Origin of the sequence: Streptomyces nymphaeiformis (assembly GCF_014203895.1) — a bacterium.
GTDB classification, from domain to species: domain Bacteria; phylum Actinomycetota; class Actinomycetes; order Streptomycetales; family Streptomycetaceae; genus Streptomyces; species Streptomyces nymphaeiformis.
On the sequence record NZ_JACHJY010000013.1, the window covers coordinates 225,643 to 278,165 of the forward strand.

The following is a 52,523-nucleotide window of genomic DNA, read 5'->3' on the forward strand; positions in this document are numbered from 1 at the left end:
TGCTGATCCCGCTGTCGACCGGGCCCGCCACCGCCGTCGTCCTGGTCTTCCTCATGGCCCTGGCCGGGTTCACCGTCAACCCCGTCGTCACCGCACTCGCCGTCCGCTTCGCCGGCGACGCCCCCACCCTCACCTCGGCCCTGTCCACCTCCGCCTACAACACCGGCATCGCCGTCGGCTCCGCCCTCGCCGGCCGAGCCCTGAACACCTCCCTCGGCCTGACCGGACCGGCCCTGGTCGGCGCCGTCTCCGCCGCCCTCACCCTCCTGCCGCTCATCGCCCTCGCCCTCGGCGGCACCCGGCGGCAGGCCCGGATCGCGGCCCGGCACACAGCCCCGGCCCGCATGCGGGACCACGAGACAACATCTGTGTCATCCAGGCACTGACACACCTCCATCGTCGCCGACCGCACGATGGAGCCCTTCGCCTGCCTCGACACGGCCTACAACGAGGGCGACTCCGCACCGGGCTCGGGCGGGCGGAGCTACACGGGGCGCGGCTGCCGACGGCCTCCGAGCTCGTTCGGGCGCGCCTGCAGCCTCCCGTGGGGAGCCGGGAGGCGGGCGCGGCCCTGCCCTCACGGGCGCGGGAAGGCAGGGCCGACGGCGTAGCCCGCTTGGGGTGGGGCGGGGAGCCGCGTGCTCTTCACCCTGCCACCGGGCTACGGGGGTGCGCCAGAGGTGTGCACGAACCAGCCAACGGCATATGCAGGAGTTCAAGGGCACGCCACAAGCCGCTGGTCGGCGTACGAACCGCTGCCCGTGGAGACCGGGGCTGGGCAGGCCAGGGCGTGCACGACCGCGTCCATCCGGTCGGGCGAGTCCATCACCGGGATCCACGTAACAAGCGCCCCTCCAGCTCGACGTGCTCGTCCAGTGGGAGGGCTTGCCCTGCTTGCAGAGCTGCGCGATCGACTCCGCTGTCGCTCGCGATGGCCGTCACGTGCTGAGGGAGCCGCTCAGCAGCGGAAGTACCGGTCCCGCCGCCACCCCCAGGCCCACCGAGACTGCGGCGGCGGTGTAGGCGGCGACGCGGGCCGGGAGGTCGCCGTCGGTGAGAGCGTCGCCAGGGCGTCCTGATACGGCGGGCAGGATCAGGCGCAGGTAGTAGAACAGCGAGGCCACGGTGTTCACGGCGGCCAGGACGGCGAGCCAGGCGTAGCCGCCGTCGAACGCGGCGGTGAACGCCTCCAGCTTGCCGACGAAGACCGCCGTGGGCGGCGTGCCGACGAGGCCGAGCAGGCAGGTCACCAGGCTTGCGGCGAGCAGCGGGCGCCGACGGGCGAGGCCGCGGTAGTCGTCGATCCGGGTGGCGCGGGGGAGGGCGCAGACCACGGCGAAGGCTCCCAGGTTCGTGACGGCGTAGGCGGCCAGATAGTAGAGGAGGGCCGGCTGGGCCAGGTCGGATCGGCCGGCCACGGCGACGGGCAGGAGCAGGTAGCCGACCTGGCTGATGGTGGAGTACGCGAGGAGCCGCTTCACGTCCGTCTGGAAGAAGGCGGCGAGATTGCCCAGGGTCATGGAGGCGGCGGCGATGACGGAGACGAGCGCTGCCCACGGCATGCCGCTGTCGGAGAGGGCGGCCTCGCCGAGGCGCAGCAGAGCGGTGAGGGCGCCGATCTTCGGGACGGTGGTCAGGAAGGCGGCGACCGGCGCGGTGCTGCCCTGGATCGCGTCCGGCACCCAGAAGTGGGCGGGGACGGCGCCCGCCTTGAACAGCACGCCCGCGAGCAGGCCCACGGTCCCGGCGGCGACCAGTGACACGGGTGCCTGGGGCAGGGCGGGGCCGAGCAGCGGGTATCCCGTGGCTCGCCCGGCCGCGTACAGCACCGTGATGCCGGCCAGCATGACGACACCGAGCAGCGCGCCGATCACGTAGTACTTGAGGGCCGCCTCCGTGCCCGGACCGTCCTTGCGGAAGCCGGCGAGGGCGTACGCGGGGACGCTCGCGAGCAGGTAGCCGGCGGCGAGCAGCAGAAGGTCCTGGGCGCCGGCCATGACGAGGGCGCCGAGGGCGGAGAGTTGCAGCAGTACGTAGAGCTCGCTCTCGCGGGGGTGGGCGTGGAACGGGCGGGCGCACAGGGCGAGTACGAGCAGGACGGATCCGAGCACGACGACGCGGGTGGTGCTGGTGACCGGGTCGACGGTGAACCCCTCGCCGAACGCGGTGAGGTCCGGTCCCGCCGCGGCGACGGACGCCGCCACGATGCCCGCGAGCGCCGCACCGCAGGCGAGGATCCCCACGAGCCACTGCCAGCGCCTCGGCAACCAGGCCCCGAGCAGCAGTCCGAGGACGGCCGAGGCGGCGAGGAGCAGCTCGGGGAGGATGTCGAGCGGGTTCTCGTTCATGTCGGTCATCGGGCGAGGAGCTCCAGGACCGTGCGCGAGGCCGGCTCGATGACGTCGAGGAGGAAGCGCGGGGCGACGCCCAGGACGACGGCGAGCGCGAGGAGCGGGACGACGGCGGCGCTCTCGTGCGCCCGCAGGTCGGTGAACGCACGAGGGGTGCCGGGTGTGTCGGGGAGGCGCACAGGGCCCATGAGGAGTTGCCGCAGGGCGCGCAGGAACAGGCCGGCCGTGAGGAGGATGCCGAGCACGGACAGGGCGGTGGCCAGCGGTCTCGGCCCGAGAGCACCGGTGAAGATCTGGAACTCCGCGATGAACCCGGAGAAGCCGGGGAGCCCGAGGGAGGCGAAGGCGGCCACACCCGTCAGCGCCGCGAACACCGGCGCGGGCGCGGCCAGGCCGCCGTACGCGCCCATGTCGTAGCTCCGCGCGCGGTCGTGGAGAACGCCGGCGAGGAGGAACAGCGCGCCCGTGATGAGGCCGTGGCTGACCATCTGGGTGACCGAGCCGGTGACGGCGAGCGAGCGTGCCTGCGCCGAGGTGTCGGTGGTCGCGGCGGCGGCACCGACGGCCAGGACGATGTAGCCCATGTGGTTGACCGAGGTGTACGCGACCATGCGTTTGAAGTCCGTCTGGGCGAGCGCCACCAGGGCGCCGTACAGGACGGAGACGACACCGATCACGACGAGGACGAGGGCGTAGCGACGCCAGGCGTCCGGCAGCAGGGGCATGGCGATGCGCAGGAATCCGTACGTCCCCATCTTCAGGAGCACGCCGGCGAGGATGGCCGATCCGGCCGCCGGGGCCTCGGTGTGGGCCGGGGGCAGCCAGGTGTGGAACGGGACGGTGGGCGTCTTGACGGCGAGTCCGAGGCCGATCGCGAGCAGCACGAGACCGGCGTACGTGCCCCGGCCCGCCAGGGGGTTCTGCCGGGTCAGGTCCACGATGTCGAAGGTGTGCGGGGAGGCGGCGAGGTACAGGCCGATGAAGCCGAGCAGCAGCGCGAGCGAGCCGATGAAGGTGTAGAGGAAGAACTTCAGCGCGGCCCGCTTGGCGTCACCGTGTCCCCAGCCCGCGATGACGAAGTACATCGCCACGATCGACAGGTCGAAGAAGACGAAGAACAGGATCAGGTCGAGGGAGACGAACAGCCCCAGGCAGGTCGTCTGGAGGAAGAGGAAGAGCGCGGCGAACTCACGGAACCGGTGCCGGTCACGCAGCGCGTACACGGCGCAGGCCAGGAACAGGACGCAGGTGAGGGCGAGCAGCGGCAAGGACAGGCCGTCCACGCCGACGTGGTAGCCGACCCCCGCGTTGGGGATCCAACGGGCCCGCACCTCGTACTGGATGCCGCCGCCCGTCTCGTACCCGGCCCACACGGCGATGACGAGCCCGAGCTCGGCGGCCGCCGTGGCGACCCACAGCGCGCGCACGGCCTGGACCGGGGTACGGCCGGGCAGGGCCAGGAGCAGGACGGCGACCGCGGTCGGGGCGAAGACGAGGGCGGTGAGCAACGGTTACCTCACGAGGACGGGGTGGGGGAAGCGAGCGGAAGCCGCACGAGGGCACAGGAAGAGGGTGGTGATCGGCTACCTCACGAGGACGAGCACGACGGCGATGACGGAGAAGGCGGCTACGGCCTGGGCGAGGTACTGGTGCAGCTGCCCGGTCTGCGGTCGGCGGGCCCACCGGCCCAGGCGCCGCGTCGCCGTGGCGAGACCCTCGACCGCCCCGTCGACCGCCCCTTCGACGAACCGGTTCGTCCACCGGGCCAGCACCAGGGCGCCGACGCCCGAAGCGTTCACGGCGCGGTCCAGGACCCGGTCGTCGAACGCCGCGGCGGCGCGGGCCAGACCGAGGGCGGGGGAGACGATGAGGACGTGGGCGGCTCGTTCCAGCCGCAGCCACTCACGACACAGTCGCCGTGTCCAAGGCGGCACGAGAGTCCGGCCGCCCCAGGGCCAGGCCCAGGCCAGGGCGGCGGCGACGAGCGCGACCAGCCCCGAGACGGCGAACTCCCCTGCATGAGGTTCGGGTTCTGGGCCTTGGCCGAGGTAGTCGGTGAGCGTGTCCCGTACCGGCGGAAACGCCAGAGGCGTGAGCGCGGCGCAGGCGAGGGCGAGCAGCGCGAGCGGCGGAACGGCGCCGGCGGGGATCGGGCGCCGCTGCTCCACGGCCGACGTGGGCACCGGGTGCCGCTGGTGCACCGCCGACGCGGGGATCGGGTGCCGCTGTTCCACCCCGGACGCGGGCATGCGGCGCCGCCGTTCCACCGCCCCCGCGGGCATCGGACGCCACACGTACCAGAGGATCTTGACGCTGTAGACGGCCGACAGAACGGCCGCGCCGAGCCCCACCGCGTACAGCCCGCCACCGTCCTCCAACGCCCCGGCCAGAAGGACGTCCTTTGCCGCCCACAGGGAGAGCGGCGGAAGCCCGGCGAGCGACAGGGCACCCACCGTGCAGATCACGCCGACCGACCGCCGGAAGCGAGCCACCCCGCGCAGCTCGGTCAGCCGCTGTGTCCCCCAGGACGTCAGCCACGCGCCCGCGACCATGAACAGCAGGCTCTTCGCGGCCGCATGGGCCATCAGCTGCAGTGCCCCGCCGGTGCTCGCGCCCACGCCGGCGGCGAGCACCATGAAGCCGATCTGGGCGCAGGTCGACGCGGCGAGCAGCTGCTTGAGGTCGCTCTGCGCCACGGCGACGAGCCCGAGGGCCACCGCGGTCGCCGCTCCCACCCACGCGGCCGTGTCCGCGCCCCAGCCCGAGGCGTCGAGCAGTGCGCCGGTACGGAGCAGCAGGTAGGCGCCGGCGACGACCATGGTCGCCGAGTGCAGCAGCGCGGACACCGGGCTCGGACCCTGCATCGCCCGCGACAGCCAGAAGCTGAAGGGGAGTTGCGCGGACTTTCCGAACGCCGCCAGGAGGATCCCCGCCGTGACGAACGACAGCCACGGCTCGCCCGTGTCGTCGAGCGTGTCGAGGGACAGGGGGCCGGGTGCGGCGGCGAGAGCGGCGCCGGCGGCGAGGTAGAGGCCGAGGTCCGCGGTACGGGTGACGAGGAAGGCGGTCTGGGCCGCAGCCGTACGGACGGGCTCACGCCACCAGTAACCGATCAGGGCCCACGAGGTGGCGCCCATGACCTCCCAGCCCATGAGGAGGGTGGGCAGGGTCGTCGCGGTCACGGTGACGAGCATGCTGCCGGCGAACAGCAGCATCAGGCCGAAGAACCGGGCCCGCGCCTCGTCGGCGGCGAATTCCGCCGTGCTGAACAGCAGGACGGCGAGCGTGACGGCCGTGACGGTCACGACGAGCACCCCGGAGAGACCGTCCACGCCGAGCCGGACGGGAAGCCCGTCGAGGAGCGGCGCTTCGACGGCCGGGTGCCGCACGGCGGCCGTGACGGCGAGGCCGAGAGACGCGATCGCCACCGCCACGGCCGCCGCGGGCGCCCACCGGTCCAGCGTCCGCCCGCCCGCGAGCAGCAGCGCCCCGCATGTCACGGGCAGGGCGACCAGCGCCCACAGCACCGGGCTCATTCCCTCAGCTCCGCCGCCATGTCGGTCATGTCGACCTCGCGGGACCGGAACAGTGCGGTGACCACGGCGAATCCGATCGCCATCTCCACCGCCATGGCCGTGATGGCGACGACGACCAGGACCTGCCCGTCGGCCGTCGCCGGGGCGATGTAGTGCCAGGCCGCGCCGGCGGCGAGGATCACCCCGCCCAGCATCAGCTCCAGGCCCATCATCAGCATCACGATCGACTGCTGCGTCAGCGCGCCGAACAGGCCGACGCAGAACAGGGCGGCGGCGACGATCAGGAACACTTCCAGGTTCACCGGCCCACCCCGCCCCGCACCGGGTCGTCGGGCCGGGTGGCCCGGAGGTCGTCGCCGTAGCGCTCGTACCGGCCGCGGCGGGTCGCGAGGACGACGGTGGCGACGATCGTAGCGAACAGGGCCATGCCCAGCGTCATCATGGTCAGCATCTGAGGCCCCATCAGGGCCATCCCGAGGTCCGTGGTCGGATCTGCCGGAGCCCGGCCACGCCGTCGCGGCCACGGCGCCAGCAGAATGCCGGCGACGAGGAGGACGAACGCCGTGACGCAGAGGGCGGCGGCTCCTCGCTTGTTGTGCACCATCGTCATGGGCATCAATCCGGCCGGGTTCATCATGAACATGATCATGAAGACGGCCATGATGGCCATCTCGATCGTCATCATCAGGACCGTCACGATCCCCAGGTACTCCAGGCCCAGCACGATCAGCTCCCCGCCCACGCACAGCAGCGCGGTGAGCAGGGAGAACGTCGCACGCGCCATGGAGTCGAAGCGGAACACCATCACGCCGCCCGCCACCGCGAGCACGGCCAGGATCCAGAACGCCGCGGTCGTCATCGCCCGAGCACCACCACGGCCACCACCAGGGCCTGCGCCACCGCCAGCGGCGTCAGCACCACCCACGCCAGCTCCACGTAACGCTCCATCCGAACGGTCGGAACCCTCCGCCGGGCCCACATCAGCAGCCCCAGAACCGCAGCGGTCTTGAGCACGGTCCACGCCCAGGCCGGAAGGAAGGGCCCCTGCCCACCGCCGAGGAACAGGGGTACGGAGAAGGCCGCGGCCACCACGAACAGCAGCCATCGCCCGCCGAGGAACAGCAACCGGTCCACACCGGCCAGCTCGCTCGCCGCCCCGCCGGCCACATCGGTCCCGACGGGCTGGTCGAACGGCCCCCAGAACGCCATGGCCAGCGCGCTCAGGAGATAGACCCCGAAGGCGACCGGCATCCAGACCGCGAACCACAGCCCCGCCTGCGCGTCGACGAGCGCGCCCACGCGCAGCGACTCCGCACCGAGCGCCGCCGTGGTGATGGCCAGCATGTGCGGCAGCTCGTACGCGAGGCCCTGGGCGAGGAAGCGATAGCCGCCGATCAGCGACAGCGCGGAGTTCGGCCCCCAGCCCGTCAGCCACACCGCCGCCCAGGCCAGGGCCTCCATGGCGTTGAACCAGACGATCCCGTCGGGGAGATCGGACACGGAGCGGAAGCCGAGGGGGAGGACGACCGCGGCGAGTACGGCCGCGACCGGAAGGAGCGTCGTCCCCACCCGTACGAGCAGGACGTCGGCCGCCCGCGTCAACCGGCGCTGCTGCACCAGCAACCGCAGCACCGCGCGGCCCAGGCCGGCGGACCGGGCATCGACGCTCGCCGCCGCCCACGCCACGAGGACCAGGGCGACGGGCAGAACGACGGCCGCCCAGAGCGGCGCCGTTTCAGCCATGCGCGTGCCCGCCGCGCGCGTGCTGCGGTGCCAGCTCGTCGAGATCGGGATCCAAGCTCGCCACGACGAGCCGCGCGCACGCGAATTCGGTGCCTTCCAGGAGTACGGGCAGCACGTCGACGAGTGTCCGAGAGGCCGGAGCCTCCGGGGCGATGCGCCCTCGGGGGCCGTTCAGCGCGTGGGAGGCGAGGGGGGAGCGGTCGTCGCAGGCGTCGACGGCGCGGTCGATCTCCTCCAGCCAGACGAGCAGTCGGTCGTACGCGTCACCGTCGGCGAGCAGCGCGGGCCCGGTCACCCCGTACCGCTGCGCCTGCGTGGAGGACAGAACCCCTACTCCCGAGGTGAGCCAGCGCAGCGTCCACGACCTGCGCACCCGACGGGTCAACGTGCGCAGCCCGGACCGGAGATCGGCGACCGAGGCGCCGCCGAGCACCTGGTCACGTGCCCGGCGGGCCACGGCCGCCGGATCGCGCCAGCCCGCCACGGCGAGGAACCTGCCGACACTGTCCAGGTGCGCCGCGCACCGACGACGGGCGGCTTCGTCGACCGTCACCGGTGCGCCGGCCGCGGACCTGAGCCACGGCTCGCTCCAGAAGGCCGGCCGGGACGAGCGCGGAGGGACCAGCGCTTCGACCGAGGCGCGCTGCACGACATCCCCCTGGAGCTCGGTGCGCACGACGAGCCCGGCGGGCCAGTCCGGCAACGCCGGTCCCAGGGGCACGTGCAGCCGGTCGAGGCGCAACCCGTCCCGGTCGTCGGCCCGTTCGGCCATCGGAAGCCCGAGGATCGCGCCGCCCATGTGGTGGCCGTGGTGATCGTGATCCGTACCGGGGTGGGAGCCGCCGTGGCCGTGGTGACCCTGATCCGTACCGGCGTGGGAGCCCCCGTGGTCCTGGTGCGCGTCGTGACCGTGGCCGTCGTGCTCGCTGGGTCCGGAGGTGGTGTGACCGTCGTGTTCGCTGCGTCCGGAGGCGGTGTGACCGTCGTGCTGTGGAGGGTGCTCCCCGTCTGCATCGTGCCGCTCGTGCCCCGCGGGCTCGCGCTGCTCCTGGCGGCCCTGTGTGCCGGCCCCAACAAGGAGCGCCATGCGTCCGTGCTCCAGGGCATGTGCCGCGTGTTCGGGATCCCTCACACGCACACGCGCCTTCGGTGCCGGTACGCCGTTCCACAAGCGCTCCGCCCAGTCGTCGTCCCCGGCCGGTGCGGGGGCACCCGCGAAGGCCACCAGATCGGCCGCTGCCGGGCCGGATGCCCGCGGCCAGCGCCGGCGCGCGAGTTCGGCCTCGACGGCGAGGCGCTCGCGCGTCGCGCCGGCGGCGGTCACGAGCAGAACGGCGGGGCGATCCAGGGCCACCCTGCCGAGGCGGTTCCTCAGGTCCACCGGAACGCTCCCTCGCGCCAGGCGTAACCGACGCCGGCGAGCAGGATTCCGAGGAAGAGGAACATCTCGACGACGGCCGAGGTGCCGACCTCCGGGACGACCTTCGTCCACGGGTACATGAAGAGCATCTCCATGTCGAAGGCGAGGAAGACCATCGTCACGGGGTACCAGCGCACATGGAAGCGCGAGACCGGGTGCTCCCGGGGCTCGAACCCTCCGCTGAAGGGCCCCGTGGTCAGCGGCTCACGGACCGCGCGCACGGCGACGCCGACGCCATGGAGCAGGAGGACGCCGCCGACGACGACCGCGAGCAGTACGGCGACCGGCTCCCAGGCGGTGGATCGCACGTGGCCCCTTCCCGGCGCCCAGCCCGACGCAGGCCGCCCTCGGCAGGCAGCATGTCAGCGGAGAAGTCGGGACAAAAGGAGCAACGCGGGGAATGTCGCGTCGCGCCGTCCTCAGAGGCCGGGAGGGCAGGCCACCAGCAGGGGGAGAAGCGGGACGGCGAGAACCGCCGAGGCCACCGATCCCCGGAAGGCGGGGTGCGGAGTCCGGCGCGGGCCCAGGATGCGCTTCATGCGGAGCAGCGCCGTCGATCCGCCCGCTGCGAAGGCGCCCTTGGGCGCGCGACCGGCGGCCATCTCGTACATCGCGGTCGCGAGGACTTCGCGGTCGTGGCGTCGCAGTGCGCGGTCGTCCGCGATCATCTCCAGCAGGACGGCCATCTGCTCGCGGGCACGGCGCGCCAGCGGAAGCCAGGGGAAGACGGTGGCGAACCCGTGCGTGGCGGCCAGCAGGAGATGGTGGCGGCCGGCGACGTGCGCGCGCTCGTGCTCGAGGACGGCGCTCAGCTGCTCCTCCGTGAGCAGACGGACGGCGGCGTCGCTGACGACGATGCGGGAGCGGAAGCCCGGCAGGCAGTATGCCGCCGGTGTGGAGTGCGGGAGCACCGTGGCACGGAGGCGGTCGCAGCGGGCCCCCACCTTGTCCAGCCGGTCGCGATGACGTGCGCGGATGAGCCCCGTACGAGCGAGGTGGAAGAGAGACGCGGCGACGAAGGCGGTGACGACGGCGAGGGGCATGGTCAAGGCAAGCAGATCCACCGTGGTCGGGTCGGGCCGCGGCGCCGTCGTACCCAGTCCGCAGGCGTGGAGGAGGCCGAGGAGGCCGAGGTGCAGGTGCTCGGTCGGCGCTGCAAGCTGGGAGGCGGCGAGCGCGACCGCGATCGTGAACGACAGGGACAGGGCGAGCCACACGGCGGCGCCCAGCCCCGGCGCCCGGTGTGGCCAGACGCTGCGCGTCATCAAGCGGGGTACGGCCACGCCCACGAGGGCCGCGTATCCCAGCAGGGCCGGGGCGGCGTTCACTGCGCGGCCCGTCGTCCGACGTTGCGGAGGGCCTCGCGAAGGGCCGCGAGCTCGTCGTCGTCGAGGTTCTCCACGAACTGGGCCAGCGCCGCCGGACGGTCGGTGCTGGCTCCCAGACCGTCCTCCATCAGCGCCGCCGCGTACGCCTCTCGCGAGGCCGCGGCCTCGTAGTGCCAGACCCGCCCATGTCGGACGCGGGTGAGGTGGCCCTTCTGGAAGAGGATGCTGGTGACCGTGGTCACCGTGGTGTAGGCGAGGTCCCGGTGCTGATTGATGTCGTCGACGACCTCGCGGACGGTCGCCGGGCGGCCCCACGTCCAGAAGCGGTCCATGATCTCCGCCTCAAGCTCCCCCAGCCGCCGCATGGGCCGTGTCCTCTCCGCGCTGCTTCCGTATCCGGTTCATCCTAGACGCGCAGTTCACGGCGCTCTCCGAGGCCGCTCGGCACGCACGTCCCGGGACCCGGACCCGCCGCCTCACAGATGGCCGGCGCCTCGGCGATCCGACGTGGTCGGTGATGCGGTCCGCCGCCGACTTCGGGACCCCGAACAGCGGGGGTCGCTCGGCTCGGGCGCTCCCTTCGCTCGGCCTGCGCCATCGTCACCGCCCTGGACCCAGCCCGACCCTCAGCCTCCTTGTCCCCGGCGAGGGTTGTGGCCGTGTTCCCTGAGGCCGCTTGCCTTCGGCCGCGTGAGAGCGTGCTCGAACCGGGAACTCACTCCCGCTCCGGCGCCGACGTCAGCCGATGCGGACGCCCCACATGAAGGGCATGCCGCTGCGGGCGATGGACTCGTAGCGCACCTGCGCGCCGGGCTTGGGGGAGTGGAGGATCTGCCCGTTGCCGGCGTAGAAGCCGACATGGCTCAGGTCGGTGCGCATGATGATCAGGTCGCCGGGCCTGAGGTCGCCCAGGGAGTCGACGCGCGTGCCGATGCTCGCCTGCGCCTGCGACGTACGGGGAATCGTCATGCCGGCCTGGCGGAACGCCCACGACGTGAGCCCGGAACAGTCGAAGGACGTCGGCCCGCTCGCCCCCCAGACGTACGGCATGCCGACCCGGCTCTTGGCGGCGGCGAAGGCGGCGGCCGCACGTCCGGAGGCGCTCGCCTCGTTCCCCAGATCCACCCGCGCGCTCGCCCGGTCGGCCCGGTCCTCCTCCTCGGCGATCCGTGCCCGCTCTTTCGCCGTGAGGGTGTTGAGGAGCCTCTGGGCCTCCCGCAGCTTGCCCTGGATCTCGCCCTTCCGCCTGCCCAGCTCCTTCTGTACCCCATCGAGGTCGCGCAGCTTCTCCGAGGCTTCCCCGCGCTGCTGCTGGAGCCTGCGCTGCTCGGAGAGGAACTGCTGCAGGACGGCGGACTGCCGCTCGCCGGCCCGGTCGAGAGCGGACGCCCTCTCCAGGTACGTGTCGGGGTTCTCGGAGAGGAAGAGCTGGAGGGCGGGATCGAGGCCGCCCGAGCGGTACTGGCCGGTGGCCACCGTGCCGATCCGGTCGCGGAGTTCATTGAGCTCGCCCTGCTTGCGGGCGGCGGCGTCCTGGAGGGCTTCCACCTGCCGCGTGAGCGCGTCCGCCTTCTCCTTGGCGCCGTTGTACTTCTCGGTCGCCTGTGTCGCCTGCTCGTAGAGGCGATCGACCTGGGCCTTCACACCCTTCTTGTTCGGATCGGGAAGGGGGTCGGCGGAAGCCGTCTGGGTGGAGAGGGCGACAGCCGCCGCGGCAGTCGCCGTGAGGACCCCCGTATAGCGAGGACTGGTCTGCTTCGGGCGGCGGTGGGAAGCCACGGGGGAGCTCCTTCTTGCTCGACCGCCGAAAGGGCTGCGCGCAGCGGGCACGGCGGCGCCTCCGCCGCCGCCCCGGATGGGCGGTCGGCCGTGCGAAGGCTCCGCAAATACTAAGCTTCTTAGATGATTAGAATCAACGAGCGCCCTGTCCGCCTTCTCGGGCCTCGGGCAGGGAGGTTCAGAGCGGCAGAAGCTCGGGACGCTTCGGTTCCAGGACTTCGGGCGAGTTCTTGCCGAGCAGGTGGTGCCCGAGCCAGGGCAGGAAGTGCTCCTTGGCCCACCGCAGGTCCTGGAGACGCTCCGGCTGCTGTACGGGGAGCTGCCGGGCAGTCGGCGTGGCCGAGTCACGTACCGGAGCCAGACCGAGGACCTCGGCGGCCCGCCGCGCCACGTGTTGGTGACCCTCGGACGACAGGTGCAGTCGGTCCTCGCTCCAGGCGGAAGGATGCTGGAGGGGCTTCATCGACCACAGGTCGACGATCGGACATCCGTGCCGGTGGGCGATGGCGTGGACGTGCGCCGTGTAGGTGGCGATCTTTCCCCGTAACCGGCGCAGGACGGGAGTGTTCCGAGGGTCGAAGCCGGTGAAGACCAGCACCGTGTCCGCGTGGGCGCCGAGCTCGACGACGGCTTCCTCGAACCGTTCGGCGATGCGGTCCACGGAGCTCCCGAACCGCAGGATGTCGTTGCCGCCGGCGCAGAAGCTCACCAGGTCCGGCTTGAGGTCGGCCACCCGCGGCACCTGCTCCGTGGCGATCTCGTCGATGAGGCGGCCCCGGACGGCGAGATTGGCGTAGCGGAACGGTACGGGCGAGCGGCGGGCCATCAGGTCGGCCAGGCGATCGGCCCACCCTACGAGCGCGCCGTCCGGGGTCTCGTCGCCCAGGCCCTCGGTGAAGCTGTCCCCGAGAGCGACGAAGGAGCCGATCGCGGCTCGGTCGAGCTCGCTCTGACCTTCGACCACCATGCCCGCCTCCCGTTCCGCCGAGTGTCTCGAGGAGCCGATAGGACCGGGCAGGCGCTGTGGCACCGTCGGGGGGCCGGGGGATTACCCGCCCGTTCGTGCCTGCGTCAGGCCTGCCCGGTCCTAGCCGTTGGGGCTCGATCCCCGTGCCGCCGGATGCCGAGCCGAGAAGAATCCTGGCCCGGGCAAGGACGGCCGGCCAAGCGAATCGGGTTGCGTCTCCACGCTATGGCGTGATGACGCCACGCCCCCGAGTCCCGCGGAGGGCCGGGTCGCACGTCAGTGGTGGTCACCACTCACCACTCGCCACGCAGAGGCGCTCGGCGAAGCCCTTGCCGGCGCCGTGCGGTACGCGATGCTTCAAGCCGCCTTGGTCAGGGTGGAGCGGTCGGTGATGCCGGGTGCGTGCCGGGCGGGCGTCGCGAGTCCGGTCGTGGCACCTTGGCCCTCGTGACGCGGCCAGAGGAGGAGGGCGCCGATCGCTCCCGTCCCGGCGAGGGCCGTCAGGACGGACCAGGTGAGGGTGAAGCCGGCGTTCGTACCGAGCCACCCCGCCACCGGATAGGTGACCAGCCAGGCCAGGTGGGACAGGGAGAACTGGGCCGCGAACGCCTCGGGGATCTCGTTCCGCCCGACGGAGGCGCGGATGACCTTGCCGGTCGGCGTGATGACCAGCGCCATGCCGACGCCGATCACCGCCCAGACGATCGCCGTACCGGCCCACGTGATGAGGCCGGTCGCGAAGAGCGTCACCGCGGTGGCCGTGCCGCCGAGGAGGACGAGGGCACCCGTCACCATCACGGTGCGGGCGGCGATCCGGTCGAGGACGCGGGGGAGGACCAGCGCGGCCAGGAGGGTTCCGGTGCCGGAGGTGGCGAGCATCCAGGCGACGTCCGACTGCGAGCCGCCGAGCTCGTCACGGACGTGGTTGACGGTGTTGACGACGACGATCGACCCTGCCGACGCGACCACGAGGTTGAGCGCCATGATGCCGCGCAGCCGCGGTGTCCTGAGGAACGTCCTGATGCCGGCTGCCGCCTTGTCCCACGCCCTGGTGTGGCTGCTGGGGCGGGCGTCGGGGATGCGGGTCGACAGGACGAGCAGGGCGGAGACGAGGAATCCGGCGGAGGTGCCCAGGAACAGCCGGTCGAAGCTGAGGAACGTCAGGGCGACGGCTGCAAGGACGGGGCTGAGCAGGCTCTCCATGGCGGAGGCGACCTGCGAGGCGGACAGGGCGCGCGTGTAGGCGGCCTCGTCGGTGACGATGTCGGGGATGACGGCCTGGAACGTCGGGGTGAACGCGGCGGAGGCGGCCTGGAGCAGGCCGATCAGCACGTAGATGTGCCAGACCTCGGTGACCAGTGGCAGTGCCAGGACCACAGCGCCGCGGACCGCGTCGAGGAGGAACAGGAACGTTCTCCGGGGCAGGCGGTCGACGTAGGCGGCGGCCAGGGGCGCTATGACCACGTACATGACCATCTTGATGGTGAGGGCGGTGCTGAGCACCATGCCGGCGCGTGGACCGGCGAGGTCGTAGGCGAGGAGTCCGAGGGCCACTGTGGTCAGCCCGGTCCCGAACAGGGCGATGACCTGGGCGCCGAACAGATGGCGGTAGTCGCGGACGGCGAACAGACGCATGGCGGTTTCCTTCCGTATCCGGATCCATGCGGCGGGGCGCGGCCCCGGGGTGGGGGCCGCGCCCCGCGCGTACAGGCGGGTGTGTTCTCAGGCATGGGTGTCGCTCTCCGGGGTGTCGGGGCACGGCCCGCATCCCTGCGGGGTCCGGGCGGTGTGGGGGCCGTGCGAGGTGCCGACCGCCGTGCCGGGCGTGCTGCGGGTCAGGTGGGGCATGGCGCTCCTTCCGGGACGGTGGCTCTCGACGGGACGAGCGCCCCTCGGCCATGACGGGCGTTCGGTTCCGTCCAAGCGGTCATACGCGGTCAGTGGTGTGCGTGGTGCCCGTGGTGGTGGCCCCCGTGCTCGGGTGCGGCCGGGGACGCCGCGTGCGGGCGGGACGCGGCCGTGGTGGTCCGTACCGTGAACTCGGCCGTCCGGACGACGCCGTCGTGCTGGAAGTCCAGGTACAGGCGGTAGGTGCCGGCCGAAGGCGCGACCGCCATGAAGGCGATCTCGGGCCCGGGCGCGGTGACGCCGTCGCCGGGGTGGCCCTCCGGGTGGACGTGGAGGTAGCCCAGGTCGCCGACCCGCAGCGCCACGAGGTGTCCGTACGCGGCCAGGTAGGGCTCCAGGTCGGTGACGGGGTGGTCGCTCCGGCTGACGGTGAGGGTCAGTTCGCTCGCTTCGCCGGGCACGAGCTCGCCGTCGAGCGTGACGGCGTACTCGCCGACCCGTGCGACGTGGGTGGCCTCCGGGAGCGGACGCGGGTCGTACGGTCCGGCGACCGCGACGTCGATCCCCAGCGTCATGGTCCCGTCGTGGCCGGCCGGGTGGATGTCGGTGAAGAACCTCCAGTCCCCGGGCTCCAGGGTCAGTTCGGTGCTCCAGGTGCCCTTCTCGTCCCTCACCGGGTGCACGTGCTGGAACCCGGAGGTGTCCCGCCGGACGGCGATGAAGTGCAGTTCCTTCTCGTGCTCGGGGACGAACTCGGTCACCGCCTGGCCGTCGGGACCGGTCACCTTGAAACTGATCTGCCGCACGCCCGCGGTGAGGATCGTCGAGTCGAGTTCGAGGGTGTACCCGTTCTCCGATACCGCCAGCCCACCGGCCTGGGACGAGCCGTGACCGCCATGCGCGGAGTGGTCGCCGTGGCTGCCGTGGCCGGAGTGGTTGGCCTGGTCGTGGCCGGCGTGGTTCTGCATGACATCTCCCCTGGTGCGATGCGGCTTCGGGCGTTGTCCCTTCAGGACGACGACCATAACCATATACCCCTGGGGGGTATTCCGGCGCCTCGGAGTGGAAATCCCACGAGGGACCCGATGAGACGCATCCACTGGGAACTGGCCGGGCGATCGTGTGGAGCCGGATGACGAGGGCTGCCGCGGTGCAGAGGCAGATGTGGCCGAGTGGCGAGGGTGGGCTTGCGTGAGCAGTCGGCCGGGCCCGACTGCTCACGCGAACTTCCCGGAAGAGCGCCCCGTTGGCTTGGCCGGGTCGGCAAAAAAGCAGGTGAGGGGGTTGGTGGCTGCAGGTAGGGTGCCGTGAGTGACGAACTGGCGCGAGATCTACGAGTCCGACTGTGCACTTCCTGCAGGGCGCCGGCTGGACGACCTGATCGCAGAGTTGGTCGACGCTTTGGGGGATCCGGACCCGGAGGTCCGGGACGGCTACCCGTACGCGGTACTGGACACCTGGATCCGCCGCGGGGTGATCGACGGGGACCGGCGGCTGGCGCTCGGCGATCTTATGGCGGAGCGGTTCACCGATCCTCGGATTCAGGCCCGGACGTTCGCCCCGCTCGTGCTGAAGATGATCGTGAGTCAGGGATGTCTCAGGGCCGAGTGGCTCGACGCGTTCGCCGCCTGGTACCGCTCGGAGACCGACCTGCGGGGCCGCGACGGCAAGCTCGGTTGGCTGCACGCCGTCGCGCACGGTGCGGATCTGCTGGGGGCCTGCGGACTGCGTCCCGAGACCGACCCCGAGCGCCTGCTCGGGCTCGCCGCCGAGCGCCTGCTCGCCACGACGGACCACCTGTTCGCGGAGCGGGAGGACGACCGGCTCGCCAAGGCCGTCGCTCTCGTCCTCACCCGCCCCGACCTGACACCGGAGCGGTCGACGGCATGGTTGTCGGAGATCGGCGCCGCCCTCGCCCCGTACGAGCGCGGGCCGATCCCGGTCTGGGCCTCCAACACCGTTCGCACCCTGCGCGCCCTGTACATCCTGGCGGACCTCGGAGTGTCCGCGGACCGCGGCGGGCGCCCCGTCCCGCTCTCCTGCGGCGACGCGGTCAAGGCCCAGGTGGCAGCGGTCTTGCGCCCGCTGCTTCCGTAGACGGACTCGTCCGGCTGATCTGTGACTATCGCCTGTCTTGCTCGTTGCTCGTTGCTCTTGGGATGGGGCGCGGTGATCTGAGTGATGCCGAGTGGGAACGGCTGCGGCCGTTCCTGCCGGTGAGCAACGGGCGTTGTGGCGGGTGATCGACGGCATTTTGCACCGGGTGCGGACCGGGGTGCAGTGGCGTGACCTTCCCGAACGGTTCGGGCCGTGGAAGACGGCCCACGAACGCCACCGTCTGTGGTCGACCGACGGCACCTGGGAACGTCTGCTCCAGCAGGTCCGGGCCGCGGCCGACGCCGCAGGTGAGATCGACCGGGGCATCTCGGTCGACTCCACGATCGTCCGTGCGCATCAGCATGCGGCCGGCGCCCGCACCGACCCGCCTCCGGCTCCGGGATCAAAGGGGGCCGCAGGGTGGAACACCAGGACGAGACGCCGTGGCAGAGTCTCGTCGCCCGCCTGGCGGAGATGGTGCGGGAGGTGAAGGCCTGGGCCGCTCGCGGGGCGGGTTCACCGGCAAGCTCCACCTGAGCGCGGACGGCCGCTGCCGCCCGCTGCCCCTGATCGTCACACCAGGGCAGCGGGCGGACTGCACCCAGCTCAAACCCGTCCTGGAGAAGAACCGCGTCCCACGCATCGGGCCGGGCAGGCCACGCAAGGCGTCTGACAGCCTCGCGGCGGACAAGGCCGACAGCAACGGCCCGTGCCGCGAGCACCTGCGGCGCCGGGACACCCGGCACACGATCCCGGAGAAGACCGACAGCCAGGCCGCCCGCCTGCGTTCAGTGGCGCCGACGTGTCGGCACGGCCGTCCTACCGCGGCCGGGCAACGTGAACGGGCCGGCGATCGTCGACGGGTGGCGGAAAGTGGGCCTTGAAGCGGCGCGGAGCGTCGGCGGCGAGTCACGATTTTGATCGTCTTCTAGGCCTCGAGATCCACCGAAGGGTCTCCGTCGAGGACGATCAGCGCCACGACGACCGTCGCTGGTCGGCGGGAACGGCCCCAACCGCTCCACTTGGCACCTGTCGGACAGCTCCGGCTCAGGTCCATGCCCACTATGAGGGCAGGAACCAGGTCCTAGCCGTCCTGACCGCCGTAGCGTGCCCTGCTCCCTGCCACTTGTTCGGCGGTCATCGATGACGAGATCCTGTGCACGTCGCCGACCAGGTCCTTGCCGAGCCGTAGAGACCGCCCCCACTCGCGTTCTCGGAGGGCCATGACGGACACCTGGGAGGCGGGCTGCCAGTGCAGGGTGAAGGCCGGGGCATTGACGTCGGGGACGTCCTCCAGGCGCACGCCGCGGTTCGCCAGCAGCCGCTGTAGTTCGTCGAAGCGGAGGTGGCGGCCGAAGCGACCGTACTGCTCACGAATCGACTTGTTGACGACGCTGCTGCTCCCGTACGAAAGCCGATGCACCTGCAGGGTGAAGTGGTGCCCCTCCCACGGGTGGTCGGGCGATTCCCGGGCCCAGAAGAACTCGACCAATCCGTAGTCGCGCCACATGCTGTAGTCGTCAAGGGAGTTCTCTGCGAAGTCGGAACCCATGATCGCGCTGACCTGGTCCGGACTGTCCGTCGGCTTGGCGCCGAGCACCGTTCCCGACATGACCACGTCCACGTAGAACGCAAGGGAATGCGGAGTCAGCTGCTGTCTCCTTGACTGGGTCGAGAGGGGCGGCAGCGGCCGCCTCGACGTGGGGGACACGGGCACCGCGAAGCCTCGACGGACAGGCCTTACGCCTTGTTGCGCGGGTGGTTACGCGCCGTACGCTCATTGCCGTGCTTGTAGGCGCCGGTCCAGCGGGCCATCACCAGCTGGGCATCCCCCGACCCGACCTCCGCAAGGAACTTCTGAGCACGCGCGCCGCGCAACGTGCCCGCCGGACGACCTTGGTGGGTGATCGTCACGGTGCCGTCAGGGCGCTGGGCATAGGCGAATCCGAAGGGTCTTGGCATGGCCGGGATAGTAGGCATGCGAGCTGACTATCCGCATCCGCATTTCGGTCAGCGAATACTGGCGTTGTCTACGAGGCCGTCCGGACAGGCCCGAGTGAAACCCGGGGTCCGGAGGCGTACCCCCGGCACGCGTCGACGACGTGGTCGAGGACGGACGCCTGGTCGCTGAGAGCCGGTATGGCGAGCGGCTTGGCTTCGTTGCCCTCCTCTGGCGACTGCTGCGCGAGGCCCTCGTACGTAGAAGCGCTGGACGGCGTCGGCCGAGCGCAGGCGGCCCCCAGGAAGATGGCGGACTCGTCGCAGGGGCTGTGGCAGGGGTTGCGGAAGGACGACCGAGCGACCGACAAGATCCTGGCGCAGTTTCGCTCACCGACTGGTCTGTGAGCAGGACTGCAGCAGCCTCTCGAAGCCAAGGACGACCGCCGTCTGGGATGGTCCCGAACACTGCTTCAACAGATCGGGCACCTACCGCAGTGCAGCTCGCTTTTGTTGCTCGTTGAACAACGTGTGCCCGTGAGGATCCACACGCGCAAGGTTGCTCCCATGGGGCTCGCCCGTGCAGAGCAACACGTCGGCCAGCTCGTCGCCATGCTCGTACGACCCGCGGGTCAAAGTTCCCCTGGACCGATCCCAGTCCAGCCCAGACCACCACCCCTTGAACATGATCATGGAGTCTACGGGCGCCTGCGGTCATCGACGGGAAGGCCATCACGGGCATGTGGTCAGTCGAGGAGGCCAAGGTCGGAGTCGGGACGGCAGATGTCGGACTCCCTCGCTGGTACTTGGAGCCTCACACACTTGGTGCCTCACACGGTGAGCCTCGGCCGCCGATACCGGCAACGCCGCAGCCGACACCCCGACGAAGCCGACGAACCGGCCCGGGCCGCAGACCCGGACGACGCAGTACTCGGACTGGGTAAAGCCGAGCAGGGCCTCCTGCCGGACCGTCCCGAATTCTTCTACCACGTCGGCGACCTCAAGACGCGGGCCCGAAACCCGCCCCGCGGCGCGGCCGGTGCCACCGGCCTCGGCTGACTACCCGCCCCCTCGCCGGCCGCGCACCGCTCTGCTCCGGCCCGGCCCGGTCCGGCCGCCACGATCCCGGTTCTGGCGAGCACCCCGCCGATCTCCTCACCGCGCCGCGCCGGGAAGCCCCTTCGTCTTCGCGTCGACCTTCGCGCCTGCCAGACGGGCCCCGGAGAGCTGCGCCCCGCGCAGGTCCGCGCCCCGGAGATCGGCATCGGTGAAGTCGACGCCCCGTAGGTCGGCGCCGCGGAGGTCGGCGGACCTGAAAGAGGTCCGCGCCAGCTTCACGTCCGCGTCGATGAAAGGGGCGTCGGCCTTGCTGAGCGTCGCACCGCTCAGGTCGGCGCCGCCGAAGTCGGCACGGGTCAGGTCGGACCCGGCCAGGAACACCCTGGCGAGTTTCACGCCCCGCAGATCGGCGCCGACCAGTTTCGTGTCCGACACGTCCGCCTCGACGAGGACGGCGTCCTTCGTGCTGCCGGTGCTCTCGTCGGCGTGACTGAGAACCGCTCCCGACAGGTCGGCGCCGGTGAGCTGTGCTTGGGTGAGGTCCGCGCCGACGAGAATCGCCCGCGTCATGTTCGCGAGGTTGAACGTTGTCTCGCGCAGGTCCGACTCGGTGAGCTGTGCGTCGGTCAGGTTCGCCTCCTCGAAGAACGATCGACGGAAGTCGTACCAGGAGATGTTGGCGTCGGTGAGATCGGCACCCGCCAGATTCGCGTACTGGAAGTTCCGTTTGGCCGTGAGGGGATCATCGAAGAGCGGAACGGCGTCGACCTCCAGCCCGCGGAGGTCGACCTGCTTGAGGTCGATCGTCAAGGGCCGGGCCGGCTCCTGCCGGTTGGCCAGGACGGTCAGTGCCGCGGCCACGTCGGCGGGAGGGGTGGGCGCCTTGTCGGTAGGCGCGGGCCTTTTCGCGGGGAGCGGCGCCCGGTCGCGGATGTAGGCGGACAGGACGGAGGTGACGGCGGGGTCGTCGCGCGGGGAGTCCTGCACGATGCGCCCGAGGGCGTAGATGCCACCGAGCCGGACGTGCAGCGACGCCGACCCCAGATTGCCGACCGCGGTGTTGAACCGGTCGGTGATCTGTCCGGCCTCGGCGATGCGTAGCTCCTTGCTCGCCTGGCCGACCTGCATCCAGGTGAACAACACGGCGGTCAGCGCGGCGAAACCCGGCAACGCGGAGGCGACCAGGCCCCAGCCCTGGTACCGGTTCCCGCCCGTTCCCGTGCCCTGCTTCGTTTCCTCGCCCCGCTCCGCGACCTCACCTCGCTCCGTAGGGCTCTCCCGCCCCACGCGGCCGCCTGATCCCGCTTCCGCTTCCGCTTCCGCTCCCGCCCCCGGCCCGTCGACAGCGGCGCCCACCGGCCCGGCGGCCGCACGGCGCCGGGCGAGGGTCCTCAGCCGGCCCAGATCCCATTTCCTCTGCACGTACCCATGGCACACCACAAAGCCCGGCCACGCCGCTCACCGCGCCCCCACTCGGACGAACCCGGCGAAGAAGCGGGCGACTGCTCCTGGACGGTGATCACCGGTACGGGGCAGGCACGGGCGGACTCGCGGTGGCCCGGGACACGATCACGGCCTCGAAGGGCCGGACGGGGATCGTGAGGGACTCGCGGCCATGGGGACACGGTGACGGTGCCGGGCAAGCGTCCCTCAGCATCGGGGCGGGCGGTGCCCTGGTGAGTGAGGTGGTCCGCATCGGGATCCACTTGGGTGTCCACCCGTGCGGGAGGCTGAGGGTGTAGCCGGCGAGCGGTCGATGGCGGCGCTGCGCGGGCGGGGGAGGCGGCGTTGATGGCGTCGCCCGCGGCGGGAATCCGTGTGACCGGTGGACGGGCGAGCTCCTCCGCCCGGTCGAGGAACTGGGCGGAGGAGCTGCGGCGATTCACTGTGTCAGGGCTTGATCCGGACCACCTGCGGGTCGTGGTCGGACGCCTGGTCGGCGAACTCGCTGTTGATGTGGACGACGTCGTACTGGACGTGCTGCGGCTTCAGCGCGGGGCTGACCAGGATGTGGTCGAGCACCTGGGAGTTGCCCTGGTAGACGTAGGAGTAGCGCTCGGACTCGGGCAGTTCGTCGACCAGGTCACGCAGGACGCCGTCCTGGGTGAGGGTCTGGAGCGCGGGTGAGAACTGGTAGTCGTTGAAGTCGCCGAGGGACACCACCCGGGCGCGGGGGTCGGCGGCCAGGAGCTTGGTGACGAAGGCCTGTTCCGCCGCGGCCTGCTTGGCGCGCTGGACCTCGGAGCTGCGCGTCGGGGCCTGGAAGCGGCTGTCGAGGCCCTGGTCGCCGCCCTTGCTGTTGAAGTGGTTGGCGATCACGAAGACCGGCTTGTTGTGGAAGCTGAACTGGCCGATCAGCGGCTTGCGGCTGCTGTTCCAGGCCTCGTTGAGCGGGTCGATCCGGCCCGGGGAGGCGGTCAGCGAAGTGCGGTTGCCGGTGCCGACGACGTCCACCGGGGTGGTGGCGTCGCCGCCGGGGATGTCGGTGAAGGAGACACGGGCCGGGTTGAACAGGAAGACCTGCCGGATGTTGCCGCCGGGCTCGCCGCCGTCCTTGCCGTCCACCGGGTCGACGGAGCGCCAGTCGTACGCCGGGCCGCCGGCCGCCTTGATCGCCTCGACGAACTCGGTGACGGTGGCGTCGGACGAGACCGTGCCGTCGTTGACCGGGCCGTTGTCGTCCTGGATCTCCTCCAGGGCCAGGATGTCGGGCGAGCGCAGGTTGGTGACCACGCCGGCCGCCAGCTTGGCGAACTTCTCGTCCGGGTCGCCCGGGTCGAGGTTCTCGACGTTGTACGTGCCGATCTTCAGCTCGCTCGGCAGGCCGGACTCGGTGACCTCCCGCTGCAGCCCGCCCGACTGGACGGCGCCGACGCGGGTGGCCGCCACCGCGTAGCCGCCGAACGAGGTGTAGTCCAGTGGACCTCCGGTGGCGCCGGTGAGCCGGTCGCCGACATCGGCGACCGGGAAGTCGGCGGCCGAGCCCAGCGACTGAACCATGAGGCGGCCGGAGTTCGGCTGGTCGTAGCCGAGGTAGACGACACCGCCGCGGGACGAACGCGGGTCCTGCTCCCGGGCGTCCACCCACAGCTCGTGGTACTCGTTGCTGGCCTGCGTCACCGGCACGTCGCGGACCTCGACGTCCATGCCCTCCAGCGACTCGAACAGGTCGAGCGCGTAGGTGCCGGGCCGCAGCGGCAGGGACTCGATCGAGCCGCCCGCCGCATCCGGGGCGTAGGCCGCCGGGATGCTCGAGCCGTCGAGCACGACCGGCGCGGGCACCGGGTTGCCCGAGGAGACCACGGTGACCTTGGGGTTGGTCAGCTCGGTGACGGACTGCGAGCCGCCCGAGCTGTTCGGGTAGTACTCGCTGACCTTGGCCGTGACGAGGACCGAGTCGCCGACCTTGACGGCGGGGACGGCGCTGCCGGTGAAGACGAAGACGCCCTCGCTGGTGGCCGGGTCGGCGTCGGCGTTCGGGTCCTGCATCCAGAAGCCCTTGGAGCCGTACGTACGCACGCCGGTGACGGTGCCGGGGACGCCCGCGATCGTCTTGCCGGCCAGCGGCGAGAGGCGGGTGGCGCCCTGGATGTCGTGGATCCGCACCGTGCCGGGCTCGGTCGGCCCGTTGTCGGAGCCGCCGCCGGGGGTGGAATCGCCCTTGCTGTTGACCGGCGTGGGCGCGCCCGCCCGGAGGTCGGCGGCGTTGTCGTCGGTGTCGGCGAGGGACGCGGCGCGGGCCACCGAGGCGGTGTTGGAGGCGCCCGGGGCGGAGGCGGAGCCCTCGTGGACGACGGCGGTGCCGAAGCCCACCAGGTCGACGACCCGCGGGTCGGCGGCGCAGTCCGCGGCCGTCTTGCAGGTCAGCGCGTCGGTGCCGTTGACGAGCGCGATGGTGCCGGTCGTGGCGGACAGGGCCAGGTTGCCGGCGGCGTCGGCGGCCGGCAGGTCCACGGTGCCGCCCGCGCCGGGCGCCTCGGCGACCAGGTAGCGGCCGCCGGGGGCGACCGAGCCGTTCAGCGGGGTGACCCCCCACTTGCTGGTGGCGCTGGGGCTGCCCGGCAGGTACTGCACGCTGTAGCCGGTCAGGCCGAAGGCGGCCGCGGACGGGTTGGCGAGCTCGATGAAGTCGTTCTTCAGCGTCGCGCCGGAGTTGCCGCCACCGCCGTACACCTCCGCGATGACCGCACCCGCGGACGGGGCGGCGAGGGCGCCGGGGAGCGGGACGAGCACCAGGGACGCGGTGACCGCCGCAGGCAGGGCGGTACGCAGCAGCAAGGAGTGGGAGCGGCGACTGACTATGGGGCTGGGCACCGTTGCGGAGCTCCTTCATGGCAGGACAAGGCCGGGCCGCCGCGCTGGCGCGCCAGGTCAGTGAGAGGTCGTCAAAGTGTTGATGAGGGGCGCCGACGGGCGTCTCACACAGATTCAGGGGTGAAGATACGCGCGTAGAACTTGACGCATCAAGGTTCTGGACGTGAACTTTTCGGAACCATGCCTACGCTGTCCGGGCGGTGTTCCCGCAGGTCCGCCCGGTTCGTGCCGTAGACCGCCATCCACCTGGCCGCCGTGCCGGCCTTGGCCGAGGCGAAAGGGCATGCACAGGGCAATGGCGTCGACCGCGGCCCGGACTCCCTAGGATGCTCGGTTCGTTTCCCGGCCTCGGCGCGAGACGAGGCAACTGAGCGTCTCCGTGGGCCTGCAGAGCCACCTGAGAAGGAGGTTGGTGGCCACGAAGCAGTGGACGCTGACCCGGCCCCGCTCCTTGTCCAGAATCTGCGGGGCTCCGTCCCGGTAGACGTAGCGGAGGTACCGACGGCGGATCGGCGCTCCCGCAATCAGCAGCACTGGCGAACAGGCGAGAAGGGCCACCGGGACGAGAGCCTTCACAGCCGCGAGTTTGGCCTTCTCTTCGTATCGCATGCGCACAATATGACTGGTGCTCCTATCGCTCAGCCCGGCTGGTGGGGTTTGGCGCCGACTGCGGACGGACGGACGGACGGACGGGCGGACGGGCGGACGGGCGGGCGGACGGGCGGACGGGCGGACGGGCGGGCGGACGGGCGGACGGGCGGACGGGCGGACGGGCGGGCGGACGGGCGGACGGGCGGGCGGGCGGCCGCAGACCCAAGCCCCGTCGGGGGAGTGCTGTCGTCCCCGCCCTACCCCTGCTTGACGCGTCTGGCTCTGAGAATTCCCTGGATTTGCTACGCGACAGGAAAGCCGACAAAGGCCCAGATGTCGGCGCACGGCCTCAGCTCCCCAACTGGCGGGGCGTGTTCTGGTCGGACTGTGCCGAGATCACAAGATCGTCTCTGGTGCGGGCTGGTCTGACCTGCCCCTGACAGGATGCGTGGATGCAGATCCTGAGAATGGTGGGCTGCGTCGGCCTGCTGGTTGCGCTCGCGGGATGCGGTGGTTCCGGCGACGGTGCGGCAGCCCCGAGTGAAGTAGAACGTGTGGAGACGACAGCTTCGATGGACCCGAGCTCGATCACTGTCCTGGTGACCTTCGTCGGCGGACCGGCCGACGGCCGAACTGAGCTTCTGCCCCTGCCCGAGGCGACGGGCGGGGTCACCATCGACGGTGTGACGTATCGGGGTGACCCGGGGCCGCCGCCGGAGGTCAAGGACACCCCGGAGGGCCTGGCCCAGGTGATGCGGCCTCTCTGAGGTGGGGCGGGCTGCCCCGCCCGAGGGCTGGAGCTTCCGAACGCCCGTCTGGCAAACAATTACCGAGGTGACGTGATGCTCGGTCCCATTGCCTTGCTGTCCTGAAGCCGGCCAGCGCTTCTGGGCCGGTGCCAGGACAGAGGAAGAGGAAGCAGCGGTTTGCTGCGCGCATTGCGCCGGACGTGGGGCGGTGGGAAGTGACCTTCGAGACTCGGGACAAGTCGGAGCTGCGTGCGCACCTGCGCCGCCTTCGGGAGGAACGGGCCGACGGGCCGACGATCCGGATCGGCACGCTGTGCGGCCGCCTGGAGCAGCGGACCACCTACCGACTGAGCCGGTTCACGGCGGACCTCGCATCCAGGTCTGACCACCCACACGACTCAAGAGCGGGGTCAGACGAAACCGTTCCAGTGGAAGCAAAACGCACCGTCGAAAACACGCCGCTGCTCCCTGCTCGCGCGGGGACGGTCCCTGCAGGTCATTGAGTACACGCCGTCTGGCTTGTTGCTCGCTGCTCGCATGGGGATGGTCCCAACACGGCACTGAGCTACGGCGGCTGTGTGCGCAAGTTTGGGCTCTGGTGTACTTCGTGTGTCGCGTGACTCCAGGTTGCGTGGTCGTAGGCGGTCAGCGCGCGCATACCTGGCAGGCCGCGTAGGAAGCGGGCTCCACTCCTCAGGCCTCCTGGGAATCGATCGACAAGGGAAACCGAGAGGCGCTCTACCGGCGGACCGCCGAGATCAGTCCGCCGGGCCGCTCTTCGCGCAGCGGCGTGGTGCTGATCGGGCGGCCGTAGGCGGCGGCGCGCTCGCGCAGGGTGTGGCTGTGGGCCTCCCAGCCGTGCCCGGCCAGCCAGCCCACCGGGTCGTCGGGCATCTCCGAGACCCACAGGGACGCCGCCGATCCCGGCACGGCGTCCCCGCCGAAGCGCTCGATCACGCCGCGCGAGCCCCACGTCAGCCCCACCCGACTGCCTGCCGCCGACCGCGCGCTGATCCGGGCCAGCAGCAGCTCCACCGCGTCCTCGGGCAGATAGATCAGCAGTCCTTCGGCGATCCACGCGGTCGGCACGGCCGGGTCGTGCCCTGCGGCGGCCAGCTCGCCTGGCCAGTCCTCACGCAGATCCGCCGCGACGGTGATCCGCTCGCAGCGTGCGACGGACCGCTCCTGGCGCAGCACCGAAGCCTTGAAGTCCAGTGGCGCGGCGGTGTCGACCTCGAACAGCCGGGTGCCCTCGGGCCAGTCCATCCGGAAGGCCCGGCTGTCCATGCCGGCGCCGAGCAGCACGACTTGCCGGATCCCGGACGCGGAGGCCTGTTGCAACAGGTCGTCGAGGAACTTCGTCCTGATGACGATGGAGAACGACACGGCCTGCCGGCGACGGCGCGCGGCCTCGTCATCGGGCAGCGGCGGCGAGGAGGGCCACAGGCCGCCGGCGGCGGCAAAGGCCTGTGCCAGTGGGTCGCGGAACAGCGCGTTCTCCCGCTCGGTCTCCAGCGCCCGCACCCTGGCCACCCCCACCGCCGTGGCCCACACTCCCGACGGTTGCACCCGCTCCTGCTCATCAGCCACCGCGCCAGCCTAGAAGATCGACTCCAGGGACCCTGACGAGGGGAGTCAGGTTCATGTGCGGCCAGCCGGCCGTACCGCGCACTGGCCGCCTACGACCACCAGAACCACCATGAGGGCCTGTCCGGGCGACCTTCGCGACGTGGTCGCCTGCATGGACACCTCAGAGGCCGTTGGCTTTCCGGTCGTGACCGTTGAGTTTCTGCTGGTCAGGAATGGGCTCTGCATCGGCGTGGAAGCGTTGGGGCGTCGGGTTGCTTCTTGATCGGTGGGGGTGGCTGGTGGCGTCGGTGCTGGGTCTGCTGGAGGCGAAGGAGTCGGCCGCGCGGGAGGCGGTCGAGCGGGTGCGGGATGAAGTCGCGAGGATCGCGGCCGTGCTCGAAGAGGCCGAGCGGGTTCTCGAACGGCTGGTCATCGCCCGGGAAGCGGTGGTGGAGGTGCTGTCCGAGCCGGCCGGCCGGGCCCTGGACGTGGTGAAGGACAAGGCGGTGGCCGCCGCGATGGCGGGATCGCCGGTTCCCCGCCAGAGCGGGCAACTGGCCAGGGCGGTCCCCGCGCCGGACTACCAGCGGATCATCCCGGTGCTGGAGACCGAGGCGGCGGAGGGCCGGGACAGGGTGCGGGCCGAGGACCTCGCGGTGGCACTGGGACCGGAGGTGGTGCCCGCGAAGATCGAGGGAGTGCGTTCGCGGGCGAAACGCCTGGCTGAGCGCGGGTGGATCACCGGGCATCAGTCCGGGGAGTTCAGCGCCGTGACGCCGTGACGGTGTGGTCAGGCTGCCAGAGACATCGCCGTCGTCCCCGTGTGGGTGCGGCGGGCGAGGCGGCGGCTCATGAGCGTGGTCATCGCCCACAGGATCATGGACTCGCTGGTGGCGGGCAGGGTCTCGTAGCCGCGGGCCAGCCGGCGCGAGCGCATCAGCCAGCTGAGCGTCCTCTCGACCACCCACCGCCTGGGCAGGACCGCGAATCGCGGCTCGTCACTGCGCTTGACGATCTCCAGGGTGAGGTGGAGCTTCTCCTTCGCCCAGTCGACGAGCATGCCGGTGTAGCCGCCGTCCGCCCAGACCAGACGGAGCGAGCGGTGCGCCGCCCGCACCCGTTCCAGGAGAGGCACCGCGGCCTCGCGGTCGCCCACGTTCGCGGCGGTGACCGCGACCACCAGCAGCAGGCCGAGACAGTCCGTGATCACATGCCGCTTGCGGCCCGGTACCTTCTTGCCGCCGTCGTAACCGCGTGAAGCAGCGGGCACCGAGGCGGCGGCCCGCACCGACTGCGAGTCGATGATGTCGGCGGTCGGCTCGGCCGCCCGTCCCTCGCTGATGCGGACCCTGCCCCGTAGCCGGTCGTGGAACTCCACATCCAGGCCCTGGCGGCGCCAGCGGCGGAAGAATGCGTCGACCCGGTCCCACGGCGGGAAGTCGGCGGGCATCGCACGCCACTTGACGCCGTTGTCGACGACGTAACGCACCGCGTCGAGTATCTGCCGGTGGCAGTAGCCCTCCGGCCTTCCGTCCCGCCCCTCCAGCCAGGCCGGCACCGGAAGCAACAGCCGCACGGCCGCCCACTCCGCGTCCATCATGTCCGACGGATACCGGCGCACCCGATCGGGATGATCGGCCGCGTTGCCATACACATGCGCGAGACAATCGCACGAGACGGCAGGCGAGTTGAAGCGGACGGGTGCGGGCGCGTACAACAACGACAACAGGGCCTCCGGGAACCGCTCGGAATGGGGTCGCGTTCCTGAGCTACCAGGAGGCCCTGCCTCCATGCGCCTACCGTCGGAAGTTCACTCGACCAAGACCCCGTTCGCCCCACACGTTCCACGATCGGTCGAGACGGCTTCTGACAACCACCCAGGGGGTTTGAAATGGCTGTTCCATGGGAGCTCTTGATATCCACCGCGGGTGCTGTCACCGCCACCATCGTGGGCGTCGTTGCAGGAGGGGTCGTTGGGCGGCACAGCGAGAATCGAAAGTGGCTTCAGGAGACACAGACGTCCGCCTACGAGAGGTTCTTGCAGGCTTTCGGCGCGGTCGAGATGGAGCTGCGTGAGGCGTTCCTTGAACGGCGCAGACCTGCAGTCGCATGGGGGCCGTTCAATGCCGCGATCCAGTCGCTGAGCTTGGTGGCGAATCCCGAGGCGGCCGCAGCAGCTCTGCAGCTCTGCGATGTCATCGAGGATTTCAGCATTCTCTTCCACGATCGTCAGCCAGCGGATCTCGAGGAGCTCCGACCGATCCACGCCGCCTTGGACCGGGGGCACTTGAAGTTCGTCAATGCGGCCCGACGCTCACTCCATCCCTCGCAGGAACGTCTCGACCAGACACTCGGCGGCCCGTCGCCCTGGCGTGGCGTCGCCTTCGTGGACCAAGGCGACGGCGCCGGCGAGGCTGAATAGCCGAATGAGTCTCTTCGCCGATGCTGCTCCAGGGTGAGGGCGGCCTTGCTCACCGCCGGAAGATCACTCAACCAGGACCCCTGTTCGACCTGCACGTTCCAAGATCGGTTGAGAGACGGCTTCTCAGAACTCCACGGTGACGAAACCGTCCTCGTCGGCCGAAGGGGGCGCCTGGACGCGGTAGCCGAACTGGGTCTTGAGGCCGGCCAGGTCCCAGTTCGCCGCGCGGTCACGGTAGTTGAAGACGAGGTCCTTCGCTGTTCCGCCGTGCTTGAGGACGCGGGCGATGGCGATGTCGTCGGGGTGGCCGTGGATCTTGCCGTTGGTGGAGATCAGGTAGCGGTCGCAGTCGAGGAGGTCGAGGAGGTCGGTCGAGAGGTTCTTGGAGCTGCCGTGGTGGGCGAGCTTCAGGGCGTCGATCCGCAGGCGTCCGCCCTCGGCCTCGGCGCGCGGGCGGACCGAGGCCACCAGGCGGGGGTCGTCCGCGTCGCCGGTCAGGATGATCCGGGTGCCCTCGAACTCGAAGAGCAGGCCGATGCTGGTCGGGTTCGTGGGGGAGCCGTCGCGCTTGAACGGCTCGGCGGCCAGTGCGTCGACGTCGAGGCTGCCGAAGCGTTCGATTCCGGGGGTGAGTTCCCGCTCCACCGGGTCCACTCCCGGGATCAGACCGTTCTCCTCGCACTTCCTCTTCCATTCGTCGATCAGCGACTCCAGCAGGCGGCGGTCGGGGGCCAGCACCTCCATCGTGGATCCGTCGTCGAACCAGGTGAGTGGATGGCCGACCTCGACGCTGCGGCCGTCGAAGGCTTCGTTCCACGGGAGCCGCTGAGTCATGAGCGCCGTCGTCAGGAGTTCCCCGTCCACCGCGCCGAAGATCTCGCGGTCGTGGAGGTGGTCGAAGCCGTTGAACCACACGTCCCCGAACTCCACCGGCCGCTCGGGGTCGTCGAGCATCGCCAGCACGCCGAGGATGTGGTCCTGGTCGACATGGGTGACGACGAGTACGTCGATCCGTCCGCCCAGTCCGGCCAGCAGCGGTTTGATCCGCCGGTAGGTGCCGCGTCGGCCACCGTCGACGAGGATCCGCCGGACGAACGAGTCGTCGCCGTATTCGAGGAGGAGGCAGTCGCCGTCCTCCGCGGGCAGCATCGAGAGCCGGATCATCACGTATTCCTTTGCCGCAGGTCGAGGATCAGGAACGGCTCGCGCATGTCGGCCAGCCAGGACAGTCGGCGCACCTGGTCGAGCCGGTGCACGCACTCGGGGTCGTCGGGGAAGGCGGACAGACCCTCGATGAGCCAGGCGAGCCCGAGCGTGTAGAAGGGGATGCCGCGGTCGAAGGCCTCGATCAGCCCGTCCCGGGCGGGCTGCCGGTTCTCCGAGCCCCGGCGCAGCAGCCGCATCGCCCGCAGGATCGCGCCGTCGGCCAGCCAGGGGAAGCCCGCGGCCAACGTCTCCACCCAGGGATCCCAGTACCTCTCGCCCCCCGCGTGGTCGGTGCCGATGAGGACGTACGCCCCGGCGGCCGCCGCGAGCGGGTTCTGCATCTTGGAGTGGAGCATCGCCTCGACGTCGGTGAAGAGCTGCGCCGCGGTGTCCAGCGCGCCCTGGGCCATGTACGCGAGCCCCGCGCCGACCAGCGGGTCGCGGACGGTTACGGCTACGGCACTGCCGGTCGGGCTCTGCCGCAGGTTGACCAGGACCTCGACCTCGTGCTCGCCCCAGGGCAGCGGAAGGGTGACCAGGCGCACGGATCCGGCGACCTCCACCACCAGGAACTGCCGCTCGCCGATGGGACCGCCCGGGGCCGCAGCGGGGCCGAACCGGCCGAACCGGTAGAGCGGCGCGAGCGCCTCCCCGGGCACGTCGGGCGTGGGCAGGACGCGGGGCGCGCTGCCGGCGATCAGTCGGGCGAGCCCGGGGACGTCGTTCTCCAGCTCCAGCATCGCGGCGAAGGACAGGTTCGCCGGAGGGGCGTCGCCGATCCAGGTGATGAACGCGGTCGCTTCGACGGGCGCCTCGGCGAACTCTCCGTCCGGCCCGGCGGCGGGGGCGACCATGGACCGGGAGGCGACCGACTCGGCGAGCGGGATCGTGGTCCCGCTGTGGTAGACGCTGTCCGGCTCGATGTTGCCCATGAGGTACTGCCAGGAGTGTGTCTCGTACGGCGAGTCGGTCATGACGAAGTCCACCGGGGTCTCCTCGCCCGGGACCGCCACGGCGTTCTCCGTCAGCACCATCCCGGACGGCAGGGTGGCCGACACGACATAGCGGCCGGGGGCTACCTGGTACGACGTGGGCTTGGGGGACGTCCCGCAGGGGATCAGGATGCTGCGCCGGGTGTCGCCGGTGAGGTCGGATGAGTAGATGTCACCGACGATCACCGCGTCGTTCGACTCCCCGGCGGAGGAGATGAAGAGCCTGACGGCGAGTGCGGTGCTCATGGCCTGGCCAATCCGATGCGGAACAACGGTGGACGGGCGTCCAGTTCCTCCTTGCGTACGTCCCCTGGGCTGACGACGGCCTCGACCTCGTAGTGCCCGAACGGGAGGTACAGCGCCCACTCCCTGACGTCCGCCGCGTCGTCGACGGGTGCGGGCGGCGGACGACGCCGGTCCGGCTGCCCGGGGTGTCGGCAGACGAACTCGGCGAGCGCGTTGTCCTCCTTGGGCCGGCAGCCGATGTACACCGGGACGACCGGATCCCCTCTCAGCTCGTGGAAGTCGAAGTCGAACGACTCGGGGCTGACCGGTACCGCGCCTCCCGCGAGGGTGCCCGCGAACGGAGGCTCTCTCATGAAGCGGCTGATCGCGTGCATGAGGGTGCCGGTGGTCACCCGCCAGACGCGGTCCTCGGTGTTCTCGCTCCCGGCGCCGTCGAAGCTCCGCAGCAGCGCGTCCGTGAACAGGCTCACGCTGTCGGCACGTGCGAAGGACGACTCGCCGTGCAGGGTCGCGAAGTACACGGCGTGTTCCCGATCGACGAACCCGTCGGGTCGATCGTTCCCGGCGACCGGGACCCGGCCGAGGGTGTCCCTGCCCACCAGCCTGACGAGCGCGTCCGACCCGGCCCGGCAGGCGTCCACGAAGAACACCTGCTGCGCGGCCCGGCAGTTGTTGAGCCCGCGCGTCAGCGCCTCGAAGTGCAGCGCGCCGTTCAGCGGGCTGTTCCGGTCGGCGAAGACGTCCGCCGCGAGGAGGGAGGTGTCGAACCCTAGCGAGACGCCGTGGCCGCAGAAGTAGAAGACCAGCCGGGCCTCGTCGTGGTCGCCGCGGTCCTTCCACTCCGTGACGGCGGCCACGATGTTGTCGATGGTCGCCGCTTCAATGACATGCCCCGCGTTCGTCCTCGGGTGGACGAAGGGGGTCGGAGCCGTCTCGCTGAGCAGGAGCGCCAGACTCCCCAACGGCCTGGCCTCGTCGTGGTACTGATCGATCATCCAGGAGGCGAACCTGCGTGCCGAGAGCGGCGGCGAGGACAGCTGACGCATCCCCACCGCGCCGGGATGGGGCGTGGGATCAAGCCCGCCGTCCAGGTGGGTGTACGCCCCGACTCCGATGACGAGGGCGTGTGTGGACGAAGGCCCCGCGTTCTTGTCCAGGTGCACGGTGAAACCGGCCATGGAACCTCCGCGTGACGTACCGGCGGGCCGGAGGGAGCATTTACTCCTATTATAGGAATGTATGTGGCATATGGCCCTCGGAGGCCATGATGGGCAAGAACATCGTGGTGTGCCTGGACGGGACGGGCAATCAGCTCAAGGCCAGGGGCAACACCAACGTCGTCAAGCTCTACGAGATGCTCGACCTTCACGACCCCACGGCGCAGATCGCCTACTACGACCCCGGCGTCGGCACCTTCTCCGCCGCCGGCACGTGGACGACCCCGGGGCGCAAGATCTCCAAGCTCCTCGGGCTCGCCTTCGGCTCCGGCCTCAAGGCGAACCTCGCCGAGGCCTATACGTATCTGATGCATCATTACGAACCGGGCGACCGGATCTTCCTGTTCGGCTTCAGCAGGGGCGCGTACACCGCCCGAGCCCTCGCCGGGCTGCTCAAGTCGGTCGGCCTGCTCCGCCCCGGATCGGAGAACCTCGTCCCGTACGCCATCGCCGTCTACGCCAAGAACCGGACCTGGACCGACGACGACTGGAAGCAACTGCACAAATTCGCCGGTGCGTTCAGCCGGAAGGTGAACGAACGGATCGGCATACCCGTCGCCTTCATGGGCATCTGGGACTCCGTGAAGGCGGCCGGACTGCTGCGCTGGAACCTGCGCTGGCTCTTCACCCGGCGGATCCCCAACGTGGGCCGGGTCCGCCACGCCGTCTCCATCGACGAGAAGCGCCGACCGTACGAGGAGTACCTCGTCCTGCCCCCGGAGGAGCCGGGCGCGCCGGGCCCGATGATCGAGGAGGTCTGGTTCGCCGGAGTCCACTCCGACGTGGGCGGCACCTTCGACGACGACCCGAAGCTGCCCACCGTCACCCTCAAGTGGATCGTCGACGGCGCCCTTGACGCCGACCTGCTGCTCAAGGACGGGGCGTACCTCAAGCACCTCGCCCTCGGACCCGGCCACGCCCTCGGCACCGTGCACCGCATGGGCCGCGTCTGGGCCCTGCTCACCTACCGGCACCGCCGCGTCCCCCGCGACGCCCGGGTGCACGAGAGCGTAAGGCTGCGCACGGAATTCGACGCGGACTACAGGAAACGCATCCCGGTCGGCGTGACCTGGTCGGACGAGGAGTGGCTGGACCCGCACCCGCGGGCCGGGTGACCTGCGTTCGGTCTACGTCTCCTCGCGGACGTTTGGCCTACATCTCCTCGCGGACCTTCCGCGCGTGCGCCAGAAGTTCGGCGGCCCGTTCCTCCCAGGCCGCTGCCTTCGCCGGTCGGTAGCGGCGCACCTGCTGCCGGAACTCCTGAAGGACTTCCTGGGTTCCGGTCTCGTCGCCGTCCACGGCGTACGCGGACGCCCAGCTGAGGTGGGCGTCGAACCAGCGCTCGGTGAGCTCCGGCTGGTCCCGGTCCGTGGCCAGGCGCCCGTAACTCTCGACGGCCTGACGGAATCCGTGCCGGGCGGCCGCGCTGCGTGCGCAGCTCAGTGAGGTCACCCCCAGGGGGAGCCCCGTCTCGACGAGGGGGTACTCCACCACCTCCTCGCCCGGGTGCGCCGGCCAGCCAGTCGAGGATGCCGGAGGAGTTCTCCAACAGCTGGCTCGCCTCCCACGAGGAGCCGAGCTGGAACAACTCCAGCCCCGCGCCATGACGCGCCTGATGCCGGTCGAGCTGGAGCTCCAGGGGACAGTGATCCGCCTGGACATCGATCATCTGCCCAGCGGAGCCACCCCGAAGCCGGTCTGGCTGTGGTGGTCGGGCACGGACGCCAGTGAAGCGGACAGCGACCGACTCTGGCAGGCGTACCTGCGTCGTTTCGACATCGACCACCCCGCGGCCCCGCCGCACAGGTTAAAGATCAAGCTAGGGTCTGTTGCGAAAGTGGATCAAGGATTTCCTTTGGGAAATGCCTGATCCGTCCAGCCTTGCGACAGTCCGAGATGGCCTGACCGCAGGACCTCGCGCTGGCTGGCCCCCCAGAGCTCCACCTGGTCGGCGGAGTCCGTGACGGACTGATCCGTGGTGTCGATCAGATGGGTGGACCATCGTCGGTCACTGGCGGTCCAGTCGGTCCAGCGGTCCCAGGCCATTTCGGGCCAGCTGTCGTCGATGATGACGTCGGGCCGGTGCCGGGGGTCCTTGGCGTGCTCGCGGTGCCAGTCGGCCCAGCCGAGGAAGGCTTCGACGGCCGGAGTGTCCCAGCGGCCCGGATCGCGCTCGGTGAGCCTGCGGCGCCGGATCTCGTCGGACACATCGACCAGGCACACCGCGATTCCCTCCAACAGCGGTGCCGAGGGAACGGCCAGGACCTCACCGAGCGGAGACTGGCCGGTCAGCAGCAGATCGAGTCCGCGTCGCTGGTACTCCAGCGCACGGCACACCCACATCTCGGTCGTGCGGTTCCGCCAGATCCGGTCCGCGTCGTCCGGAACGCCGAGTTCGTCGAAGTCGTGCACGGCGATCCCGCCGAGCCGTTCACCCATGCCACGGGCAATGGTGGTCTTCCCCGAGCAGCTGGAGCCCGTCAGTTTGAACAGCACCCGGCCGGAGTGGCAGGTCACAGCTGTATATTCCATGTCTTTCCCGGCGCTTCCAGGGCTCCCGCGCTGTCTTGGTCACAGCCATTCGTTGATGGCCGCGACCAAGACCGTCGCCTCGTAGCGCACGGCGAGCTTGTCGTACCGCGTGGCTACCGCACGGTGCCGTTTCAGACGGTTGATCCCGCACTCCACCGCATGCCGCCGCTTGTAGTCCTCCCTGTCGAAGGCCGGTGGTCGACCGCCCCGGGAACCGAGCTTCTTGCGGTTGCGGACCTGGTCGGCCCTCTCCGGGATGGTGCACCCGATCCCGCGTCCGCGCAGGTAGGAGCGGTTCACCCGAGAACCGTAGGCTTTGTCAGCACGGACCCTGTCGGGTGTGGTGCGTGGCCGGCCCGACCCGGTGCGCGGGACGTGGATGCGTTCCGGGACGAGCTGGAACTGCGGGCTGTCGTGCCGGTGTCCGGCGGTGATCAGCAGCGACAGTGACTTCTGCCCTGCTCGGCCACGAGGTGGATCTTCGTGGTCAGACCGCCGCGGGAGCGTCCGATACCGTGGTCGTCCGGCTCGGTGTCGACCCCACCGGGCGGCTCGCGCTGCAGATCCCTTTTTTACGCGCGCCAGCCGCGTGCTGGTGGGCGCGGCAGACGGTCGAGTCCACGCTGACATCCCAAGTGATCAGGCCTTTCGCGTCGGCCTGGACCTGCAGCTGCTCGAAGACCTGCTTCCACGTGCCGTCGCGCTGCCACCGGCGAAACAGGTCGTAAACCCGGTCCCACGGACCGTACCGCTCGGGGACGTCTCGCCAGGGCGTGCCGGCCCGGGTCCGCCACCGTATCCCGTCGATCAGCTGCCGATGCGTCCACGTGCGAGGCCTTCCCGGCTTCTTCCCCGTCGGCAGCAACGGCTCCAGCCGAGCCCACTGCCGGTCCGTCAGATCCCCTCGCGCCACGCCATGATCATCGCAACTCAAGATCCACTTTCGCGACAGGCCCTACTTCCCGAGCGAGCGGGGGATGGTCTCGCCCACGGCAAGCCGACCCGGGGCGGCAGGAGAGTGCTCCCCGCGCCTTGCGGGGAGGGGTCTCTTCGGGCCCTGTGAAGCCTCGTTCCTGCTCTCCGCTCCCTGCTCCCTGGGCCCCTGAGACCGTCCCCGCTCCTCGCTCGAGTGGGGATCCCAAGCGCGTGTGCATGTTCCTGGAACACATGTGCTGCGCGCCGGACTTGCGGGGGATGGTCCTCGCTCGGAGAGCCGTGACCCGGGGTCTCTCGTTGTGCGGTGTCTCCTCCCTGGCTGTGCTTTCCGCGCCATGATGACCCGGTCCGTAAGCCTTCCACGCTGATCCGGTTGCACCGCGCTCTGCACGCCTGCCTGCGGGACGACGCGGTCACCGAAGTCCTCGCCGTCGTCCGCCCCCCTGGACGTGGCGTACCCGCAAGCTGCGGCAGATCGTCCACGCCGACTTCACCGACTACACCGCGATCCAGGACCAGTTCACCGGCCTGGACACCTGCTTCTACTGCCTCGGCATTTCCGCCGTCGGCCGCAGCGAAGTCGAGTGCACCCGTGTCACCTACGACTACGCTCTGGCTGCCGCACGCGCCCTGATCGCCGCGAGCCCGAACCTGACCTTCGTGTACGTCTCCGGCGAGGGAACCGACCCCAGCGGCAAGAGCCGGCAGATGTGGGCCCGTGTCAAGGGCCGCACGGAGAACGACCTCCGGGCGCTACGCATGACCGCGTACATGTTCCGTCCCGGCTTCATCCAACTGGTCGACGGCACCGTCTCCCGGGCCCCGCTCTACTGTGCCACCGCAGTCCGGCCGGACAGCTAGGCCCCACCGTCCTGCGCACCCCCGACATCACCCCCCCGCAGGCGATGCGTCAGACCTGCTGCCCTGTCGCGTTGGGCTTGTCTGTGGATCTTGCGCTGCGCTGCGGGGTTGCCAGGTTCGATGAGAACGCTCGGCCCGGGATGCTCAGTGCATCTGGTTTCTGCGGAATCCACGGCGGGCGCGTGATCACCAGGGGACGACGCCGTCGTCCTCGAAGAACGAACCGGTCGGGCCGCCGTCGGGCAGCGTGGCGAGCCGGATCGGGGTGGCTGCGCCCTGTTCAGGAGTGCGGGGCCCTTGGAAGCCTGTGAAGTCGGTCGCGACCAGGCCCGGGCAGGCGGCGTTGATCAGGATGTTCGTACCGGCGAACTGTCGGGCGTACTGCACGGTGAGGGCGTTGAGGAACGACTTCGACGGCGCGTAGGCCGCCATGATCGGGCCGATCTCGATGTCCGGGTCCGATTGCCGGGTCAGGGAACCGACGCTACTGGAGACGTTGACGATGCGTGGCGAGGGCGAGCGCCGCAGCAGTGGCAGCATCGCGTTGGTGACCCGGACGACACCCATGACGTTGGTATCCACGACCGTGCGGAGCACCTCCAGATCGAGCGCGGTCGGGTCCTGCACCCACCCCGGGTCCATCTCGCCCGAGATGCCGGCATTGTTGACCAGGGCGTCCAGGTGCCCGGCCAGCCGTTCGATCAGTTCCGCGGCATCAGAGACGCTCTGGTCGTCGGTCACGTCCAGCGGTACCCCGAACGCTTCCACGCCGACGGCGCGCAGCTTCCCGACGGCGGTTTCGCGTCGGGCCGCGTCGCGGGCTCCCACGCCCACGCGGTACCCGAGGCTGCCCAGCCCGGCCGCGATCTCGTACCCGATGCCCTTGTTCGCGCCTGTCACCAGCGCGATCATCGTTTCGCTCATGCTGATGATGTTGGCTCGCGGACGAGTGGCGCGGCCAACACCGATACGGTGCCCTGTGATACCTGCCGGGTATCACCGCGTATGCTGCGGCCGTGGACACCCTGGAGACCCGCGAGTTGAGGTACTTCGTGGCTGTCGCCGAGGAACAGCACTTCGGGCGCGCCGCAGAGCGCCTCGGCATGGCCCAGCCGCCGCTGTCGCGGGCGATCCAGCAGCTCGAACGGCGCCTCGGGGTCTGCCTGCTGCAGCGCAACCGCCGTGGTGTCCGTCTGACCGGTGCCGGAGAGGTGCTGTTGCACGAGGGCCGGGCGGCCCTCGACGCGGCCGCTGCCGCTGCTCGCCGCACCCGGCGCGCCGGCGGTGCCGACAGCCCTGGCGGCCCCCGCGGTCGGCTGGTCCTTGCGGTGAAGGCCGCCGCGTCGCACGAACTGCTGCGGAAGCTCCTCGACGCCTACGCGGCCGAGCCCGGCAGTGCCGAGATCGAGGTGCTGCTGTGCGGTGTGGGCGAGCAGGAAGAGTTGCTGCGCGACGGACGTGCTGATGTCGCGCTCATGCACACGCCGTGGAACTCCCTCGCGGGGTTCGACAGCGAGGCACTGGCGACCGAGGGGCAGGTCGCCGTCCTGCCTGCCGGGCACCCGCTCGCCGCCCGCGAGACCTTGTCCCTGGCTGATGTCAGGGACGTCCCCGATCTGCCGCTCGCCCGCTGGCCCACCCACGGCACCTACGCACCCGGCCCGGGCCCCGAGATCCACAACCAGACGCAACTGGCTCAGCTGATCGCTCTCGGACGCACCGTGGCGGTCGTCCCCGACTCCGCCCGCTCCTGGCTGTGGGCCGAGCACACGGCCGTCCCCTTGACCGACGCACCCCCCGTCGTGACCCACATCGCCTGGCCCGCGCACAGCCGCTCCCTCGCCCTGGCCGGCCTGGTCCGCGCGGCCGCACGGCTATGACCAGGTCCTTGCCCCCCATCGGCCACCACCCGGGACAGCTCAGACGCCACCAGGGTCGGTGACCGGCGCGGGATCGAGCCCGGCGAGTGATGGGGCGTTGCGGTGCGGGCCGACCTGGAGCTGCTTAGCCTTCTGGTGCGGCAGGGGGCTATGTGGGGGCGTTGCTGTCTGGGGCTGGGGTGGTCGAGAGTCGGCAGGGGCGAGTGCCGTGGCCATTGGCCGACCCGTGCCATCCGTATCGGATGTCGGGCGCGGCTGAGCGGGAAGCGTCAGGCCGGGGGGCAAGGGCGGGGCTCAGCGGACCAGTTCCGTCGCCAGCAGGTCCATCAGCAGGCCGTCGTGCCAGGTGCCGTCCGCGCCTCGTTCGTACTGGCGCATCACGCCGACGGCCCGGAACCCGACCTTCTCGTAGCAGCGGATTGCGGCCGCGTTGTCGGCCGCCGGATCGATGACGAGCCGGTGGTATCCGCGGTCGTCGACGAGGTGCAGGGTGAGCGTGCGGACGGCGTCGGTGCCCAGGCCCCGGCCGTGCACCGACGGGTCGAGGAAGAGGTCGATGCCAGCGTGCCGGTACCCCGGGTCCTCTTCGGAGTACCACTGGATCATGCCGACGATCCGGCCGTGGTATCGGATCGTCAGACAGCGGGTGGAGGGGTCTTCCAGGTCGGAGACGACCTCCCCGGCCAGGTCGTCCTCGCCGAGCCATCGCGCCCGGACCTCGGGCGTGGCCCGGATGGCGGCCAGAGCGGGGACATCCGCGAGGGTGGAAGGACGTAGGACGACATCAGCACCGTACAAGTCGCTCATGATGCCCAGCCTGCCTCAGGACATGGCTGCTGTGCAGCTGCCGAGGGCTCCTGGACCACGGGCAGGAGCGGGGATGCACTCTGTCTCCGCGGGGTACTCGGCCGTGGCAGGGCAGCGGTCGCGTTTCCTCCAGGCCTGGACGAGAGCGTTGAGCTGCTCCCGAGACCGAGGGCAGCGCTGTCACTCGAGCGTCGCGGATTCGAAGGCGTGGATGGCTTCATGTGGGATGCGGCCCAGCAGCAGAGGCTTGAGACGCTCTGGTTCCGGTTCCGGCCTCGTCTTGGATTTTCATGCTGTGGTTGACGGGTCGGCTCGCTGCTTGGCAGTCGACACGGGGGAGTGCCGAGGCGGGGGCGGGGCCTGTGCATTGAAGAGGCAAGCAGGTAGGCCCAAGGTTCACGGCATGGCGGCGCCCACCGCCAGCGCCGGTGGGTGTGGGCTCCGGCCCGACAAAGATTATGGACGGATGTCCAGGTATCATGGTCACCTGTCTATGATCTTAAGGGAGTGTGCCTCATGAACGTGACGGCGAATGTGCTGGTCGCGCTGGTGGCCGTGCTGCACGCGTACATCCTGGTTCTCGAGATGTTCCTGTGGGAGAAGAAGCCGGGCCGCAGTCTTTCCGGCTTCGATGCGGACATGGCCCGGGCCACCGCCCCGCTTGCCGCGAACCAGGGCCTCTACAACGGGTTCCTGGCCGCCGGGCTGGTCTGGGGTCTGATCGCAGGGGATCCGACGGGGTTCCGGGTCCAGGTCTTCTTCCTCTCCTGCGTGCTCGTCGCCGGGCTGTACGGCGGCTTCACCGCCAACCGGCGCATCTTCATCGCCCAGGCGCTGCCCGGGGCACTGGCACTGGCCGCCGTCCTGCTCGCCCGGTGACCGGTATGCAGGCAGATCCCCGTACGGCACGGACCCGGGCCAAACTGCGCCAGGCGCTCCTGGAGGAGTGCGCCCTTCGCCCCCTGGGAGAGATCAGCGTCGCAGCGCTGGTGCGCCGGGCGGGAGTCGGCCGCGCGACGTTCTACCTCCACTACGCGGACCTGGAGGCGCTTGCCGTCGACGCCTGCGCCGATGTCGTCCGCGAAGCGGTGGACGCCCTCCACGCGTGGCGCGGTTCGCCCGATCCCGCGACCCCGCCGCCGGCCCTGCCCGCCTTCTTCGAGAGTCTCGCCCCGCATGCGGGCCTCTACCGGGAGCTGCTGCGCCCGGGCGGGAGCGGCCCCCTCGGTCACGTGCTGCACCAGGACCTGCGCGCCCGCAGCCGCACAGAGCGCACCTTGGCAGGCGCGCCGGAGCCCGACCTGGTCGCCTCGGCCGTGGCGGCAGCCTTCGCGGGGGTTCTCGCCGACTGGCTGCACGGCCTCATCGAGGCCACACCCACCGAGATCGCACAGCGGGTCTGGCGCCTGCTCGTCAACCTGCACCGCACCCCTTTGCCCTGACGCAGACCTCCTGCTCCCCGCGCCCGCGGGCCTCGTGCTGCCGCCGCCCGTCACGGCGAACGCGCGTGCGTTTTCCACGGCACTGGCGCCGTCGGCCGCGGTTGGGTTTTGGGCTCTGGGGCGGGGTGGATCTGCGGTCTCGGTCTCTGAGGAACCACAGGCAGAAGTGTTGTCCGTCGAGAACTGTCTGGCGCAGGTTCTGAAGCTTGCACGTGAACTCTTCGGTGACCGCACCCTGCGACAGTCGCGGTGCTTCTTTGAGGAGTGTGGCTGCCTGGCGGCCGTTGAAGGCAGTGTCCGCGTACGGCAGCAGGTGGCCCGGCATTGTGGACGGCGACTGGTCGAGAGCGGCCAGGTCCGGCCCCCAGACCGCACCATGCTTGGCGCGGGCCTCGATCGTGCCGGCCTCGCTGCGGACCTGGAGATGGATCACGCTTTGACTCTGAGGTCCCAAGACATGCAGGACGCCCCCTTGGAAGTCCGTTGTTCCGGCTTCCTTTGTCGGTGTCCCAGGAGTGCGAGTGGGTTTGTCAGAGGCGTCGGCTAGCTTGCGGGCCATGGGAAATTCAGGTGGGTCTTTGACGACCCGGTCCACGTCCACGGGGGAGCTGATCCGGCTGATGCGGGCAGCGGGGTTCACGGGTATTGACGAGTCGAGGGTGTTGGCGGAGGACTGGCAGGTCACGGATTTTGCCGAGGCGGGACGCCGCAGCCTTGCGAACCTCGTGCAGAGTGTGGGGGCGCCGGCCGTGATGGTGTCCTTCCTGGACAGTGATGTGGGGTTCGTCGAGGCCCTCACACCGGACGGCAACGGCTGGGAGGGTCTGCTGAACCGGGAGACGGCGAAGAGCTACGAGATACCTCTGGAGCGCTTTCCCGTCGAGTCCGCCGTGGCCGGCGCAATCGCTTGGTCGGTCGTTGCCGGACTGACGCCTGATGAGGAAGCCGTCCGGCAGGCGCTGACCGGGTCGGCCCTGTTCGCGGAAGAGCTTTCCTCAGCCCTCCTGGTCGCGCTGGGGCTGCCCGACGCAGCCTAGCCCTCGCAAGCCCAGGACCTGGGGAATGAACGCGATCGTCCACGAGGCGATGCGTCTCGAGGCTGCGCCACGAGGCTGAGGGGCCGTCTGCTTCCCGCACCCGCGGGGACGGCCCCTGCTTGTCTGTGCCGGTGCCGTTCAGGGGGAACTGCTCCCCACACGCGAGGGGCCCTGGCCGATTTCACGGCTCTGACAGGGGTTCCGTGAAGGGCCAGGTCGTCTGAGCGGAGGTGGTCGGGATCCGGCGCCCCGCATCGGCAGGTCGCTACCCGGCAGCCACAACCGGGCCGGCGGTGACCTGAGGAGCGTTCGGGAGCAGCGGCGCGAGGTTGTCCCTGACGAAGTCCGCCGCCCGCCTGATCGACTCCTCGGCCCCGGTTCGGTCTTCGAAGACGCTGGTGGAGACCATCACGCCGCCTCCGGCGTCCACCCAGTAGTAGGCCACGAAACCGGGGACTCGGCGAAGAAGAGGCACGAACCCCTCGTCCACTCGACGTCCTGCCTCGGCAGAGTCGGTCACTCCGTCGTAGCGCCGAATTACTGCGTACATAGCTGATCCCCTCATGGATCCCAAGGTCACCTTGCGCGAAACGACATACCCCCACCGAGCGGGACTCGCTCGGGGGACGTCCGGACGCGACCTGGATAGACGCACCGGTGATCTGAACCGGTGATCCGGACCGGTGACCCGTATTCGGATCACGGCCTGGGTGAATGCGGGTGTGTCGCCGGCCCGGCCGGGTGCGATCAGGTACGTGTGCGGGCGGCGACGGCTGCCCGCGGTGAGGTGGATCTTGGCGGTCGAGCCACCGCGTGAGCGCCCGAAGATTGGTCGTCTGGCTCGACGGCCGGAGCTCCTTCTGACGGGTCATGGCGGCGGCGTGCTGATGGGCGTGGACGACGGTCGACTCGGCCGTGCCGACCCGGCCGAGTTCGCAGTCGGCGCCGGCCTGGGTGGGCAAGGCGGTGAAGTCCTTCACCCAGGTGCCGTCGGCGGTCCGCTTCCGCTGCCGGTGATCGGCGCCCTTCGCTGATCCGAAGTGCGCCGGCAGGGCCATCCGCGGCGTTCCCGGTGCCGTACTCGAACGCGATCGGGTCGATCACCTGCCGGTGATCACGCCACCGCCCACCCTGCCGAGGCGTCCGGTCCGGCAACAGCAGCCCGTTGAGTGCACCCCCTGGGCATCACTCGACGACACACGTCAAGCAACGATCAGTCGATCCGAAGGAACCGGCCCGTCGTCGGCAGGCTCGTCGATCGGCCAGGCGATCTCCAGGCGGTTGTCCGGGTGGTCCGGTGTCCCGGTCCACCGGCGGTAGACCATCCGCGCCGGGCCCGCGAAGGCGAAGCCATGCTCGGTGATCCAGTCGGCGACGGCGTCGTACGCGCCGAGGATCTGCGGGAACGCGGCGGCCGCGCCCTCGACCTGCGTGCAGGCAAGGGTGCTCTCGGGCAGCTCGCGCACGCTCATGCCCTCGGGCAGGTCCGTGGGCTGCGCGCCGTCCTCCCAGAACGGCAGGCAGGCCTCGACGAGCGTGTCGTTCTCGTCGTCGCACACCCCGTGGAAGCGGACGAAAGCGGGCCCGGTGAAGGTGAGCGGGCCGCGGCCGGCGACCTCGTACATCTCCTGGTACGCGCCGCGGAGGAAGGCGTCGAGTCCGGAGTTGTCCAGGGTCGCCCCGCGGACGAGGATCCGTTCGGCGGCGCCCTGGCGGACGGTGACGCGGTGGGTCATCTCTGCTCCTTCGGTCAGTCGGCTCAACAGGCTGTGGACCACGGAGCGCTGCACCTCCAGCCGCCGCTCGGCCGCCCGCAGATGCGCCTGCAGGGCGGCGGCGAGTTCCTCCTCGCCGCCGCCGAGCAGTCGGCGCACCTCCTCGACGGGGATGTCCAGCTGCCGCAGCGCCCTGATCGACTGCGCCGTACGCACCTGGTCACGCCGGAAGTACCGGTAGCCGCTCACCGGATCGACGAACGCCGGCACCAGCACGCCACTGGCGTCGTAGTGTCGAAGAGCGGTGACCGAAAGGCCGCTGGCCTGCGAGAACTGCCCGATCGGCAGCAGGTTTCTCCTGTCCACGGCCCTGACTGTGCCGTCTCGCGTTACCCGAGAGTCAAGTCCGTCCACGCGATGACGGCTTCACCGCCATCGCGTGGCGAGAAGCCTCAGGACTGGTCGCCGGTGCCGAGGGCGTGTTCCTTGAGGAATGCGCCCGCGTGGGCCGCCGCTTCTTCCGGGGTCGCGTAAAGCGTCCCACCGGCGGCCGTGCCGGATGCTCCATCAGCGCCCATGCCTGTCCAGCACCAACCACCGGAAGGTGACTGCGACAGTTCGGCGGTCCCTCCAAAGAGCGCAAGCGCGCTCTTGCCCGCGGTCACGGGTGCTGGGCGGCTGACGGCGTTCGGCCACTTCTTGCGGGCACCCTGCCGGGTGATGCCCCAGACGGCTCCCAACTGCTCGTAACTTGCGCCGTAGGAGCCGGCGGTTGCTGCCGCCCGCGCCGTCAGCTGCCTGACCTCGACATCCATCACCTTCCAAGCGGCCAGGACGGACAGCGCCACTTCGACAGGATCCGCTTCCCACATACGGTCCGCGGGCAACCCGGTCTCCCGGGAACGGATGGCCAAGGCCAGGGGATTCAGGGCGTCGTACAGGGCTTTGTCGAGCTCTGCCTGCTCTTCTGGGGTGATCTCAGAGACCATCATGCGACAACTGTAGTTTCCAATGTCGTTTATGTAAACCAAAGTTGTCGAACTGTCTCGGTCGTACCTCCAGCGCATCAGGGAGAGGGGCTCTGAAGCGTGTTGCAGAAGGTGGCGTCCGGACAGGTCGAAACCGGGTCTGTGGCCGGTCCGGTCATGCGGCGAGGGCGAGGTTGTGTATGCGGGCGACGGTTTGGGCTGTGTGGCGGAGGCCGTTGCCGTACTCGCGGCGGTCGCGGAGGATCTTGTAGTGCTTCATGCGGGTGAAGGTGTGCTCGACGCGGCCCCTGATCTGTCGATGTTGGTGCTGCCTGCCTCCTCGCCGGGCAGCAGGGCTCGTACGGGGCGTTTGTTGTGCGGGACGACAAGGCCAGTGTTGATGGGGGTGCCGTCGGCCAGCACGGTCACGGCTTCGCAGCGCTGGGCCAGGCCGGAGTTCCGCCAGGCCCTTGCGTGGGCATCGGCCGTGCCGTGGCGATCACTGGTCTGGTGTCGGCATCGAAGATGCCCCGCACGTTCGCCGAGAACCGTGGTGGCGCGAGGACGCTCGGTCGTGCGGTCGCGGACCGGGACGAGGGCACCGTGTACGATCCACAGTCGCTCGATCGCATCGTTAGGACGTGAGGCCGAGCTCGATCGCGAGCAGCGGCCGCGGCGGCTGAATGACCCTGCAGACCGCTGCCGGCGAGCAGCAGAACAGCGGCGCGAGCTGCCGCCTCGTGAGGTTCGTCCGCGTATCCAGCGCTTGGCGAGCGAGCGCTACCTCGAACTGGTGGCACGAGCCGACCTGGAGGTGATTGAGGACGACGCGTTTCACCGGCTGATGGATCCGGCACGATCATGGTGATCGGGTCACGTCTCACCGACCCGTGTGGCATCGACCCGCTCGGCCGCTTCTACGGAGAGAGTTCCATGCCCTGGATGAGCATCACCCGCTTTTCTAACCCGCCCGGCCCCACGCTCCGGCGCCGGTCCCTGTGAGCACCGCTGCTGACTTGCCCGAGTCGGAAGACGTTCCCGAGCCTGTCCGTCCCCCGGTCGAGTTCCTCGACGCCTGCGGGCTGGTCTTCGGCGAGCGGCCGACGCCGGTCCTGTCCCCCTGGGAGAGACGTGAAGTGGACCGGCTGTGGGAGCAGACGACGGCCCACAACCCTGCCACGTTCGACGGACCGCTGGTGGCGGCTCTCGGCCTCGACCAGCCCGGAGACGGGAGCCTGATAGTCCGCTGGGCGCCCATGACGTACCGCTACCGAGCCCTGCGTCGGCTACGGCCGCCTGAGCAAGTTCCCGGGTCTGTGTTCGTCACCGCTCTCCTGCCCACCGAGGACGGACTCGTGGTCGGACGTGGGTCTCCCGCCACAGCGGCGCCCGGCCGGTGGAGCCTGCCGGGCGGTGCGGTCGAACCTCCCCTGGCCGGCGAGCCCCTGAACATGGCAGAACTACGCAGACACGCCGCCCGCGAGCTGGTCGAGGAGACCGGTGTACGCGTCGCAGTCGAGGAGCTACGACTATGGGCCCTCACCAGGGGCAACCGGTTCGGCAGCCTCGGCTTCCACTTCCTCTGCCCGCCCCAGCCTGGGGCGCAGGTACGCCTCCTGCACGCGGATCTGTCCGTCGTGCAAGCAAGGTCCGGTTCGGGGCCGGAGCTCGATGAGATCGCCTTCGTACCGTCACAGGCGGCAGCGGGTCGCCTCGGTCTGACGGCGGACTACCTGCCTCAGGTGCTCGACCGGTACTTCACAGCCTGACCTGGGCGACACCGCGCACCTGGACTGCCCGCCCGCCAGCGCCGTCACGCGCGGCTGATCGCCGCCGCGACGTCGGCCGGGCGGGGAAGTGCGGTTGGGGTGGTCACGGTCGTCAGGCACGTTGGATGCCGTCGGTGTTCCGAAGCAGCCCTCTCACGCCGCCCTGTGTCTGTACGACGAGCGCGTCGCCGTCGTCCCCCACGGCGAGATACCAGATGCCCGGATCAAGGATGGTCAGTGGTATCAGCCTGCCGTCCTCCCCCTGGAGTGCCCGGGGCGCGGGCACGCCGAACCAGAAAGGCTCGAATGGGAGGGGGGCGATGCGTCGGAAGCCCGTTCGGGCATGGACGGGAATCCGTGAGCCTGGAGGTACGGAGGCATGGACTTGCCTAGAAGGCCTTCGCTCTCCCCGACAAGATTGGAGTTCATCCTGGATGCTGCTTCCTTCACCATGTCCAGGAGGACGCCAGGCTCCTGTGCCGGCACGGCTCCGTCGTGCTGCTGGAGGAGTACTCCGCGAATCCGTGTGCTGGCCTCGGTGAGTCCTGCCCGTGCCACCCAGGAGCGGGAACCTCTGTCAATGGTGTAGATCGACTCAGTGGCAGGTAGCCGACTTCGTCGACCACGAGGACGTGCGGTCGCAGGTAGGTATGTAGTGTGCGGCCCAGGCTGTCGATGGAGTCGGCGGTCTGGGCTGAGCGCGCTGCGCTCCTGGTGACGCTGAGGGTGATGCGCCGTGCCCCACCTCCCCACATTTCGGCGTAGGCGGGGCACGCCGCGGGGCGTCAGGACACGACGCGCAGGTGGGTCGGCCAGCCGAACTCGGGGCGGTCGAAGAGTCGGAACATCTTCTTGATGTCATCCGGGTTCAGCTTCACGCAGCCGTTGGACTTGTAGTCGCGGGCGCCGTCCCAGCGGCGGGATTCGGTGGTGCCCTGGCTGCCGTCACGGTTCATCTCGGAGTGGATGAACATCTCCGTACGCTTCAGGGTGCCCTGGGAGCACTTCATGTCCTCGAGGTAGACGGCGTAGCCCTTGATGAGATTGCCGTTGTACGTGGTGGACTTGAGCTTGATCTTCCAGTTGCCGTTCGGCAGCCAGCCCCTGGCGCGGGCGCAGTCGTCCTGGACGCCGACGCCCGAACCGGCCCGGTAGACGGCCCACGGCGTGTTGCTGTCGCCCTTGTAGACCAGGAGCCGGGAGTCGGTGGGGTCCTTCGGGTTCTTGTCGAAGACCAGCCTGGTCGCTCCGGCCGGCGGCGGTGCCTGGGCGGGCCCCTGTGCGGCGGCGGCCGGAGCCAGGGCCAACGCGGTCGCCAGGACTCCGGCGATCACAATGCCGCGCAGGTGCGGTCCGTTGCTGCTCATGTTGTTCCCTCGTGCATTCCGCGCGGCTGGGTGGGGTGCCCCGGCCGCGCTTGTGTGGCGTGTGGGTGCTCTCGTGACACGTGGCTGGGGCGGGCCGGGCGACCCGCCCGGGGCGCGCGGTCAGGCGATGGCCAGACGTGCGTCCACGTTCTTCGCCTTGAAGGTGTAGGAGAAGTTCTTGCGGACCCCCGAGCCGCATGCCTCGGGCCGCGCGGGAGGGTTGTCGCCGGCGTGGATGCGGATCAGGGCGCACTTGGCGTCGGCGCGGGTGTCCTGCACCCAGCCGGCGATCGTCATTCGGCTGTCCGAGCAGCGGATGCTCCAGCTGGCCGAGGCCCCGTCGATGACCGGGGACGCGGAGGTCCCGCAGCCGGCCGCGCTCGCCGGGCCGGCGGTGCCGAGGGCCAGTCCACCCGTGAGGACGGCGGCCGTGAGTACGGAGGTGATGGTCTTGCGGACAGCGGACATGGATGACCCCTTCGGGTGGCGTGCTGACAGGAAGCGGACCGGCACGAGAGCACCCGGACGTTCGCCCACCGCGAGGGTGGGCTGTCCCGGGGGTACCGGCCGCACAACCAGCATCACCGGGGCGCCCGGGTACGGGAAGACGAACCCGGGCGTTTACCGAGGCGCATCAATGCACACTGCAAGGCATGGCTCTGACCTGGAGTTATGCCTCTGTGCATGAGGACTGCACGACCCGGACGGCGCCCCGGCCCCTCTCGGAGGGGAGCTCACAAAGGAGTGGAGGGTAGCGGGCTCGTACCCCTCTGGTAGGCCGGTGCCTTGACGGGAGGGAGCTGTTTCACCAGCAGAGCCAGCCAGGTGTCCGCGTTCACCCGCCCTGTCGCGGCGAGGCCGTGAGTGCGCTGGAAGAACTTCAGGTCCTGGACGGTCGCTGCTGTGAACTTCCCCGAGACCGCGGTGCCGCCCTGGCCCACGTTGTTCAGGAGCTCCTGTACGGCCCGTACCTCGAAGGCTCCGGATCCGTGCTCGACCACCTTCACCAGCTCCGGCCAGGTCAGCGGGCCCACCTTGCCGTCGACCGGGAGGTCGTGCCGCTGCTGGAAATCCATTACGGCGTCCCGGGTGTCCTGTCTGAAGAAGCCGTCGGCCAGCACCTTGTACCCGTGCGCGTTCAGCAGGTTCTGCAGGGCGCGAGCGCGGCTGAACTGGTCCTCCTCGCCCATGCGCAGCAACGGCCACTCGTACGGTGCCTCGCTCGCGGAAAGGGCGCCGGTCGCACCAGTGTCCGTGGCCTTCGGGCCGGGGGCGGAGAGCCGTTCGTTGACAAGCGCTCCGGCGGTGAACGCCAGCATGATGGCCGCCGCGACCAAGGCTCGCCGGAGCCAACGGGAAGGCTGCCGACCGGATGTGTCATTGAGGCCGTCCGCGCCGAGATCGTCGGAGGGATCGGAGGGATCGGAGGGATCGGAGGGATCGGAGGGATCGGAGGGATCGGAGGGATCGACGGGATCGGAGGGATCGGCGGGATCGGCGGCCTGGTCGGCCGTGGAATCGGACCCCTGCTTCCTGCCGTTCTCCCGCAGTGCCGTCCGGCACAGCGTCCGGGCCCGCTCGAGTTCCGTCGCCGGTGCGCCTAACTGGGTGTGAAGGATCTCCACGACCCGCGGGGGAGCGGTCGAGAGGTGTTTCGGGTTCAGATAGCGCGAGAGCGTCGTCTGGTCGATGCCGAGCCTCGCGGCCAGGGCCTGTTGCGTCGGCCGGGTGCCGCCCGTCGTACTCCCGGCCTCCTCCCACCAGCGGCGCATCAACCGGGCCAGCTGTGGTCCCGCGCTCCGTTCCTGTTCCTGGTCCTGGCCGCCCCGTACGTGTTCCATGTACGTGTCTCTCCCTGTCGTCATGCGGAACAGCCGGCCTCCGCTTCGGCTGCATGGCGGCATAACAGCAGGTCAGGTCTGTGCATGACGGCAGGCGCCGATGCCTCGGTCTCAGCGGGGCTGATCGTAACGACGCGGTCGTGGTCCCCGGAGCAGGCGCTTGCGGCGCACTGGTGTCGCCCGGGTGGCCCGTGGCCGCGCGGCGAAGCCGCCCCCGCTCTCGGGCAGAGCCAAGGCTGGCGGGCCGGGTTCACCCGGACGAGTAGGCGGGCAGCGCATTCCGGAGCGGTGATTCACCCGCATGAGCGACGCACAGCACGGCCGAGGCCTGCCCCGGCTGTCGAGGAGGCAGACCGGCCGGCCGCTGGGATCACGACGCGGCGGGGACGGTGTCTTCGAAGGCCGTGCGCGTCGAGCGATAGGCGGCGACCATGGCGGATACCTGAACCGGGATCAGGACCTGCTCCTTGATGCGGAGGACGTTCGAGGGCTTGCCCCAGCCGCCGTTGGGCAGATGCTCGAAGCCTCACTCGGCGGAGTCGTCGACCATGGGGGCCTTGAGGCTGTCGATGGTGAAGAACGTCTGGACGACGCAGTCGCCGTCCGGGCCGGACAGCGGCGCATCGGAGGCCCATCGCGCCCAGCCCGATCTAGGAGACCTCCAGGCTGCGCAGCTTGATGTACCGCATTTCGCCCTCTCCGGTTCATGGTGCTGCCGACCCCCTTCGCCCCTCTCGCTTGCGGGGCCCATTGTGTTTGGTCGAGGCCGGCGGCCAGTAGGTTCGTGTGGTGGATGGTGAGGCGGGGCTGTAGGGGGTGTGTATGGGTGATGGCGAGGTCACGGTCAGGCTCACGGGTGACGAGGCATTGGTGCTGTCGCACTGGCTGGAGAAGGTCCAGATGACAGACCTCAGTCGCGTTGTCGATGATCCGGCGGTGTGGGTGGCGATCCATCGGATCGCTGGAACGCTCGACAAGGAGCTTCCTGGGCTGTTTGCGTCTGACTATGACCAACGACTGGAGGCCGCCCGTCAGCGGCTCCGGCCGGAGGACTGATCGACCGGTGCCGGTTGGGGTTCGTAGCTCTCCGATACGGGCGGCCAGCTGATCTGTTTTGGCAGTCCTCTTGTGGGGCGACCGGGGTAGGAATGCAGGCGGTGGTTGGCATGCGAAGGCGCCGACATCAGGGTGGATGTCGGGGTTTCAGGGACGAGCGTGTGGGTGTGCTGAACTACCCGTGGGGGGCGGCTGAGTGAGGCTGTCTTTCGGATGCTTCCGAGAGCCACGTTCGCCAGACGTGACGTGTGTTAGGGGTCTCGGGGCGAGCGAGTAGCCAGAGGACGTAGCCGGCGTGAAGCCGCGCCCATGGGTTGTCCGACGCGGCGGCTTTACCGAGCCTGAGGCGGAGATCCTCGCAATCGACTGCTCGTGCGACGCGTACGTACTCGCGGTCCTTGCAGCGATAAGCCCGCTGGACGACGACCTCGACGAGATCGATGAGCTTCGCCCTGGTCGGCTGATCGTGGTCGGCGACGGCCATGCGGCGGATGAGCGACTGTTTCGTACCCCACGTCTTTGCATGCTCTGTCCACTCGCGGGGGAACCGCGCTTCCCACTCCAGAAAGAGAAGAGCGTAAGGCAGACCCGGTCCGCGGGCACCCTCACCGTGCCACAGCCCTTCGGGCAGGGAATGGCTGCGCATGTCTCTGTACACTTCGCGCGCCCGTCTGAAAGCCGGCTCCTGATACTGCGCCTCCGGCCCCAGTGGCCTGGTGAGGTGCCATAGTTCGTTCCAGCGCTCGAGAGCTGCCCAGGTGTTCCTCCTGGCCCCGTCCAGATGCGCGAGCGCTGCCGCCCGCGCCGCAGGGTCCTCGGCTATGAGGCCGAACGCCCAGCCCAATGGGTCTGCCGCACGATCGGGTGACATCTGAAGTGGCTTGCCCTGTGGGGCAGGTGGGAAGGATGTCGCTGTGCCGAAGCCTTATCCGGAAGAGTT

At 70.2% G+C, this 52,523-nt stretch carries 49 protein-coding genes and 3 pseudogenes (1 of these 52 running past the window's edge); 16 read left to right on the forward strand and 36 right to left on the reverse strand.

Annotated features, from left to right (window positions below):
- Positions 1 to 386, forward strand: the final stretch of a protein-coding gene (locus GGE06_RS37255) for an MFS transporter (RefSeq protein WP_116163645.1). The gene continues 871 nt to the left of window position 1, outside the view; 386 of the gene's 1,257 nt are visible here — the last part of the coding sequence; its start codon lies off the left edge, out of view; its stop codon occupies positions 384 to 386.
- Positions 387 to 938: 552 nt separating this feature from the next.
- On the opposite strand, the gene GGE06_RS37260 is transcribed toward GGE06_RS37255, so the two are convergent.
- The 15 genes from GGE06_RS37260 to GGE06_RS37325 all read right to left on the reverse strand — a co-directional run bounded on the left by GGE06_RS37260 (position 939) and on the right by GGE06_RS37325 (position 15,940).
- Entirely contained in the window at positions 939 to 2,357 is a 1,419-nt protein-coding gene (locus GGE06_RS37260) for an NADH-quinone oxidoreductase subunit N (protein ID WP_184932871.1), read from the reverse strand.
- Entirely contained in the window at positions 2,354 to 3,859 is a 1,506-nt protein-coding gene (locus GGE06_RS37265) for a complex I subunit 4 family protein (RefSeq protein ID WP_116163649.1), read from the reverse strand. Before GGE06_RS37265 ends, GGE06_RS37260 begins: the two co-directional genes overlap by 4 nt.
- Before the next feature lie 75 nt (positions 3,860 to 3,934).
- Complete coding sequence (locus tag GGE06_RS37270) at positions 3,935 to 5,887, reverse strand: NADH-quinone oxidoreductase subunit 5 family protein (protein WP_184932872.1); 1,953 nt, start codon at positions 5,885 to 5,887, stop codon at positions 3,935 to 3,937.
- Entirely contained in the window at positions 5,884 to 6,189 is a 306-nt protein-coding gene (nuoK, locus tag GGE06_RS37275; protein ID WP_116163653.1) for an NADH-quinone oxidoreductase subunit NuoK, read from the reverse strand. Before nuoK ends, GGE06_RS37270 begins: the two co-directional genes overlap by 4 nt.
- A complete protein-coding gene (locus GGE06_RS37280; protein ID WP_116163655.1) occupies positions 6,186 to 6,746 on the reverse strand; it encodes an NADH-quinone oxidoreductase subunit J in 561 nt (186 codons plus the stop codon). Before GGE06_RS37280 ends, nuoK begins: the two co-directional genes overlap by 4 nt.
- Positions 6,743 to 7,630 carry a complex I subunit 1 family protein gene (locus GGE06_RS37285; protein ID WP_116163657.1) on the reverse strand — a complete coding sequence of 296 codons (888 nt, stop codon included), beginning with the start codon at positions 7,628 to 7,630 and terminating at the stop codon, positions 6,743 to 6,745. The genes GGE06_RS37280 and GGE06_RS37285 overlap by 4 nt, the downstream gene beginning before the upstream one ends.
- Entirely contained in the window at positions 7,623 to 9,011 is a 1,389-nt protein-coding gene (locus GGE06_RS37290) for a hypothetical protein (protein ID WP_184932873.1), read from the reverse strand. The genes GGE06_RS37285 and GGE06_RS37290 overlap by 8 nt, the downstream gene beginning before the upstream one ends.
- The gene (locus tag GGE06_RS37295) at positions 9,002 to 9,358 is read right to left on the reverse strand and encodes an NADH-quinone oxidoreductase subunit A (protein WP_184932874.1); all 357 of its coding nucleotides are present in this window, start codon (positions 9,356 to 9,358) and stop codon (positions 9,002 to 9,004) included. The genes GGE06_RS37290 and GGE06_RS37295 overlap by 10 nt, the downstream gene beginning before the upstream one ends.
- Before the next feature lie 111 nt (positions 9,359 to 9,469).
- Positions 9,470 to 10,378 (reverse strand): M56 family metallopeptidase, encoded by a 909-nt coding sequence (locus tag GGE06_RS37300; protein ID WP_184932875.1) that lies wholly within the window; start codon positions 10,376 to 10,378, stop codon positions 9,470 to 9,472.
- Positions 10,375 to 10,743: a BlaI/MecI/CopY family transcriptional regulator gene (locus GGE06_RS37305; protein WP_116163665.1), complete on the reverse strand. Its 369-nt coding sequence runs from the start codon at positions 10,741 to 10,743 to the stop codon at positions 10,375 to 10,377. Before GGE06_RS37305 ends, GGE06_RS37300 begins: the two co-directional genes overlap by 4 nt.
- Before the next feature lie 373 nt (positions 10,744 to 11,116).
- Entirely contained in the window at positions 11,117 to 12,157 is a 1,041-nt protein-coding gene (locus tag GGE06_RS37310; protein ID WP_184932876.1) for a C40 family peptidase, read from the reverse strand.
- Between the two features lie 178 nt (positions 12,158 to 12,335).
- Positions 12,336 to 13,124, reverse strand: a complete 789-nt coding sequence (locus GGE06_RS37315) for an SGNH/GDSL hydrolase family protein (RefSeq protein WP_184932877.1) — start codon at positions 13,122 to 13,124, stop codon at positions 12,336 to 12,338.
- Positions 13,125 to 13,481: 357 nt separating this feature from the next.
- Positions 13,482 to 14,759 carry an MFS transporter gene (locus GGE06_RS37320; protein ID WP_184932878.1) on the reverse strand — a complete coding sequence of 426 codons (1,278 nt, stop codon included), beginning with the start codon at positions 14,757 to 14,759 and terminating at the stop codon, positions 13,482 to 13,484.
- Positions 14,760 to 14,846: 87 nt separating this feature from the next.
- On the reverse strand, positions 14,847 to 14,972 hold the full coding sequence (locus GGE06_RS43580; RefSeq protein ID WP_281402405.1) for a hypothetical protein: 126 nt from the start codon (positions 14,970 to 14,972) through the stop codon (positions 14,847 to 14,849).
- A gap of 89 nt (positions 14,973 to 15,061) precedes the next feature.
- Positions 15,062 to 15,940, reverse strand: coding sequence for a DUF8832 domain-containing protein (locus tag GGE06_RS37325; RefSeq protein ID WP_116163672.1), 879 nt, complete (start codon positions 15,938 to 15,940; stop codon positions 15,062 to 15,064).
- A 343-nt stretch (positions 15,941 to 16,283) separates the two neighbouring features.
- Between GGE06_RS37325 and GGE06_RS37330 the strand changes: the two genes are divergently transcribed.
- Both GGE06_RS37330 and GGE06_RS44140 read left to right on the forward strand, forming a co-directional pair.
- Positions 16,284 to 17,069 (forward strand): DUF2785 domain-containing protein, encoded by a 786-nt coding sequence (locus tag GGE06_RS37330; protein ID WP_116163674.1) that lies wholly within the window; start codon positions 16,284 to 16,286, stop codon positions 17,067 to 17,069.
- A 91-nt stretch (positions 17,070 to 17,160) separates the two neighbouring features.
- Positions 17,161 to 17,559: a transposase gene (locus GGE06_RS44140; RefSeq protein ID WP_221518936.1), complete on the forward strand. Its 399-nt coding sequence runs from the start codon at positions 17,161 to 17,163 to the stop codon at positions 17,557 to 17,559.
- A gap of 594 nt (positions 17,560 to 18,153) precedes the next feature.
- On the opposite strand, the gene GGE06_RS37340 is transcribed toward GGE06_RS44140, so the two are convergent.
- The gene (locus GGE06_RS37340; protein WP_312883435.1) at positions 18,154 to 18,681 is read right to left on the reverse strand and encodes a hypothetical protein; all 528 of its coding nucleotides are present in this window, start codon (positions 18,679 to 18,681) and stop codon (positions 18,154 to 18,156) included.
- Between the two features lie 128 nt (positions 18,682 to 18,809).
- Entirely contained in the window at positions 18,810 to 19,031 is a 222-nt protein-coding gene (locus GGE06_RS37345) for a hypothetical protein (RefSeq protein ID WP_116165729.1), read from the reverse strand.
- Between the two features lie 813 nt (positions 19,032 to 19,844).
- On the opposite strand from GGE06_RS37345, the gene GGE06_RS37350 reads away from it, so the two are divergent.
- On the forward strand, positions 19,845 to 20,066 hold the full coding sequence (locus GGE06_RS37350) for a hypothetical protein (protein WP_184932880.1): 222 nt from the start codon (positions 19,845 to 19,847) through the stop codon (positions 20,064 to 20,066).
- Between the two features lie 96 nt (positions 20,067 to 20,162).
- Here the strand turns inward: GGE06_RS37350 and GGE06_RS43585 are convergent, their stop codons facing one another.
- Entirely contained in the window at positions 20,163 to 21,353 is a 1,191-nt protein-coding gene (locus GGE06_RS43585) for a pentapeptide repeat-containing protein (protein WP_184932881.1), read from the reverse strand.
- A gap of 603 nt (positions 21,354 to 21,956) precedes the next feature.
- Positions 21,957 to 24,380, reverse strand: a complete 2,424-nt coding sequence (locus tag GGE06_RS37360; RefSeq protein WP_184932882.1) for a DUF8508 domain-containing protein — start codon at positions 24,378 to 24,380, stop codon at positions 21,957 to 21,959.
- Between the two features lie 1,145 nt (positions 24,381 to 25,525).
- Between GGE06_RS37360 and GGE06_RS37365 the strand changes: the two genes are divergently transcribed.
- Entirely contained in the window at positions 25,526 to 25,738 is a 213-nt protein-coding gene (locus GGE06_RS37365; protein ID WP_312883436.1) for a hypothetical protein, read from the forward strand.
- Between the two features lie 720 nt (positions 25,739 to 26,458).
- Here the strand turns inward: GGE06_RS37365 and GGE06_RS37370 are convergent.
- Positions 26,459 to 27,274 carry a class I SAM-dependent methyltransferase gene (locus GGE06_RS37370; protein WP_181924915.1) on the reverse strand — a complete coding sequence of 272 codons (816 nt, stop codon included), beginning with the start codon at positions 27,272 to 27,274 and terminating at the stop codon, positions 26,459 to 26,461.
- A gap of 248 nt (positions 27,275 to 27,522) precedes the next feature.
- On the opposite strand from GGE06_RS37370, the gene GGE06_RS37375 reads away from it, so the two are divergent.
- The gene (locus GGE06_RS37375) at positions 27,523 to 28,071 is read left to right on the forward strand and encodes a hypothetical protein (RefSeq protein WP_246532966.1); all 549 of its coding nucleotides are present in this window, start codon (positions 27,523 to 27,525) and stop codon (positions 28,069 to 28,071) included.
- Positions 28,072 to 28,079: 8 nt separating this feature from the next.
- Here the strand turns inward: GGE06_RS37375 and GGE06_RS37380 are convergent, their stop codons facing one another.
- Positions 28,080 to 28,889, reverse strand: a complete 810-nt coding sequence (locus GGE06_RS37380; RefSeq protein WP_184932883.1) for an IS5 family transposase — start codon at positions 28,887 to 28,889, stop codon at positions 28,080 to 28,082.
- 312 nt (positions 28,890 to 29,201) lie between these two features.
- Here GGE06_RS37380 and GGE06_RS37385 point away from each other — a divergent pair, with 312 nt between their 5' ends.
- Positions 29,202 to 29,711: a hypothetical protein gene (locus GGE06_RS37385; RefSeq protein ID WP_184932884.1), complete on the forward strand. Its 510-nt coding sequence runs from the start codon at positions 29,202 to 29,204 to the stop codon at positions 29,709 to 29,711.
- 123 nt (positions 29,712 to 29,834) lie between these two features.
- On the opposite strand, the gene GGE06_RS37390 is transcribed toward GGE06_RS37385, so the two are convergent.
- The 3 genes from GGE06_RS37390 to GGE06_RS37400 are packed head-to-tail and all read right to left on the reverse strand — an operon-like array spanning position 29,835 to position 33,333.
- Positions 29,835 to 30,875, reverse strand: a complete 1,041-nt coding sequence (locus tag GGE06_RS37390) for a ComEC/Rec2 family competence protein (RefSeq protein ID WP_184932885.1) — start codon at positions 30,873 to 30,875, stop codon at positions 29,835 to 29,837.
- Positions 30,875 to 32,155: a hypothetical protein gene (locus GGE06_RS37395; protein WP_184932886.1), complete on the reverse strand. Its 1,281-nt coding sequence runs from the start codon at positions 32,153 to 32,155 to the stop codon at positions 30,875 to 30,877. The genes GGE06_RS37390 and GGE06_RS37395 overlap by 1 nt, the downstream gene beginning before the upstream one ends.
- Entirely contained in the window at positions 32,152 to 33,333 is a 1,182-nt protein-coding gene (locus tag GGE06_RS37400) for a caspase family protein (RefSeq protein ID WP_116163704.1), read from the reverse strand. Before GGE06_RS37400 ends, GGE06_RS37395 begins: the two co-directional genes overlap by 4 nt.
- An 89-nt stretch (positions 33,334 to 33,422) precedes the next feature.
- Between GGE06_RS37400 and GGE06_RS37405 the strand changes: the two genes are divergently transcribed.
- On the forward strand, positions 33,423 to 34,487 hold the full coding sequence (locus tag GGE06_RS37405) for a T6SS phospholipase effector Tle1-like catalytic domain-containing protein (RefSeq protein WP_116165731.1): 1,065 nt from the start codon (positions 33,423 to 33,425) through the stop codon (positions 34,485 to 34,487).
- 37 nt (positions 34,488 to 34,524) lie between these two features.
- On the opposite strand, the gene GGE06_RS37410 is transcribed toward GGE06_RS37405, so the two are convergent.
- The gene (locus tag GGE06_RS37410) at positions 34,525 to 34,866 is read right to left on the reverse strand and encodes a hypothetical protein (RefSeq protein WP_147321132.1); all 342 of its coding nucleotides are present in this window, start codon (positions 34,864 to 34,866) and stop codon (positions 34,525 to 34,527) included.
- Between the two features lie 139 nt (positions 34,867 to 35,005).
- On the opposite strand from GGE06_RS37410, the pseudogene GGE06_RS42140 reads away from it, so the two are divergent.
- Positions 35,006 to 35,158: pseudogene (locus tag GGE06_RS42140) on the forward strand (NF041680 family putative transposase); the annotation flags it as partial.
- 56 nt (positions 35,159 to 35,214) lie between these two features.
- Here the strand turns inward: GGE06_RS42140 and GGE06_RS37420 are convergent.
- Complete coding sequence (locus tag GGE06_RS37420; protein ID WP_221518938.1) at positions 35,215 to 35,889, reverse strand: DEAD/DEAH box helicase family protein; 675 nt, start codon at positions 35,887 to 35,889, stop codon at positions 35,215 to 35,217.
- Positions 35,890 to 35,943: 54 nt separating this feature from the next.
- Positions 35,944 to 36,817 (reverse strand): annotated as a pseudogene (locus GGE06_RS37425) (IS5 family transposase).
- A gap of 683 nt (positions 36,818 to 37,500) precedes the next feature.
- Between GGE06_RS37425 and GGE06_RS37430 the strand changes: the two are divergent.
- Entirely contained in the window at positions 37,501 to 37,701 is a 201-nt protein-coding gene (locus GGE06_RS37430; RefSeq protein WP_184932887.1) for a hypothetical protein, read from the forward strand.
- Between the two features lie 186 nt (positions 37,702 to 37,887).
- On the opposite strand, the gene GGE06_RS37435 is transcribed toward GGE06_RS37430, so the two are convergent.
- On the reverse strand, positions 37,888 to 38,625 hold the full coding sequence (locus GGE06_RS37435; RefSeq protein ID WP_184932888.1) for an SDR family oxidoreductase: 738 nt from the start codon (positions 38,623 to 38,625) through the stop codon (positions 37,888 to 37,890).
- A gap of 92 nt (positions 38,626 to 38,717) precedes the next feature.
- On the opposite strand from GGE06_RS37435, the gene GGE06_RS37440 reads away from it, so the two are divergent.
- The gene (locus GGE06_RS37440) at positions 38,718 to 39,581 is read left to right on the forward strand and encodes a LysR family transcriptional regulator (protein WP_116163714.1); all 864 of its coding nucleotides are present in this window, start codon (positions 38,718 to 38,720) and stop codon (positions 39,579 to 39,581) included.
- 294 nt (positions 39,582 to 39,875) lie between these two features.
- On the opposite strand, the gene GGE06_RS37445 is transcribed toward GGE06_RS37440, so the two are convergent.
- On the reverse strand, positions 39,876 to 40,388 hold the full coding sequence (locus tag GGE06_RS37445; RefSeq protein WP_184932889.1) for a GNAT family N-acetyltransferase: 513 nt from the start codon (positions 40,386 to 40,388) through the stop codon (positions 39,876 to 39,878).
- Positions 40,389 to 40,904: 516 nt separating this feature from the next.
- Between GGE06_RS37445 and GGE06_RS37450 the strand changes: the two genes are divergently transcribed.
- From GGE06_RS37450 to GGE06_RS37460, 3 genes are all read left to right on the forward strand, one after another.
- A complete protein-coding gene (locus GGE06_RS37450) occupies positions 40,905 to 41,267 on the forward strand; it encodes a DUF1304 domain-containing protein (protein WP_116163718.1) in 363 nt (120 codons plus the stop codon).
- Positions 41,268 to 41,272: 5 nt separating this feature from the next.
- Complete coding sequence (locus GGE06_RS37455; RefSeq protein ID WP_116163720.1) at positions 41,273 to 41,830, forward strand: TetR/AcrR family transcriptional regulator; 558 nt, start codon at positions 41,273 to 41,275, stop codon at positions 41,828 to 41,830.
- A gap of 578 nt (positions 41,831 to 42,408) precedes the next feature.
- A complete protein-coding gene (locus tag GGE06_RS37460) occupies positions 42,409 to 42,867 on the forward strand; it encodes a hypothetical protein (protein ID WP_184932890.1) in 459 nt (152 codons plus the stop codon).
- A gap of 265 nt (positions 42,868 to 43,132) precedes the next feature.
- Here GGE06_RS37460 and GGE06_RS37465 read toward each other — a convergent pair whose 3' ends face one another.
- The 3 genes from GGE06_RS37465 to GGE06_RS37475 form a co-directional block, all read right to left on the reverse strand.
- A complete protein-coding gene (locus GGE06_RS37465; RefSeq protein ID WP_312883437.1) occupies positions 43,133 to 43,357 on the reverse strand; it encodes a hypothetical protein in 225 nt (74 codons plus the stop codon).
- Between the two features lie 712 nt (positions 43,358 to 44,069).
- On the reverse strand, positions 44,070 to 44,948 hold the full coding sequence (locus tag GGE06_RS37470; protein WP_184932891.1) for a MerR family transcriptional regulator: 879 nt from the start codon (positions 44,946 to 44,948) through the stop codon (positions 44,070 to 44,072).
- A gap of 86 nt (positions 44,949 to 45,034) precedes the next feature.
- Positions 45,035 to 45,574 (reverse strand): hypothetical protein, encoded by a 540-nt coding sequence (locus GGE06_RS37475; RefSeq protein WP_181924753.1) that lies wholly within the window; start codon positions 45,572 to 45,574, stop codon positions 45,035 to 45,037.
- A 1,232-nt stretch (positions 45,575 to 46,806) separates the two neighbouring features.
- Between GGE06_RS37475 and GGE06_RS37480 the strand changes: the two genes are divergently transcribed.
- Positions 46,807 to 47,319, forward strand: coding sequence for an NUDIX hydrolase (locus GGE06_RS37480; protein ID WP_246532993.1), 513 nt, complete (start codon positions 46,807 to 46,809; stop codon positions 47,317 to 47,319).
- 785 nt (positions 47,320 to 48,104) lie between these two features.
- Here GGE06_RS37480 and GGE06_RS37485 read toward each other — a convergent pair.
- The 4 genes and pseudogenes from GGE06_RS37485 to GGE06_RS43075 all read right to left on the reverse strand — a co-directional run.
- The gene (locus GGE06_RS37485) at positions 48,105 to 48,686 is read right to left on the reverse strand and encodes a L,D-transpeptidase family protein (RefSeq protein ID WP_116163734.1); all 582 of its coding nucleotides are present in this window, start codon (positions 48,684 to 48,686) and stop codon (positions 48,105 to 48,107) included.
- Positions 48,687 to 48,806: 120 nt separating this feature from the next.
- Entirely contained in the window at positions 48,807 to 49,154 is a 348-nt protein-coding gene (locus GGE06_RS37490; protein ID WP_184932892.1) for a hypothetical protein, read from the reverse strand.
- 266 nt (positions 49,155 to 49,420) lie between these two features.
- Positions 49,421 to 50,527: a peptidoglycan-binding protein gene (locus GGE06_RS37495; RefSeq protein WP_184932893.1), complete on the reverse strand. Its 1,107-nt coding sequence runs from the start codon at positions 50,525 to 50,527 to the stop codon at positions 49,421 to 49,423.
- 370 nt (positions 50,528 to 50,897) lie between these two features.
- Positions 50,898 to 51,155: pseudogene (locus GGE06_RS43075) on the reverse strand (hypothetical protein); the annotation flags it as partial.
- A gap of 194 nt (positions 51,156 to 51,349) precedes the next feature.
- Here GGE06_RS43075 and GGE06_RS37500 point away from each other — a divergent pair.
- On the forward strand, positions 51,350 to 51,583 hold the full coding sequence (locus tag GGE06_RS37500; protein ID WP_184932894.1) for a hypothetical protein: 234 nt from the start codon (positions 51,350 to 51,352) through the stop codon (positions 51,581 to 51,583).
- Positions 51,584 to 52,523: the final 940 nt, after the last annotated feature.

Excerpts from the sequence above, each read along its gene's own strand:
- GGE06_RS37260 (WP_184932871.1), bottom strand. The coding sequence starts at position 2,357 with ATGACCGACATGAACGAGAACCCGCTCGACATCCTCCCCGAGCTGCTC.
- GGE06_RS37270 (WP_184932872.1), bottom strand. The coding sequence starts at position 5,887 with ATGAGCCCGGTGCTGTGGGCGCTGGTCGCCCTGCCCGTGACATGCGGG.
- GGE06_RS37280 (WP_116163655.1), bottom strand. The coding sequence starts at position 6,746 with ATGACGACCGCGGCGTTCTGGATCCTGGCCGTGCTCGCGGTGGCGGGC.
- GGE06_RS37285 (WP_116163657.1), bottom strand. The coding sequence starts at position 7,630 with ATGGCTGAAACGGCGCCGCTCTGGGCGGCCGTCGTTCTGCCCGTCGCC.
- GGE06_RS37305 (WP_116163665.1), bottom strand. The coding sequence starts at position 10,743 with ATGCGGCGGCTGGGGGAGCTTGAGGCGGAGATCATGGACCGCTTCTGG.
- GGE06_RS37315 (WP_184932877.1), bottom strand. The coding sequence starts at position 13,124 with ATGGTGGTCGAAGGTCAGAGCGAGCTCGACCGAGCCGCGATCGGCTCC.
- GGE06_RS37320 (WP_184932878.1), bottom strand. The coding sequence starts at position 14,759 with ATGCGTCTGTTCGCCGTCCGCGACTACCGCCATCTGTTCGGCGCCCAG.
- GGE06_RS43580 (WP_281402405.1), bottom strand. The coding sequence starts at position 14,972 with ATGCCCCACCTGACCCGCAGCACGCCCGGCACGGCGGTCGGCACCTCG.
- GGE06_RS37325 (WP_116163672.1), bottom strand. The coding sequence starts at position 15,940 with ATGCAGAACCACGCCGGCCACGACCAGGCCAACCACTCCGGCCACGGC.
- GGE06_RS37340 (WP_312883435.1), bottom strand. The coding sequence starts at position 18,681 with ATGTCGGGAACGGTGCTCGGCGCCAAGCCGACGGACAGTCCGGACCAG.
- GGE06_RS37345 (WP_116165729.1), bottom strand. The coding sequence starts at position 19,031 with ATGCCAAGACCCTTCGGATTCGCCTATGCCCAGCGCCCTGACGGCACC.
- GGE06_RS37375 (WP_246532966.1), top strand. The coding sequence starts at position 27,523 with ATGGGCTCTGCATCGGCGTGGAAGCGTTGGGGCGTCGGGTTGCTTCTT.
- GGE06_RS37380 (WP_184932883.1), bottom strand. The coding sequence starts at position 28,889 with ATGATGGACGCGGAGTGGGCGGCCGTGCGGCTGTTGCTTCCGGTGCCG.
- GGE06_RS37390 (WP_184932885.1), bottom strand. The coding sequence starts at position 30,875 with ATGATCCGGCTCTCGATGCTGCCCGCGGAGGACGGCGACTGCCTCCTC.
- GGE06_RS37395 (WP_184932886.1), bottom strand. The coding sequence starts at position 32,155 with ATGAGCACCGCACTCGCCGTCAGGCTCTTCATCTCCTCCGCCGGGGAG.
- GGE06_RS37400 (WP_116163704.1), bottom strand. The coding sequence starts at position 33,333 with ATGGCCGGTTTCACCGTGCACCTGGACAAGAACGCGGGGCCTTCGTCC.
- GGE06_RS37405 (WP_116165731.1), top strand. The coding sequence starts at position 33,423 with ATGGGCAAGAACATCGTGGTGTGCCTGGACGGGACGGGCAATCAGCTC.
- GGE06_RS37435 (WP_184932888.1), bottom strand. The coding sequence starts at position 38,625 with ATGAGCGAAACGATGATCGCGCTGGTGACAGGCGCGAACAAGGGCATC.
- GGE06_RS37445 (WP_184932889.1), bottom strand. The coding sequence starts at position 40,388 with ATGAGCGACTTGTACGGTGCTGATGTCGTCCTACGTCCTTCCACCCTC.
- GGE06_RS37450 (WP_116163718.1), top strand. The coding sequence starts at position 40,905 with ATGAACGTGACGGCGAATGTGCTGGTCGCGCTGGTGGCCGTGCTGCAC.
- GGE06_RS37455 (WP_116163720.1), top strand. The coding sequence starts at position 41,273 with ATGCAGGCAGATCCCCGTACGGCACGGACCCGGGCCAAACTGCGCCAG.
- GGE06_RS37475 (WP_181924753.1), bottom strand. The coding sequence starts at position 45,574 with ATGATGGTCTCTGAGATCACCCCAGAAGAGCAGGCAGAGCTCGACAAA.
- GGE06_RS37480 (WP_246532993.1), top strand. The coding sequence starts at position 46,807 with ATGACGTACCGCTACCGAGCCCTGCGTCGGCTACGGCCGCCTGAGCAA.
- GGE06_RS37485 (WP_116163734.1), bottom strand. The coding sequence starts at position 48,686 with ATGAGCAGCAACGGACCGCACCTGCGCGGCATTGTGATCGCCGGAGTC.
- GGE06_RS37490 (WP_184932892.1), bottom strand. The coding sequence starts at position 49,154 with ATGTCCGCTGTCCGCAAGACCATCACCTCCGTACTCACGGCCGCCGTC.
- GGE06_RS37495 (WP_184932893.1), bottom strand. The coding sequence starts at position 50,527 with ATGGAACACGTACGGGGCGGCCAGGACCAGGAACAGGAACGGAGCGCG.
- GGE06_RS37500 (WP_184932894.1), top strand. The coding sequence starts at position 51,350 with ATGGGTGATGGCGAGGTCACGGTCAGGCTCACGGGTGACGAGGCATTG.